Annotated in this window: 48 protein-coding genes and 3 tRNA genes (2 of these 51 only partly in view); 16 read left to right on the forward strand and 35 right to left on the reverse strand. The window is 36.0% G+C overall.

Translation table 11 applies throughout. The features are described 5' to 3' along the window. From AC0INN_RS18160 to AC0INN_RS18195, 8 genes are all read right to left on the reverse strand, one after another. A protein-coding gene (locus AC0INN_RS18160) for an NAD(P)/FAD-dependent oxidoreductase (RefSeq protein WP_306614457.1) crosses the window boundary here: on the reverse strand, nt 1–436 show its 5' end (the start). Its footprint begins 599 nt before the window's first position; 436 of the gene's 1,035 nt are visible here — the first part of the coding sequence; its start codon is at nt 434–436; its stop codon lies beyond the left edge, outside the window. A 55-nt stretch (nt 437–491) separates the two neighbouring features. Continuing rightward, a complete protein-coding gene (gene porN, locus AC0INN_RS18165; RefSeq protein ID WP_172283881.1) occupies nt 492–1,430 on the reverse strand; it encodes a type IX secretion system ring subunit PorN/GldN in 939 nt (312 codons plus the stop codon). A gap of 23 nt (nt 1,431–1,453) precedes the next feature. Beyond that, nucleotides 1,454–3,025 (reverse strand): type IX secretion system motor protein PorM/GldM, encoded by a 1,572-nt coding sequence (porM, locus tag AC0INN_RS18170; RefSeq protein ID WP_172283879.1) that lies wholly within the window; start codon nt 3,023–3,025, stop codon nt 1,454–1,456. Between the two features lie 49 nt (nt 3,026–3,074). Beyond that, entirely contained in the window at nt 3,075–3,770 is a 696-nt protein-coding gene (gene porL, locus AC0INN_RS18175) for a type IX secretion system motor protein PorL/GldL (RefSeq protein ID WP_172283877.1), read from the reverse strand. Between the two features lie 61 nt (nt 3,771–3,831). Beyond that, nucleotides 3,832–5,250, reverse strand: coding sequence for a T9SS ring complex lipoprotein PorK/GldK (gene porK / locus AC0INN_RS18180; protein ID WP_172283875.1), 1,419 nt, complete (start codon nt 5,248–5,250; stop codon nt 3,832–3,834). Nucleotides 5,251–5,357: 107 nt separating this feature from the next. Beyond that, complete coding sequence (gene glmS / locus AC0INN_RS18185; protein WP_172283874.1) at nt 5,358–7,211, reverse strand: glutamine--fructose-6-phosphate transaminase (isomerizing); 1,854 nt, start codon at nt 7,209–7,211, stop codon at nt 5,358–5,360. A gap of 29 nt (nt 7,212–7,240) precedes the next feature. Further along, a complete protein-coding gene (locus tag AC0INN_RS18190; protein WP_273650777.1) occupies nt 7,241–8,845 on the reverse strand; it encodes a DUF4270 family protein in 1,605 nt (534 codons plus the stop codon). Nucleotides 8,846–8,856: 11 nt separating this feature from the next. Further along, nucleotides 8,857–9,627 carry a glycogen/starch synthase gene (locus AC0INN_RS18195; RefSeq protein WP_172283870.1) on the reverse strand — a complete coding sequence of 257 codons (771 nt, stop codon included), beginning with the start codon at nt 9,625–9,627 and terminating at the stop codon, nt 8,857–8,859. 170 nt (nt 9,628–9,797) lie between these two features. Between AC0INN_RS18195 and panC the strand changes: the two genes are divergently transcribed. Further along, a complete protein-coding gene (panC, locus tag AC0INN_RS18200; protein WP_273650776.1) occupies nt 9,798–10,646 on the forward strand; it encodes a pantoate--beta-alanine ligase in 849 nt (282 codons plus the stop codon). Nucleotides 10,647–10,817: 171 nt separating this feature from the next. On the opposite strand, the gene AC0INN_RS18205 is transcribed toward panC, so the two are convergent. The 3 genes from AC0INN_RS18205 to AC0INN_RS18215 form a co-directional block, all read right to left on the reverse strand. Next, nucleotides 10,818–10,890: transfer RNA gene (locus tag AC0INN_RS18205), tRNA-Lys, on the reverse strand. Nucleotides 10,891–10,954: 64 nt separating this feature from the next. Then, nucleotides 10,955–11,037: transfer RNA gene (locus AC0INN_RS18210), tRNA-Leu, on the reverse strand. A 35-nt stretch (nt 11,038–11,072) separates the two neighbouring features. Continuing rightward, a tRNA-Lys gene (locus AC0INN_RS18215) sits at nt 11,073–11,145 on the reverse strand. A 116-nt stretch (nt 11,146–11,261) separates the two neighbouring features. Between AC0INN_RS18215 and AC0INN_RS18220 the strand changes: the two genes are divergently transcribed. Further along, nucleotides 11,262–11,777, forward strand: a complete 516-nt coding sequence (locus AC0INN_RS18220) for a shikimate kinase (RefSeq protein WP_273650775.1) — start codon at nt 11,262–11,264, stop codon at nt 11,775–11,777. Here the strand turns inward: AC0INN_RS18220 and AC0INN_RS18225 are convergent. Beyond that, a complete protein-coding gene (locus AC0INN_RS18225; RefSeq protein ID WP_172283865.1) occupies nt 11,772–12,224 on the reverse strand; it encodes an RNA-binding S4 domain-containing protein in 453 nt (150 codons plus the stop codon). The two genes, AC0INN_RS18220 and AC0INN_RS18225, sit on opposite strands and share 6 nt — an antisense overlap. Before the next feature lie 54 nt (nt 12,225–12,278). On the opposite strand from AC0INN_RS18225, the gene AC0INN_RS18230 reads away from it, so the two are divergent. Further along, nucleotides 12,279–13,031 carry a type 2 periplasmic-binding domain-containing protein gene (locus AC0INN_RS18230; RefSeq protein WP_273650774.1) on the forward strand — a complete coding sequence of 251 codons (753 nt, stop codon included), beginning with the start codon at nt 12,279–12,281 and terminating at the stop codon, nt 13,029–13,031. 60 nt (nt 13,032–13,091) lie between these two features. Here the strand turns inward: AC0INN_RS18230 and AC0INN_RS18235 are convergent, their stop codons facing one another. From AC0INN_RS18235 to AC0INN_RS18255, 5 genes are all read right to left on the reverse strand, one after another. Beyond that, entirely contained in the window at nt 13,092–14,609 is a 1,518-nt protein-coding gene (locus tag AC0INN_RS18235; RefSeq protein ID WP_172283861.1) for an FMN-binding glutamate synthase family protein, read from the reverse strand. Nucleotides 14,610–14,896: 287 nt separating this feature from the next. Further along, the gene (gene mtaB, locus AC0INN_RS18240) at nt 14,897–16,243 is read right to left on the reverse strand and encodes a tRNA (N(6)-L-threonylcarbamoyladenosine(37)-C(2))-methylthiotransferase MtaB (protein WP_273650773.1); all 1,347 of its coding nucleotides are present in this window, start codon (nt 16,241–16,243) and stop codon (nt 14,897–14,899) included. 68 nt (nt 16,244–16,311) lie between these two features. Then, complete coding sequence (locus tag AC0INN_RS18245; protein ID WP_306614465.1) at nt 16,312–16,902, reverse strand: DUF1572 domain-containing protein; 591 nt, start codon at nt 16,900–16,902, stop codon at nt 16,312–16,314. A gap of 70 nt (nt 16,903–16,972) precedes the next feature. Next, nucleotides 16,973–19,072, reverse strand: a complete 2,100-nt coding sequence (locus tag AC0INN_RS18250) for a T9SS type B sorting domain-containing protein (RefSeq protein WP_273650771.1) — start codon at nt 19,070–19,072, stop codon at nt 16,973–16,975. 162 nt (nt 19,073–19,234) lie between these two features. Next, nucleotides 19,235–20,032: a hypothetical protein gene (locus AC0INN_RS18255; RefSeq protein ID WP_273650770.1), complete on the reverse strand. Its 798-nt coding sequence runs from the start codon at nt 20,030–20,032 to the stop codon at nt 19,235–19,237. A 200-nt stretch (nt 20,033–20,232) separates the two neighbouring features. On the opposite strand from AC0INN_RS18255, the gene glgP reads away from it, so the two are divergent. Continuing rightward, entirely contained in the window at nt 20,233–21,891 is a 1,659-nt protein-coding gene (glgP, locus tag AC0INN_RS18260; protein WP_273650769.1) for an alpha-glucan family phosphorylase, read from the forward strand. A 109-nt stretch (nt 21,892–22,000) separates the two neighbouring features. On the opposite strand, the gene AC0INN_RS18265 is transcribed toward glgP, so the two are convergent. Both AC0INN_RS18265 and AC0INN_RS18270 read right to left on the reverse strand, forming a co-directional pair. Next, nucleotides 22,001–22,186 carry a DUF6496 domain-containing protein gene (locus tag AC0INN_RS18265; RefSeq protein WP_172283850.1) on the reverse strand — a complete coding sequence of 62 codons (186 nt, stop codon included), beginning with the start codon at nt 22,184–22,186 and terminating at the stop codon, nt 22,001–22,003. 12 nt (nt 22,187–22,198) lie between these two features. Next, complete coding sequence (locus AC0INN_RS18270; RefSeq protein ID WP_172283848.1) at nt 22,199–22,672, reverse strand: hypothetical protein; 474 nt, start codon at nt 22,670–22,672, stop codon at nt 22,199–22,201. Nucleotides 22,673–22,792: 120 nt separating this feature from the next. Between AC0INN_RS18270 and AC0INN_RS18275 the strand changes: the two genes are divergently transcribed. The 6 genes from AC0INN_RS18275 (at nt 22,793) to recG (ending at nt 32,978) form a co-directional block, all read left to right on the forward strand. Further along, the gene (locus AC0INN_RS18275) at nt 22,793–24,922 is read left to right on the forward strand and encodes a S9 family peptidase (RefSeq protein WP_273650768.1); all 2,130 of its coding nucleotides are present in this window, start codon (nt 22,793–22,795) and stop codon (nt 24,920–24,922) included. 146 nt (nt 24,923–25,068) lie between these two features. Then, nucleotides 25,069–26,724, forward strand: coding sequence for a peptide MFS transporter (locus AC0INN_RS18280; protein WP_172283845.1), 1,656 nt, complete (start codon nt 25,069–25,071; stop codon nt 26,722–26,724). A 133-nt stretch (nt 26,725–26,857) separates the two neighbouring features. After that, entirely contained in the window at nt 26,858–28,612 is a 1,755-nt protein-coding gene (locus tag AC0INN_RS18285; RefSeq protein WP_172283843.1) for a peptide MFS transporter, read from the forward strand. A 104-nt stretch (nt 28,613–28,716) separates the two neighbouring features. Beyond that, nucleotides 28,717–30,189 carry a peptide MFS transporter gene (locus tag AC0INN_RS18290; protein ID WP_273650767.1) on the forward strand — a complete coding sequence of 491 codons (1,473 nt, stop codon included), beginning with the start codon at nt 28,717–28,719 and terminating at the stop codon, nt 30,187–30,189. 45 nt (nt 30,190–30,234) lie between these two features. Continuing rightward, nucleotides 30,235–30,768, forward strand: a complete 534-nt coding sequence (locus AC0INN_RS18295) for a thioredoxin family protein (RefSeq protein WP_306614470.1) — start codon at nt 30,235–30,237, stop codon at nt 30,766–30,768. Nucleotides 30,769–30,860: 92 nt separating this feature from the next. Beyond that, nucleotides 30,861–32,978 carry an ATP-dependent DNA helicase RecG gene (gene recG, locus AC0INN_RS18300; RefSeq protein ID WP_306614597.1) on the forward strand — a complete coding sequence of 706 codons (2,118 nt, stop codon included), beginning with the start codon at nt 30,861–30,863 and terminating at the stop codon, nt 32,976–32,978. 591 nt (nt 32,979–33,569) lie between these two features. On the opposite strand, the gene AC0INN_RS18305 is transcribed toward recG, so the two are convergent. The 4 genes from AC0INN_RS18305 to dapA form a co-directional block, all read right to left on the reverse strand. Next, nucleotides 33,570–34,016 (reverse strand): response regulator, encoded by a 447-nt coding sequence (locus tag AC0INN_RS18305; RefSeq protein ID WP_172283837.1) that lies wholly within the window; start codon nt 34,014–34,016, stop codon nt 33,570–33,572. Next, entirely contained in the window at nt 34,009–34,590 is a 582-nt protein-coding gene (locus tag AC0INN_RS18310; protein ID WP_172283835.1) for a helix-turn-helix domain-containing protein, read from the reverse strand. The genes AC0INN_RS18305 and AC0INN_RS18310 overlap by 8 nt, the downstream gene beginning before the upstream one ends. A gap of 291 nt (nt 34,591–34,881) precedes the next feature. After that, complete coding sequence (locus tag AC0INN_RS18315) at nt 34,882–35,388, reverse strand: GNAT family N-acetyltransferase (protein WP_273650764.1); 507 nt, start codon at nt 35,386–35,388, stop codon at nt 34,882–34,884. A gap of 106 nt (nt 35,389–35,494) precedes the next feature. After that, nucleotides 35,495–36,367, reverse strand: coding sequence for a 4-hydroxy-tetrahydrodipicolinate synthase (dapA, locus tag AC0INN_RS18320; protein WP_273650763.1), 873 nt, complete (start codon nt 36,365–36,367; stop codon nt 35,495–35,497). A 107-nt stretch (nt 36,368–36,474) separates the two neighbouring features. On the opposite strand from dapA, the gene AC0INN_RS18325 reads away from it, so the two are divergent. From AC0INN_RS18325 to recO, 4 genes are read left to right on the forward strand one after another with little or no spacing between them, the layout of a single operon-like run. After that, on the forward strand, nt 36,475–37,230 hold the full coding sequence (locus AC0INN_RS18325) for a 5'-nucleotidase C-terminal domain-containing protein (protein WP_172283829.1): 756 nt from the start codon (nt 36,475–36,477) through the stop codon (nt 37,228–37,230). Beyond that, nucleotides 37,230–38,180, forward strand: a complete 951-nt coding sequence (locus AC0INN_RS18330; protein ID WP_172283827.1) for a bifunctional metallophosphatase/5'-nucleotidase — start codon at nt 37,230–37,232, stop codon at nt 38,178–38,180. The genes AC0INN_RS18325 and AC0INN_RS18330 overlap by 1 nt, the downstream gene beginning before the upstream one ends. A 1-nt stretch (nt 38,181) precedes the next feature. Next, the gene (porZ, locus tag AC0INN_RS18335; protein WP_273650762.1) at nt 38,182–40,449 is read left to right on the forward strand and encodes a type IX secretion system anionic LPS delivery protein PorZ; all 2,268 of its coding nucleotides are present in this window, start codon (nt 38,182–38,184) and stop codon (nt 40,447–40,449) included. Then, complete coding sequence (recO, locus tag AC0INN_RS18340) at nt 40,449–41,135, forward strand: DNA repair protein RecO (RefSeq protein ID WP_273650761.1); 687 nt, start codon at nt 40,449–40,451, stop codon at nt 41,133–41,135. The genes porZ and recO overlap by 1 nt, the downstream gene beginning before the upstream one ends. A gap of 144 nt (nt 41,136–41,279) precedes the next feature. Here recO and AC0INN_RS18345 read toward each other — a convergent pair whose 3' ends face one another. The 4 genes from AC0INN_RS18345 to AC0INN_RS18360 form a co-directional block, all read right to left on the reverse strand. Beyond that, nucleotides 41,280–43,934 (reverse strand): MGH1-like glycoside hydrolase domain-containing protein, encoded by a 2,655-nt coding sequence (locus tag AC0INN_RS18345; RefSeq protein WP_273650760.1) that lies wholly within the window; start codon nt 43,932–43,934, stop codon nt 41,280–41,282. Between the two features lie 47 nt (nt 43,935–43,981). Next, complete coding sequence (locus AC0INN_RS18350; RefSeq protein ID WP_273650759.1) at nt 43,982–44,791, reverse strand: SDR family oxidoreductase; 810 nt, start codon at nt 44,789–44,791, stop codon at nt 43,982–43,984. A gap of 73 nt (nt 44,792–44,864) precedes the next feature. Further along, nucleotides 44,865–45,338, reverse strand: a complete 474-nt coding sequence (locus tag AC0INN_RS18355; protein WP_273650758.1) for a GNAT family N-acetyltransferase — start codon at nt 45,336–45,338, stop codon at nt 44,865–44,867. A gap of 1 nt (nt 45,339) precedes the next feature. Further along, on the reverse strand, nt 45,340–45,957 hold the full coding sequence (locus AC0INN_RS18360; protein WP_273650757.1) for a DUF1684 domain-containing protein: 618 nt from the start codon (nt 45,955–45,957) through the stop codon (nt 45,340–45,342). 106 nt (nt 45,958–46,063) lie between these two features. Between AC0INN_RS18360 and AC0INN_RS18365 the strand changes: the two genes are divergently transcribed. Further along, nucleotides 46,064–47,644 (forward strand): GMC family oxidoreductase N-terminal domain-containing protein, encoded by a 1,581-nt coding sequence (locus AC0INN_RS18365; protein ID WP_306614476.1) that lies wholly within the window; start codon nt 46,064–46,066, stop codon nt 47,642–47,644. Here the strand turns inward: AC0INN_RS18365 and AC0INN_RS18370 are convergent. The 6 genes from AC0INN_RS18370 to AC0INN_RS18395 form a co-directional block, all read right to left on the reverse strand. After that, nucleotides 47,641–48,507 (reverse strand): AadS family aminoglycoside 6-adenylyltransferase, encoded by an 867-nt coding sequence (locus AC0INN_RS18370; protein ID WP_273650755.1) that lies wholly within the window; start codon nt 48,505–48,507, stop codon nt 47,641–47,643. The two genes, AC0INN_RS18365 and AC0INN_RS18370, sit on opposite strands and share 4 nt — an antisense overlap. Next, nucleotides 48,508–48,909 carry a hypothetical protein gene (locus AC0INN_RS18375; RefSeq protein WP_172283809.1) on the reverse strand — a complete coding sequence of 134 codons (402 nt, stop codon included), beginning with the start codon at nt 48,907–48,909 and terminating at the stop codon, nt 48,508–48,510. 322 nt (nt 48,910–49,231) lie between these two features. After that, a complete protein-coding gene (gene mqo / locus AC0INN_RS18380) occupies nt 49,232–50,737 on the reverse strand; it encodes a malate dehydrogenase (quinone) (RefSeq protein WP_306614479.1) in 1,506 nt (501 codons plus the stop codon). A gap of 192 nt (nt 50,738–50,929) precedes the next feature. Further along, a complete protein-coding gene (locus AC0INN_RS18385; RefSeq protein WP_273650754.1) occupies nt 50,930–52,018 on the reverse strand; it encodes an NAD(P)-binding domain-containing protein in 1,089 nt (362 codons plus the stop codon). A 10-nt stretch (nt 52,019–52,028) separates the two neighbouring features. Further along, the gene (locus AC0INN_RS18390) at nt 52,029–53,051 is read right to left on the reverse strand and encodes an LLM class flavin-dependent oxidoreductase (RefSeq protein ID WP_172283801.1); all 1,023 of its coding nucleotides are present in this window, start codon (nt 53,049–53,051) and stop codon (nt 52,029–52,031) included. Nucleotides 53,052–53,281: 230 nt separating this feature from the next. Beyond that, nucleotides 53,282–54,322: an NAD(P)H-dependent glycerol-3-phosphate dehydrogenase gene (locus AC0INN_RS18395; protein WP_172283800.1), complete on the reverse strand. Its 1,041-nt coding sequence runs from the start codon at nt 54,320–54,322 to the stop codon at nt 53,282–53,284. A 221-nt stretch (nt 54,323–54,543) separates the two neighbouring features. On the opposite strand from AC0INN_RS18395, the gene AC0INN_RS18400 reads away from it, so the two are divergent. Further along, nucleotides 54,544–55,578 (forward strand): M23 family metallopeptidase, encoded by a 1,035-nt coding sequence (locus tag AC0INN_RS18400; RefSeq protein WP_273650753.1) that lies wholly within the window; start codon nt 54,544–54,546, stop codon nt 55,576–55,578. 250 nt (nt 55,579–55,828) lie between these two features. Here the strand turns inward: AC0INN_RS18400 and AC0INN_RS18405 are convergent, their stop codons facing one another. Both AC0INN_RS18405 and AC0INN_RS18410 read right to left on the reverse strand, forming a co-directional pair. Beyond that, nucleotides 55,829–57,004, reverse strand: a complete 1,176-nt coding sequence (locus AC0INN_RS18405; RefSeq protein WP_273650752.1) for an MBL fold metallo-hydrolase — start codon at nt 57,002–57,004, stop codon at nt 55,829–55,831. 15 nt (nt 57,005–57,019) lie between these two features. Then, nucleotides 57,020–57,671, reverse strand: partial view of an NAD(P)-dependent oxidoreductase gene (locus AC0INN_RS18410; protein ID WP_172283796.1) — the 3' portion only. 2 nt of this gene lie beyond the right edge of the window; the window shows 652 of its 654 coding nt (coding positions 3–654); the start codon is cut by the window's right edge — 1 of its three bases falls inside, at nt 57,671; its stop codon occupies nt 57,020–57,022.

Below are 57,671 nucleotides of genomic sequence, written 5' to 3' on the forward strand. Positions count from 1 at the left end.
AAAAGTTACTGACATCCAATCTCGCAGATTGATTAACGATTCCCGTACTAAAAGGATTATTAATTCCTTCTAAACTTTGAAACTCCTTATTCAAAAAGTTTTGTAATTCTAAATGATCAGACTTCTTAACCCAAAGCTTTTGTTCATTCTCATCATGGAAAACCCGATGAATAGGCTTATCAATCAAATAGTTTCTCCCTGTATATGATTCAATTTCTAAAAGGGTTCTTTTTAGAGTATTTATTTGTTCCTGAGCTAACCAGAACGTTGTAAATTTCTTTAATACCACAGGATTAATGATTCCTGCAGAGACCTGTGAAGCACTTTTCTTTTTCTCGGAAAAAATAATAAATGATTTATTATTCTGTATTAACTGATGGGCAAAAAAAAGCCCGGCATATCCATCCCCTACAATAATATAGTCTACATTTTTCATAATAAAAAAACCTGAGTAAAAATACTCAGGTTTTGTATAAATATCAAGTGAAATATTAATAATTCCACATATCATTTTCCATGTCAAGAATCTGTGCTTTAATTCTGTCGCTTTCTTCTATCTGCTCATCAGCATTTCTAGGAATATAATCTTTGATTACACCATCTCCTAAACCACTTGAAGATTTATAGATAATTGAAGAAAATCTTCTAGCATTGATGATATCATCGAAAGAAAGATCAGCAGAAGAGTTTTTTCTATTATACACGAAGTTATTCGCTAATATCTCTCTTGCACTTGGGTAATAAATCCAAAACAGGTCAATAAGCTCATTAGCTCCGGCCAAAGGTTGTCCGTCTGGTCCTGTTCTACCTTGTACAGCAGGATCTGGTCCCATTGCTGCAATACCCAGTGGTCTGTATTTCATCTGACCATCTCTTCTATCGATAAACCACATACCCATAATTTTTAATACTTTAACTTTATCAGTCGTCGTTTTAAAAATATCGGTATATTCTTTTTTCTCCTGTTCTGTAAGCTGTCTTCCAGAGTTTAGGATATCGATAGCAGCATCAGAAACTCTTACACTTTCCAATCTTTTCTGAATCCCTTCAGGAGTTAATTTAGTTACAAAATTCTCATCATCATAAACTTCCTGGATTTTACCTGTTATTGCAGCATCCAGCAATAATTGATATAAAGATCTTGTCTGAGTAGCAAGAAGACCATCAGGATTATCATAGTATAATGGCTGATTAATCTTATCATTCATGTCAATAATCTCCCAAACAAACATACTTTTTAAGATATCTTTGTCCTCAACAAAACCGTATTCCAAAGGTTTTACCGTTTTATCAACAATAGTATCTCCAACTTTCTGCTTGTTTTCAGCTCTCATTTGTCTGAACTCTTCAGGAGAAGAAGCATTCAGAATAGTCTGGGAAAAAGCAACTCCCGAAACTACTACTAAAAAAGCGCTTATATATTTTTTCATAATATTATTTTAACTTATTAAAATTACTGAACATTGATTACAACAGGAGAGATATTCTTCAATGTTTGATTTCCTAATCCTGTAGCAGTCGCTTTAATATCAAAAACATACACTACATCACCCGCTCTTACATTTTTAACCAATCCGGCAGCCTCTTCAAGACTATTACCTTTGATCAGCAATGCTGCTCTACCAGGTACTTTCACCATAAACTGATTAACAGTGAATGAAACAGGGAAATCGAAATCTGGTATTGCTGCCTGTACCATCTGATTTGGAATCGAAGTAGCAGGAATATTCAATACTGTCTGACCTCTCATCTGACCTTGAGGAGCCGGAACATTCTTAATTCTGTATTCAAATACCTGAGATACCGTTTTACCATAAGGATCAGTTCCAGATAATGTTAATTTCACAGTATTACCCGTAGAAGGAATAATATTCCATTTTCCAGGACCATTACCTTTTACTACAGCACCAGGAGCAGATAATGATAATTTAGAATTGTCAGCACCCAGGATAGAACCAGATACCGGGTTTTCTAATCCTCTGTACAATACATTCATCTTATCCGGAGAAAGTAATAATCCTTTTTCAAGTTTTACTTCTCTTGGTCCTGCAATTACATTATATGTATGCGTCCAAGGGAAACTTTGAGGTTTACCGGAAGCATCTGTTAAAGTAATAGTACCGTTTAGTTTATGCTCTCCAATACCATTTCCTGAAATAGAAATTGTTCCTTTTCCATTTTCTACTTTATTTACTCCCGTAATGCTAATCTTATTGCTATTAGAATAAGTACCTAACATTACTTTTACTTCAGCCTGTTTTCCAGCCTGAATATCAACAGGTCCTGCAACAATTGGCTCATAGCTGCTGAATTTAATACTAGCATCTACTTTCTCTTGAAGTAATAAGGCCAATGCATCAGACTGTACGTTTCTCGCATCATTCTGGATAATTTCCAGGTTAGAAATTGCTGCAATTAAAGGCTGATGATAAAACTTATTCTGAAACCATGTTTTCTCGTTTGGAGATTTTCCTTTAGGGTATTCAGCAATTAAAGATTTATTGGCTCTTTCAATCAAATCATTTAACTGATTGTTTTTTCCGAAAGTTGCTACAATATAATTTCTTACTTCATCAATTTTGGACTTCAATTCCAATGCTCCTTTAGAAGGGCTATTTTCATCTCCGTCAGCAAAAAAATAATGCGTAGTTGCTTCGTTATTATTAAGAGCTGCAAAATTCTCACTTACATCCACTTTATCAGAGAATTCTGATTCAGTTTTTAATTTAGTTTTAATTGTTTCAGCACTTTCTACTAAGGCATTAATTTTAGCTTTTAAAACCTTATACTGTTCCCATGGAGTAGCATAAGTATCCGGCACTTGTTGTGCCTTTAATTCTAGAGTTTTTTCAAAAATTTTCTCATTCTTTCTTTCTGTTAAAGTTCTTGTTTCATTAAGAGCTTTAGTCGAATCATAATAAGATCTGATGATTTCCGCATCAATATTTAGGGCCATCATAGCGATGAACACCAAATACATTAGGTTGATCATCTTCTGACGTGGAGTCTGTTTTCCTTGTGCCATTCTTTTTCTTTGTTTGGATTAAAAATTAAATTTAGAAATGGTTTGGAAATTAAGACTTCATAGCAGTTAACATACCACCATAAACTCTGTTTAAATTATTTAAGTTTGATGTTAAACCTTGTAACTCCTGGTTGAATTTTTCTGAATGCTCAGCAGACTTCTGCATATCTGCCACATATTTATTGGCAAATTCAGATTGTCTTTTACCATTCTCCAATTGCATCGCGTATAAAGCGTTCATGCTTTCCATGTGCTGAGCGGCAATGTTTAACTGATCATTATATTTGTGAGTAGAAGCAGAAACATCTACCGTCTGATTGATCTGATCCACTGAATTTGAAAATTTATCAATTCCTGTTCTTAATCTTTCAAACAATTGAACATCTAATTTAGCATCCTGTAACATTTTATCCAATTTTGTAGAAAGAGAGTTCTCTAATTCTGCAAATTGAGCAGCTGCATTATTTCTTGAAGAAACATTAGAATGTAAAGGGTTCGGGTTAGCATGTTTATCTAACAATTCAGGATAAACATTTTCCCAGGCATAAGACTCTTCTGATTTTGGAGGGTCGAAAGCGAAAATAATGAAGATGATTGCTTCAGTAATAAGTCCTACTGTAAGAGCAACGTTACCACTGATTGGTCCCAAGTTAATGTGAGTAATCTTAAGCCAAGCTCCAAGGATTACAATTGCAGCACCGAATGAATAAAAGAAATTCATCCAAGCATCTTTAGTCTTAAACATATAAGTTAGTTTTTTTTAATGATTAAAAATAAATTGTATTGAAAAATAATTATGTATCTGATTATCTGTTAACCCTTCTTGGCTTAACAGCAGCTTCAGGAATATCCTGTACAGTTCTGAATCCAATATAACTTCTTGCAGAATCTTTTCTTTCCCAATCTCTTGCACCAGTCATAAGCATTGCGCCTATATCTTTCCAAGAACCTCCTCTTACAGATTTCTTAGAATCTGATTTATCTTTAGTAGAAGGGTTTAGAGTTGAAGAAAATCCGTATGAAGAATTGTTGTAAGAAGATTCTGTCCATTCAGAAACGTTTCCAGCCATATCAAATAACCCAAATCCATTTTTCTTAAATTTCTTTACTGGAGCTGTATATGTATAAGTACCTTTTTTATCGTCTTCCATGTAATTACCACGCTTAGGCTTAAAGTTAGCCAGGTAGCATCCTCTGTCATCCATCAAATATGGACCTCCCCAAGGATAAGTAGCATTCTGCATACCTCCTCTTGCAGCATATTCCCATTCGATCTCTGTAGGTAAACGGAATTGTAATGGTCTCTGTTTTTTTCTTTTTAAGCTTTCATTGTAATCCGTTTTCAATTTAGATCTGAAATTACAATATGCTCTTGCCTGATCCCAGGTTACCCCAACAACAGGATAATCTTTATAAGCTTTATGCCAAAAATATTGTTCAAATAATGGCTCGTTATAGGCGAAGTGGAAATCTTTTACCCAAACAGTTGTATCCGGATAGATTGCTATACTTTTGCTTTTAAGGTAGTTTACCCCTCTTTCATTGTCAGCAAGAGCAGCATCCATATCTCCCCACTGGTAATTATATTTTAATTTACTAACATCAAGGATTCTTTCATTACCAATTCTGGCAGAAGCTGGTAAATATAAAGACTCAAGAACTTCCGCATATTCTACATCAGGATATTTTGAAGTATTCCAATGCAATGGAATTTTCCAATCCAGTCTTTTACTTGCATCATATCCCCCATCTTCTCTTCCTCCTTGTCCTTCTAAATATTCCTGATACGGAGTAAGGTTTTCTTCTTTCTTAGCAAGGTATGCATAATCTCCGATGCTGGCACCTCTTCCTCCACCTTCACCACCTTCTCCGGCAGCTTCAGCAAGTAGAGTTCTGGCAATAGAGTCTCTTACGTAGTTAATGAATACTCTGTATTCTGCATTAGTAGTTTCTGCTTCATCCATAAAGAATGAGGACACAGTTACTGTTTTCAGTGCTGATTTCTCAGGAGTATGAGTGATATCCTGATCAGCTAAACCTGCGATAAAAGATCCTGCAGGAATTGCAACCATACCGTATGGTCTTTCAGCAACAAATGATTTAGTTTTTTCTCTTGGTATCAACTCTCCTTTTGTTCCTGGCTTCCCTACAGAAGAGCTACCACCACCTGAACAAGATACCGACGCTACCGACGCAGACAATAATAAAAGAAATATCCTTTTCATGTTAATTTTTATAATTAAGCCGTAAATATATAATTTTTTTAAGAAACTTTTAAGATTTTTTTTGAAATAACGCGAGAAATCTAAATTTATTTTATTTCCTAGTATTTTTATTCTACAGTTACCGACTTAGCAAGGTTTCTGGGCTGATCTACATTGGCTCCTCTATATACTGCAATATAGTAAGCAAGCAGCTGTAAAGGCACAGATGCAACTATTGGAGAGAAGCATTCTGAAGTTTCAGGAATTTCGATAACGTAGTCTGCCATTTCGCTTACCTGCTGATCCCCTTTATTAACAACAGCAATCACCTTTCCTTTTCTTGCTTTAATTTCCTGAACATTACTTACGATCTTATCATAGTGACCTTTTTTAGGCGCAATAATAACGATTGGCATATTCTCATCGATCAAAGCAATAGGTCCGTGCTTCATCTCCGCTGCAGGATACCCTTCTGCATGGATATAAGAGATTTCTTTCAATTTAAGAGCTCCCTCTAAAGCCGCTGGATAATTATAGCCTCTACCTAAATACAAGAAGTTATGAACCCCTACGAAATCTTTAGCTATACTCTGAGTCAACTCATGTGTTGAACTCAAAACTTCTTCAATTTTCTTAGGAATTGCATCAAGCTCTGAAATGAGACTCATGAATTCAGCATTTCCAAGGTTGCCATTATGCTTTCCTAGCTTGAATGCAATAAGTGTAAGGATCGTAAGCTGGGCAGTAAATGCTTTTGTAGAAGCTACTCCGATCTCTGGTCCTGCATGCGTATAAGAACCTGCATCCGTAATTCTTGCAATAGATGAATCCACTACATTACATATACCATATATAAACGCTCCTTTTTCTTTTGCCAGTTTTAAAGCCGCCATTGTATCGGCAGTTTCTCCCGATTGGGAAATCGCAATTACAACATCTTTATCTGTAATAATCGGGTTTCTGTATCTGAATTCTGATGCATATTCCACTTCAACAGGGATTCTTGCATATTCTTCTATAAGATATTCACCAATTAAACCTGCGTGCCATGAAGTACCACAAGCTATGATGATAATTCTGTTGGCATTTTTAAATTTCTCAACGTGATCCCAGATTCCCGCCATCTTGATGATTCCTTCATCCACAAGTAATCTACCTCTCATTGTATCGTGGATCGATTTTGGCTGCTCAAAAATCTCTTTAAGCATGAAGTGCTCATATCCACCTTTCTCGATCTGCTCAAGGCTTAATTTTAATTGCTGGATTTCCGGCTCTATTCTTGAGTTTTCATTGATTGTTCTGATATCCACTCCTCCTTCCAAAGAGATTGTAGCCATATGTCCTTCTTCAAGATAGATTGCTTCTTTTGTAAACTCTACAAAAGGTGAGGCATCAGATGCAATAAAATATTCTTTATCTCCAATACCAATTGCTAAAGGAGAACCTAATCTTCCAACTACCAAAACGCCAGGATAATCCTCGTGCATTACAGTAATAGCATAAGCTCCGTATACCTCATTAAGTGCATATCTTACCGCAGTTGGAAAATCTGTTGCTACATTTATATCCATAAAATACTGGATAAGATTCACTAAAACTTCAGTATCTGTTTCAGACTTGAAAGTAAATCCTTTATCAGCAAGCATTTTTTTAATGGTATCATAGTTTTCAATGATTCCATTATGAATGATTGCAATTTTATTATTATTAGATAAATGCGGGTGAGAGTTTCTATCACTTGGAACCCCATGAGTTGCCCAACGTGTGTGTCCCATCCCAATTTTCGCAGTACCTTTTAATTGAGCTGAAATATTAACAAGATCATCTACCTTTCCTTTTGTTTTTTCAACTTCAAATGAATTGTTTGCATTTTCCAAAACAATTCCCGCACTGTCGTATCCCCTGTATTCTAGTCTTCTAAGACCATTAATAACTACATCATAGGCATCCTGAAAGCCTGTATATCCAACTATTCCGCACATAATTTATTTTATTTGGTGTATGTTTAAATTTATTTTGTTCCGTAAGTAACGATTAACTGAACTCTTTTATCATTAGTAGAATCAGCAGAACCGACAAAAACAGCTCTATCTCTTGTGTATGATCTTGAAGTATATTTAGCCCCAGCAAGACCCGTGTTATCAGAATTAGACAAGAAACCTCCAATATCGATTCTATAATACTTATTAGTATTGTTTGATGCATAATCGCCTGGTTTTCCTTCTACTAAATCTTTTACTGATTTTGTAACAATAAAGTCGTAATGAGCAGGAGTGGGATTTTTATCTAAATCAAAGACCTTATATATTGAGTAATTTGGAGATCCCGCAAGAGTCAATACATCACTAGTAAATGCAGTAGTAGTTATATAAGGTGGTGTTATAGAGCTTTCTTTTCTATCCTTTTGCAAGAAAGTAAACAGACTTGGTTTTACATAACTATTATTCCATGTAGAAGCATCTGTATATATTCTGATTTTAGCACTAATAATGGCAGCCTTATTATTCTGATATAGAGTTTTTAATTTCTGGATTTCTGAATCCGGAATTTTCACCCCGATAGAAGGTCCTCCCATTCCTTGCGCATACAGCTTTTTATCACCATTCACACGATTTCCTACCATATTCAAATTAATGGCAGTCGCCAATGCAGAATTCGATCTGTCATATTGATATTGTCCAACATGTGTATTCCCTGCTCCTAAAGCAAATGAATAAGTTGCCTGAGGTCTGGTTACTGTTCCATTATCCGTTTTATCATATTTATAATACATGATCAACTCTATGTCATTAGGAGAAAACTGGAATAAATATCCGTCATTTTCCTGAACGGAAATCCTAAGTCCTTTAAAATGTCTGATAAAGTTGGAAGCATCAGCGAGTTCCGGCTTACCTTTCTTATCAATAATTTTTTCCTGGAATAAGGTTTTACCGTTATCCAATGGAATCCTGATCGCAGGTGTAGTTGTTGAAAACAAAGAACTGTTATCAGAATCTTTAGTAATAGTCACGGTGTTAATCGTCCCTTTAAACTCTTTTGTTCCAAGTACAGTTGAATTATAAGCAAAATTAGCATTTGATTTTACACTATCGGTCGCAGCTCCCAGGAAATCCGTAACTTCATTGACATCAATGTGGAACGTCTTTTTCGCTTTTCCGTATTTGTTAATAGGATATGTTTTCACCTCTTTTTTTGCAGCCACATTTCCATCCGGATACACATAATTTTCATCCGTTGTTGTTGTAAGTGAATCTGATGCATAGGTCGGTTTGATTACAAGAACCACTGAATCTACTTTTGCATTGGCCCCAAAATCAGGATTATAAGTAGATAATCTAAGCTGTGTAATGTAAGACGCCTTTTGCATTCCAAACTGGTCTTCTTTAAAAGCACCTAAAACTGCTGATCCTAATTGGGTAGCGTCACTTTTAATGGAATCATTATTAAGGATGTTAAAAGCAATAACATTGTAGGAAGTCTCCTTTCCCTGAGCTGCTCCATCTAAAAATAATTGTTCTCCCAAAGAATCCGGATCCGGCTCACAATTATAAAGTAACACACTGCCGAAAATTGCCAGAGAAAGTATGGCAAAAGTTCTTTTAATAGTACGAGTCATTAAATGTCTTTTTAATAAAGTTTGTTTATGGAATCTACATCAAGATACTCCGATTTGGTTGTAGATGTTTCATTGAATGCCTTATCCAGGTCTCCATCCAGGAATTCATCTCCTTTTACAACCCCGTCTACATAATTCATGCTTTCAATGACAAAACTTTGAAAGCTTGGCTTATCTAACGCTTTTAGTCCCGAAATATTATCGAATTCTAGTTTTTCTCCGATTTTATCGTTAAGAGGGGCGTCTTTTTCATTATATAATGAAAGAACAATCTTAGCGTCTTTAAAATACGTATCGGATTTGTAGTAAGTTTTAAGATAAATAGGAACAAAAGAAGCCATCCAACCATTCAAATGAATGATATCGGGAACCCAGTTCAGCTTTTTAATAGTCTCAATTACTCCTCTTGCAAAAAATATTGCTCTTTCGTCATTATCTTCAAAAGGGCTACCATCATCTTCATAGTAATATTGTTTTCTTTTGAAGTATTCTTCATTATCTATAAAATAGACCTGAAGTCTTTCCCCCGGAAGAGATGCCACTTTAATGATTAGAGGTTGGTCCAGGTCATTAATGATAATGTTCATTCCTGAGAGACGGATAACTTCATGGAGTTGGAATTTCCTTTCACTTATTTGTCCAAATCTTGGCATAAAAACTCTAACATCATTGCCTTCATTGTGCATTTTAAGCGCCATTTTGTTTACCACAGTAGCCATGTTTGTATCTTCCTGATATGGATACATTTCTGTAGTAATATACAGTATTTTTTGATTCGGCATAAATTTCTATCTAATTTTTTGTAAAAATGCTTTAATGTGCAAAATTACAAAAAAACATCCAACATTATTTTAATTAACATTTTTTTACGAAAATTACCTTTTTCAAATTATCAAAAACGCAGTTTATTATCTGATATTTTAGTATTTTTGAATTGCTATTAAAATTAATTATGGAAGTCTTAAAAAATAAAAAAACACTTCAGGATTTCATTGAAAGACAGAAAGAAATGGGAAAAAGAATAGGATTTGCACCTACAATGGGAGCTCTTCACAATGGGCATCTTTCTCTTTATGAAGTAGCAAGGAATGAAAATGATCTTGTAATTTCTTCAATTTTTGTTAATCCTACTCAATTCAATAACCCTGATGATCTTGCAAAATATCCACGGGATGTGAACCGGGATATACTTATTTTAGAAAATTCCGGATTAGTTGACGCCGTTTATATTCCTGAAATTACAGATATCTACCCTGAAAAAGCTGAAAGTCATCATTATGATTTTGACGGCCTGGAAAATGAAATGGAAGGAAAATCCAGACCTGGCCATTTTGACGGTGTAGGAACGGTAGTAGAAGAGCTTTTCAGGCAAATACAACCTGACAATGCTTATTTTGGAGAAAAAGATTTCCAGCAACTTGCTATTATTAAAAAATTGGTTGAGAAAAAGCATCTTCCTATAAAAATTACAGGAGTTCCTATTTACAGGGCAGATAACGGTCTCGCTTTAAGTTCAAGAAACCAAAGACTGCATGAAGATCGTAGGGAAGTTTCAAAAATTATTTATGAAACATTAAAAAAGGTCAATGATTGGTTCAGAGTAATCACCGTTCCTGAAATTAAAGAAAGAGTTGTTGATATTTTCGATCATCAGCACGGTATGAAGCTTGAGTACTTTATGATCGCAGATGAAAACTCATTAAAAGAAACAGACTTCTTTTATAAAGATAAATCCTACAGAGCTTTTATAGTTGTTGTTGTAGACGGTGTAAGACTAATTGACAATATGCATCTGGATTAACACAATCTCCTGATAATTTCGCAATACAAAAATGTAAACTTTGATTCCTTAATCGAAGTTTTTTTTGTTCACCTGCTCATATACAAAAAATCAAAGGCCTCCTGAAGGAAGCCTTTGAACACCAAATCACAAAATATTAATATGAAAAAAATTTACTTTTCAGTAAACTTGTGACCCGGCTGGGATTCGAACCCAGGACCCATACATTAAAAGTGTATTGCTCTACCAGCTGAGCTACCGAGTCGGTCGTAATTCTAATTTACAAATTTTAAATCAATATGCAACTTAAAATTTACTTTTCTTTGCAGTGCCTGCGACTGGACTCGAACCAGCACATCCTTAGGAAACCACCCCCTCAAGATGGCGTGTCTACCAATTTCACCACGCAGGCAAAAAAATTACAAAATTTAGTAATATTTTTGCTAGTGACCCGGCTGGGATTCGAACCCAGGACCCATACATTAAAAGTGTATTGCTCTACCAGCTGAGCTACCGAGTCGGCCACTTATTTTAAACAACTTTCATTTAAGTAATGTCCCTTGTTTTAAGTGGTGCAAAGATATAACTTTTTTTAATTTCTCAAAACTTTTTCGCAAATTTGTTTAAAAATATTTCATGATAATTTCACTAGTCGGATACATGGGTTGTGGCAAATCACACATTTCCAAAATTTTAAGCGAAAAAATAAATTTTAAATTAATTGACCTCGATAAAGAGATTTCCAGACGAAATAAATTAACTATTCCGGAAATCTTCGAAAAAAAGGGTGAAATCTACTTTAGAAAGCTGGAAAGAGAAACTTTGGAAGAAATACTCGCTACCGAAGAAAATCTTATTTTAAGCCTCGGCGGTGGAACTCCTGTTTATTACAATAATATGGAGATCATTAATAACAACTCTAAGAGCATTTTTTTGAGAGCTTCCGTTAGTACTTTAGCAGAAAGGCTTTCAAAACAGAAAGAAAAAAGACCATTAATCGCTAATATTTCTGATGAAAACCTTCCTGAGTTTATTGCTAAGCATTTATTTGAAAGAAATCAATTCTATAGCAAGGCTATGATTAGTGTGACTACAGACTCCAGAGAACCTGAAGCCATCGTTGATGAAATTATCGAGAAACTCTATTTATGATTTCTCTTCAACCTCATTTTCCATTCCATCGTCTTCACTTTCACCAAAAAAGTCGTCCCAATCTGTAAAATCTGATGCAATATCATTTTCCACATATCCATCCATGTCTCGTCTGTCCTTTTTAGTAGGCCTGCCTTCTCCTCTGCTTCTGTAATAGTCCTGGGTCATTTTACGCATTTTAAGCAATTCGTATTGCTCTTTGTCTGTTACATCTTTGATATGAAGAGATACCAGTTTAGCTCCTATCCTACTTTTAGGGATCTGGATTACTTTAATCTTATAATCAATCTGATTTTTACGGATTTTTATTACATCACCTTCTTTTACCTCTTTTGAAGACTTTACAACAGTATCTCCAATGGAAACTCTGTTCTTCTTAATCTCCTCAGTTGCAACAGTTCTCGTTTTATAAAAACGAATGCTCCATAAAAATTTATCTATTCTCATAATTTTTTATACTTTTGCCGTTATATTATTTGTAAAGTAATTAAAGTTTTTGAAATGAAAAAAATATTTTTATATATCCTTGCAGGATCTCTTTGTTTTTCTGCTTGTAAAAAAGATGATGAGGCACAAACATTTGTTGAGCCCGATGATGTAGCAGTAAGAAATACCTATGATGATCAGGCTATCCAAAAGTTCCTGAACGACAACTATCTTGATACCCAAGGAAATATAAAAGCTTTCAGTGCTACTGATACCATTGATGACCATGAGAAGAAGCTAGCAGAATTAAATCCTGTAAAACTTCCTTCAGGAGTTGTGTACATCGTAAGAGCAGGTGCACAGCCTTCTCCGGCAAAAACAATAGGCGCTACCGATGTTCTTAGGATGATGGTAAGAGCAAATTATTATCTGGCGACCAATACAGACGGAACAGTAGCACTTGTAGCATCTTCAGTTTCCCCAAGCCTTGTCAATACAGTAAACGGAACTGGATCTCCCCTTTCGGATCCTATGTGGTATTATGTAAAGCAAGCAGTTATAAATGATAAAAACCTTCCTGCAGTAGCAAGAGAGAGAAAATACTATGAAATAGAAGGATTCCAGGAAGGGTTGAAGTTTTTCAAAGCAGCATCACCTGCTTTAACAGATGGGGCTCCTTATAACCTGCAGGGAGTAATTATTGTTCCTTCCAGAGCTGCTTTTGGAAGAGAGGCCCATTATAACTATACGGGATATTCTCTTCAAAACAGGACATTTGTATTTAATTTCCAGGTGTATGGAACATCAGATAGACCTGCAAATGAATAAGTAAAAGTAAAACATCAATAAAAAAAGCGCTTCAGAATAACTGAAGCGCTTTTTATTTATCTACATTCTTGTTTTCTGTCTTACATTTCCTAAAATATCCGGAAAATAAAGATCCGCAAGATGATCGAATTCATCTCCCCTCATAAACATGGATGCATCTACTTCTTCATAAGAACTACGTCCTGCTGCGGCAATCAACTCATTACACGTATGAAGGGTATTTTTATGAAAATGATATACTCTTTCACTTTTATCTGTAACATCCAGTCCCTTGATCAGCATCTTATCCTGCGTAGCAACACCTGTAGGACAATTATTGGTATTACATCTGAGCGCCTGTATACATCCCAGTGAGAACATAAATCCTCTGGCATTATTACACATGTCAGCTCCCATCGCCACCGCTCTTAAAATATCAAGACTTGTCAATACTTTACCACTGGCAATGACCCTTAGCTTTTTTCTAACATTATAATTGTTAAGTGTTTTATTTACAAAAATCAACGCCGGTTCCAAAGGCATTCCTACGCCATCTGAAAATTCCGGTGGTGCAGCACCCGTACCTCCTTCGGCTCCATCTATGGTAATAAAGTCCGGATATATTTTTAACACATTCATCTGAACACAGATGTCTTCAAATTCTTTTGTATCTCCTATACAAAGCTTAAACCCTACAGGCTTTCCTCCGGAAAGTTCTCTTAGTTGCTGTACAAATCTCAATAAACCTGCTGCATTGGAAAAAGCAGAGTGCGATGGTGGCGAAATCACGGTTACTCCAGGTGTTACGTGACGAATCTTTGCAATTTCAGGTGTATTTTTTACTCCCGGCAAAACTCCCCCATGTCCCGGCTTTGCCCCCTGAGATAATTTAATCTCAATCATTTTCACATTAGGCAATGTAGAATACTTTATAAAGAGATCCGGATTAAACTTTCCTTCTTCATCCCTGCATCCAAAATATCCTGTCCCTATTTGCCAGCATAAATCACCTCCTTCCAGGTGATGTGGGGAAATACCTCCTTCCCCTGTATTATGATAAAAATTACCTTTTTTCGCACCCCTGTTCAGTGAAATCTGTGCCCTGTCACTTAATGCTCCAAAACTCATCGCTGAAATATTAAATAACGACGCATGGTAAGGTTGCGTACACTGTTCCCCTCCTACCCATACTCTTGGTAATTCTTCGGATGGCGATTTAGCATATATAGAATGCTTAATCCCTTCATATTTTCTGTGATTAACCTCCAGTTGTGTTCCGAATGCAACGGTGTCGCTAAGGTTTTTTGCACGCCGGTAAACAGCTGAACGTTGATTTCTGGGAAAAGGCTTCCCATCTGTTTCCCTCTCAATAAAATATTGTTGCATTTCAGGAGAAATGCTTTCAAAAAAGTATCTGAAATATCCTAAAACAGGAAAGTTTCTTAAAATTGCATGCTTTGATTGTGTAACATTATAAACTCCAACAGCATAAATAATAGTAAGTAAAATAGGAATCCACCAATCCGCTTTTATCAAGAAAGCGATAGCCCAGGCTACAACTAAAATTATAGCACCCCAAAGCAAAAATTTATCTCTCATATCGTTTTTGAATTTTATCAAAGTTAAAAAAATACAGAATACTTTCCCGCATTCAGCTCCATTAAAAACGGTTCAAATTATTGTATTTTTTGTTTTTTTCAGTTTTCAATAGGAGCATGAAATTTATATCTTAAGACAAATCAGCAAAATCGTGCCGTCCAATGCACTTTCGAAATCTATAAGATACGAAATCCTCTTTGAATTTTGGTAATGACAATTTGCTTTCTATCCTCATCAATAATGATGAGAAGTCTGTAATAATATGAATAAGAAAGGAGATAAAAAGGCTATACCTTTTCTAAAAAGCTCTCAAAAGAATTAAGTACTGAAACCGTACCGTCAGCTTCTATTTTTTCAAGTTTTAAAAATTCAATCTGGTTAATCGATGCCTGGTCAAAATCTTTTTGGACTCTTACGTAGTTTTCAGTGAAACCATACATCTTGCCATCTTTATTTTCATGCTCCCAAAGGACCGGAAGTGTTTTTCCAAGCTGAGTTTGATAAAACGACATTTTTTTCTTTTCCGAAAGGATCCTCAACATTTTGTTGCGTTTTTTTCTTTCAGGGATGGGAACAACCCCTTCCATATCTGCTGCTTCGGTATTTTCTCTTTCAGAATAAGTGAAAACATGAAGATAACTGATGGGAAGATCATTAAGGAAGTTATAGGTTTCCATGAACTTTTCTTCAGTTTCTCCAGGAAATCCAACAATCACATCAACACCAATAGCCGCATGAGGCATAACTTCACGAATTTTATTCACTCTATCCCGGTAAAGCTTGGTTAAATAACGTCGCTTCATTTTTTTCAACAGATCATCGCATCCGGATTGTAAAGGAATATGAAAATGAGGAACAAAGCTCCTGCTTCTGGAAACCAGTTCAATGCTCTCATCCTTCAGAAGATTAGGTTCAATAGACGAAATACGTATTCTCTCGATCCCATCTACCTGATCAAGCTCAGAAATCAGATCCAGAAAAGTATGCTCATGTCTTTTATTCCCGAATTCACCTTTTCCATAATCTCCAATATTCACTCCGGTAAGGACAATTTCTTTGATATCTTTTGCTGCAATTTCTTTAGCATTATTAAGAACACTATCGATCGTATCTGATCTTGAAATCCCTCTTGCTAAAGGAATGGTACAATAGGTACATTTATAATCGCAACCGTCCTGAACTTTCAAAAAGGCTCTTGTTCTGTCACCGATTGAGTAGCTTCCTATAAAAAAGTCGGTTTCTTCAATCTCACAGGAATGAACAATTCCCTCACTTTCAGATTTTTCTAAATCGTCAAGATAACTCAGGATATTGAACTTTTCTTTGGCACCTAATACCAAATCAACTCCATTAATCTGTGAAATTTCTTCAGGCTTGAGCTGAGCATAGCAACCAACAATAACAACCAGTCCTTCTGGATTCGCTTTCATTGCTCTTTTTACATGAAGTTTACACTCACGATCTGCATTTTCAGTAACGGAACAGGTATTGATCACATAAACATCAGCCTTATCATCAAAACCTACCTTATCATATCCGGCATCTGTTAATTGACGAGCAATAGTAGATGTTTCCGCAAAATTTAATTTGCAGCCAAGGGTATGAAATGCGGCGGTTTTATGAAAATTTGACATTTTTATCAGTCCTGAATTTTATGAGTGCAAAGATAGTAATTTAAATAAAGACTCTAAATTGATTCGGTCTATTGTTTGTAATCGTCTCTGACTTCCGGGTTATTTTCAAAACAAACAGGTGAGGAATTACCTTTAAATTCAGTATTATTCCATTTATTTTTCATTTCCATGTTGAACTCCTGAGATTCATTTCTTGGAATCGAAAGCGTTTTCCAATCATCATTTTTTATCATTTTAGCAATATAAACGATCTGCCCGATATGATAGGGATAATGGGCCAGCTGACGAAAAACAGCATCTAAAACCGTATGCCCTTCTCCTCTAATATAAATCTTAGCATACAGGTTTTCATCAGTGATCTGATCTAATGCATTCAATAAACAACTCCAGCCTTTTTCCCAGAAATTGATAACCTCCTCCTTTGTTTTAAATGCATTGACAAATTCTTCATCGCGGTTTCTATATTCTTTTTCTCCATCTTCTGTTAAAAAATTCGTCCATCGGGAAATCATATTTCCTGCAACATGCTTTACAATTACTGCAATGGAATTGCTCTCGTTATTAAACTGCCAGAATAGCTGCTCTTCTGACAGTTGTTCAAAAGCCCTGTCTCCGAGAGATTTATAATAACTGAATCGTTTGATAAATAATTCTTTCATTCATTAAATTTAAAAATATTGAAAGAAAAAACCATCTTTTTAGGATGGTTTTTTTTATGATTATCAAATATTAATCCCTGTTTTTCACCAGTATCCAGCTTGAGAATTTAACCGGTGTATTTTTCTTATCATTTTCGTTCCAGGTTACCGAGTACCAATATGTCCCAGTAGGAACCTTTTTACTACCATTAGTAGTACCATCCCATTTATATCCATTTGTTTTGTCGGCCTGGTGAACCTTATTACCATATCTGTCGAAGATACTCAATATTAAATTTTGTTTGTGGGCCAGCGCTGAATAATCAATTACATCATTAATTCCATCATTATTCGGAGTAATTACATTGATCAGGTTCGGTACCACCACTGTAATATCAATTGGATCACAGTCATAAAAATCCTTTACATAGACCTGGCTATCTCCTCTCGGTACATTGCTAAATACATTAGAAGTCTGCCAGTTGATATTATCTAATGAATATTGATAAGGAGGTGTTCCTCCGTTAACCGTAACTGTAATAGTGTTGGTCGAAATATCAATATTGGATATTACAGGCTGCTCACTTGCATACACTTTTACCTCCTGAGTTGTGATGCATTCTCCAGTTTTTAGTTTTACCCAATAAGTCCCTACGCTTACGTTTGTGATCGCCTGGGTTGTAGCACCTGTACTCCAGAGGTATGAATCGAAGCCGGGACCGGCATCCAATGTGGTAGTATCCTCCATACAGATGGTTTTATCAGTAAGGACTGTCGATTTTACCGGTGGGAGCACAGCTAGAGTAACTTTTGCGACGGCAAAACAATTATTTGAATTGAATACTTTTATGTATACCACACCATTAGAAGCGATGTACGCAGACGGTGTTGCGATTTCATTTGTTCCATTCACCGCGTCAGTAAGTGAAGGATAATATTTCTTGGTTACGGGTGCCTGTGTAGTAACCGATGCGGCGGTAAGATTAAAAGACGCTGTAGAGGAGGCGCCTTCAATAAAACATGATCTCAAAATAGCATCATTTACAACCACCACAGGATAAAACTTAAGATAAATCATCCCTGTTCCAATACATCCCAGCTGGGAAATTATTTTTACATATACTGTTGCTTCAGCAGATACATATGCAGAAGGATTCAGAATTTCATTAGTACCTGCATTAAGATCGTTTAAAGACGGATAATATTTTTTAACTGCTGTAGGATCACCAAAAACAGCAGCAGTTGTAAGATCAAATGTTGCCGTACCCGCATTATTATTGTTGCAGGCAAATAAAGAAACGTTATTCCCTGTTATATTTCCCAGCTTAAATTTAAAGGCACCCACCTGCCTGCATGAATTGATTGGATTGTTGGGATTCGCAGGATCCTGATAATGTATACTGAAATAATAAGTTGTTGCTGTATTAACGGTAATGGGAGTTAAAATCGGGCTTGCACCGGAAAGGGCATCATTTTGTGAAGTATGGTATGTTATCTGGAAATTAGGGTTCGCATTAAGAATGCCTGCCGTCAAAGTACTGAAATCAAAAACAGCCGGACTATTACATATAATAACTTCACGTGGGTCAGCCGGATTAGCCGCAGGAACCCCCGGAGGGACAAATGGATATGGCTGTATTGCAGGGTCCGTGAAAGGAGATGCCAAAGCAGCAGTACCTCCCCAGGTCAAAGAAAACGGAGCCATTGTAGTACTGGCAGCACCCACCCAGTTATCTATATATAAATAATAAGTCTGACCTGGCAAAACATCTAAATATTTACAATAAGGAGTCAGTGATCCACCAGGTGCATCTACAATCGTACTTGTCATATTTAATCCTGTAGACGGACCTACACCAATCACAGTTGCAGCATTACAGCGTATAGGAGATCCTAAACTTCCGCAAGCTACATTAGGACCATAAATAGCCCAATCATAATCCGCATCCGGATCATTGGGCACCAAATCAAAAGTAAGCGTTCCGCCAGTGGCAATAGTAAGTTTATACCAAATTGAATTGTGCTCGCCTGTTATTAAGCACCCTCCTAAATTTTCATTTACAGCTCCAATTCCTGTGGGAGAATATGTAATGCTTGAATTTCCACAAACCGATAATGCAGATGAACAATCTGCCTGGGAAAAGAGGATTTGTGAGATCAATAAAAAAATAATAAGTAAATTTTTCCTCATGAATACATGCTTTTGTTAGAAATTAATCAATAATTAAATCAATACACAACACATATATCAAATATACTTATTATTTCATTAAAATTTATAAAATAACAAAAATCATTAACAATACATATTAAAAATATGTAATTTTTAAACAAAAACACATCTATTAAAGAATTATTTTATACTTGTCAAATTCCCACATAAATTCTCAAGATGGAAAATTTTGTGAAAAGGACTTTTGACTTCATTCAGATGTTCTTTATCCTGAATAAAGGTATATCGCGATGCAATAGAATTCATATCTGAAACGATCACAAGCCAGCATTCGTCTACTGAAGTGTCGTAATAAGGAAATTTTTCATTCTTTTTCTCAATCAGTTCAAGTATTTTATCCGAGCATAATTCATCAAATAAATTCATACTGTATTCATGTGTAATAAATACATTTCTGCGATGAAAAGACTTCCTGATTTTTTTAACGCAGCCTACCGGTTTGTTTTTCTTTATGCTCTTACAGATGGCAAGAATACTTTCCTGCTGTTCCTCGGGATTATCAAACCTGAAATCCGAATGAAATTCTAAAAAATAAACACCACGATATTTCGTAGTGTCTTCTTGTTCTAATAATATTTCAGCCTGACGGAAAATCTTGTTAAGATTACTTTCTATCTTCTTCATTTCCAAATGATTGATCACCTCAGTGAGTTCTATCCCAATTTTTTTATCATTTAAATTAGCGATAAAGTCGGGACTTTCACAGGTAAGGTTTTCAAATTTAACATCGGGAAAATGATGCATAAAAGAATTCAACAGTAAAATTTCTGATTTTTTCTTATACTTTTCGCGGTCATGAAGCTGAGATTCGTCTATTTTACGATGATACTTTTCTATCGGCTTTTTTTTCAAATGTCGATTCAGGTAATATAAGCTTAGATTCTTGATTAAATCTTCATCGGAAAACACCTTTTTCATGACTGCCTTTTTATTAATGGTTAATAAAACATGGAACCTAAAGTTTCATCTGAGAAGTTTTTGATTATCAAAAAATTACACTTAAAGGTAAGCAAAAAAACTATTCAACAGATATTTTTAAAAATAAATTGTCAAATAATTAATGTATAGTTTACTTTCATATTCAATACCTTTGGCTTTTAAATACAAAATTGTGATACATGGATTTTAAAAACTTTAAAATACCTTTTAATACCAATCCCCAATATTCAAAAAAAGTTGCCTATTTTTCAATGGAATTTGCCATTGAACAGGTTTTAAAAATATATTCCGGAGGACTGGGCTTTTTAGCCGGTTCACATATGAGAAGCGCCTATAATTTAAAGCAGGATTTTATAGGAATAGGAATACTCTGGAAATTCGGATACTATGATCAGGCAAGAAACCACGATCAGACACTACAGCCGGTATGGACAAAAAAAATGTATAGTTTTTTGGAAGATACCGGAATAAAATTCCAAATTGAAATCCACAGCGCTCCTGTTTGGGTGAAAGTATGGTATCTGGATCCTGAAATTTTCCATACCGCCCCTATGTTTTTTCTATCAACAGATGTACCGGAAAATGACCACGTTTCAAAAACAATCTGTCATAAACTATATGATGCCAATGAATCGACAAAGCTGGCTCAATATATTTTATTGGGAAAAGGAGGTGCCCAATTACTGGACGAAATGAATCTGGAAAGAGATATTTATCACCTGAATGAAGCACATGCCTTGCCCGCTGCATTTTATTTATTAAGAAAATACAATGGAGATTTAAGCAAAGTAAAAGAGAAACTTGTTTTCACAACGCACACTCCTGAAGAAGCGGGAAATGAAAAACATAATCTGAAATTATGTTATGACATGTCTTATTTTTCAGGCTTTAGTATGGAAGAAGCCAAAAGCATAGAAGGAGTAGATGATGAACGTTTCAATCATTCTCTTTGTGCATTAAAAATGGCTAAAGTTGCCAATGGTGTTTCACAACTTCACGGTGTGGTTTCCAGAGCAATGTGGAGTAAATATCCCGGAATTTGCGAAATCAAATCAATCACCAATGCCCAGGAATTTAAATACTGGGCAGATAAGCGCCTCTACAACTCCAAAGATGAAAGAGACGATCAGGCATTTGATTACCGTAAAAAATATTTAAAAAAGAGACTCTTTAAAATCGTTGCCGATCAAACAGGAAATCTTTTCAATCCAAACATTTTTACTATAGTCTGGGCAAGGAGATTTGCCGGTTATAAACGTGCTGATCTGCTTTTGCACGATAAGGACAGATTTTACAAGTTATTGAATAATCCTGAACATCCTGTTCAGATAATTTGGGCAGGGAAACCCTATCCAATGGATTATTCTGCCATTTCTACATTCAATACACTGGTAGAAGAAAGTAAAAATCATAAAAACATGGCTGTCCTTACAGGTTATGAGCTTTCTTTAAGCAAATCACTAAAACAGGGTTCAGACCTATGGCTGAATAATCCCAGGGTTCCAAGAGAAGCTTCAGGAACTTCCGGAATGACTGCTGCTATGAATGGTTCTGTAAATCTTTCGACAGATGACGGCTGGATTCCTGAATTTGCAAGACACGGACAAAACTCTTTTGTCGTTCAAAAAGCAGATTACCTGAATATGAGCATCTACGAACAGGACAACTATGATTTAAACCAGTTATATGAAATCCTGGAAAACCAGATCCTCCCAACCTACTACGATAATGCAGACAGCTGGAGGAAAATACAGTACAATGCCATGGACGATGTTAAGCATCAGTTTAACAGCGATAGAATGGCTGATGAATACTATAGCATGCTGTATAATTATTAGGGTGAAATTGCTGAATTGAGAAATTTAAAAAATTGAGACCCTTATAATTTTTAGGTCAATATTATAAATAAAAGCTGCCGGAGAATTCTCCGGCAGCTTTTATTTTAAGTTAGTCTTTTTTCTTTTTAGGGACTTTCAAGCCTTTCTCTCTTGCCTCAGAAATTCCGATTGCAACAGCTTGTTTCTTACTTGTCACTTTTTTTCCAGAAGAAGATTTTAATTTACCCTCTTTGAATTCGTGCATTACTTTTCCTACTTTTTCCTGAGCTTTATCTGAATATTTTGTCTTGCTCATGATGCTATTTTTTTAAGATTTTGGCAGGGATACCCCTATTTCATAAACTTCAGCGTGTTTCAAATATTTTGAACGCTCTCTTGAAGTAACCGATTCTAAACGATCATTTTTGATCACAATAATCGGATCTTCTGCATTTTCAATTTCAAAATTGGCTAAATATCTTTCGTCAGGAGCATCCTGACGCATCTTAGCTTTTATTTTCTGCAGATCGTCTGCGTATTTTCTGAATCCCGGATCTGAGGAATGGATAAATTTATATTCATCACCTGCATATACATAATAATGTAATTTTTTTTCAATAAGCCCTGCTTCATCTGAAATCTGCGGATTATCATTTCCATCTTTAAAGCTTACTTCCACTAAAGTTCCGCCCTTTTTCTGTGCACATGCTTCAGCATCTTTAAAGCTCGAAAAACCCGTATACACTATTTGATCATTCAAAACGTAACGATTTAATTTCTGATTGAATGCATTCGTTTCCATAATTATTATTTTAGCTTGATTTGTAATAATACATTCAATTTTTTTGCCAAAGCCTTATATTAAAAAGCTTTTTTGTGCGTTTGATAAAATTATTATCTTTGAATCTGTTTAAAATTAGAAATGAAAAAAATCCTATTAAGTCTTGGTGTTGCCATAGCTCTTCAAAATCTATCTGCACAAGAAATCACATTAGATAAAATATATTCAGGATATTACCGTGGGAAAGGCATTGCCGGAATTACTTCCATGAAAAACGGAGAAAACTACCTGGTTATTGAGCAAGGCGGTATCGCAAAATATTCTTATAAAAATTCTCAAAAAGAAGGTAATATAGTAGACGGGCAGTTTGAAAGCTATGAGTTTTCCGATGATGAATCCAAAATTCTTTTGCTTAAAGAAAGACAGCCTATTTATAGACATTCGTTTTTAGGGAAATTTGAAGTTAAAGACCTTAAATCAGGGAAAATCATTTCTGTTAATGAAGGGAAACCCGTTCAGGAGCCCAGGTTTTCACCGGATGCATCTAAACTGGCATTTATTGCAGACAATAACCTGTTTTTTCAGGATCTGAATTCCGGAAAGATCACTCAGATAACGACGGACGGAAAGAAAAACTCAATTATCAATGGACTTGCTGACTGGGTATATGAAGAAGAATTCGGACATGCAAGACAGTATGAATGGACCAAAAATTCGGATGCCATTGTTTTCATAAAATCAGATGAAAGCCAGGTTCCGGAAATTTATATTCCTATTTATGGTAAAACTCTTTATCCGACAGAAATGCGTTATAAATATCCAAAGGCCGGAGAAAAGAATTCTGTTGTATCAGCTCAATTATACCGTCTTGATTCAGGAAAAACAATGCCATTAAATCTTGGATCCTTCAAGAATTATTATATTCCCAATGTATTTCAGACAGCAAAACCTGACGAAATGGTTTTGATTACTTCAGAAAGAATACAAAACGCTTCTGATGTTTTAAAAGTTAATACAAAAACCGGTGCTGTTCAAAAATTATTTACAGAAACAGATGATAAGTGGATTGATACGGACAGTCCAACATTGGAATTCCTGGAGGATGATTCTTTCCTTTGGGGATCAGAAAGAGACGGGCACCGTCATCTATATTGGTATGACAAAGATGGTAAACTGAAGAAGCAGGTTACAAAAGGAAACTGGGAGGTAACTGATTATTATGGCTACAATCCAAAATCTAAAGAAATCTATGTTCAGACCACTGAAAAAGGAAGTATTAACAAGGTAGTATCCAAAATCAATATTGAGAATGGGAAATCACAGCTGATCTCCAATACAGAAGGAAATAACTCTGCTAATTTCAGCAAAAACTATAATTATTTCATTGAAACCTCCTCCTCTGTTTCAAAGCCTTATACTTTTGTACTTAAGGACGGTAATGGTAAAACAGTAAAAGAACTTCAGAACAATAACGACCAGCTTCAAAAATTACAAGCAGATAATTTTGCCGTGAAGGAATTCATTACCATTCCAAATAATGCAGGTGATCAGATGAATGCATGGATCATAAAACCTAAAAACTTTGATCCGAATAAAAAATATCCTTTATTTATGTTCCAATACTCCGGGCCCGGTTCTCAGCAGGTTTCTAATTCTTGGGATCAAGGAAATACACTGTGGTTCAATCATTTGGTTCAGAAAGGATATATTGTAGCGTGTGTAGACGGACGTGGTACTGGTTACAAGGGAGCTCAATATAAAAAGGTAACATATATGAACCTCGGAAAATATGAAATTGAAGACCAGATTACCGCTGCGAAATGGTTTGGAAATCAATCTTATATTGATAAAAGCAGAATCGGAATGTTCGGATGGAGCTTTGGTGGATATATGACAAGTTTGGCTATGACAAAAGGAGCCGACGTCTTCAAAGCAGGAATTGCTGTTGCTCCGGTTACCAACTGGAGGTATTATGATTCTGTTTATACGGAAAGATTCATGAGAACTCCACAGGAAAATGCTGACGGTTATGATAAAAATTCTCCAACAGAATACTCTAAACTGCTCAAAGGTAAATTTCTACTAATCCATGGTACTGCCGATGATAATGTACATTTTCAGAATTCTATGGAATTCTCGGAGGCCTTGATCCAAAACAAAAAGCAATTTGATTTCATGGCATATCCTGATAAAAACCACGGAATTAGTGGCGGACAAACAAGACCTCAGCTCTATCAAAAAATGACGGATTTTATCCTTAATAATTTATAATCCATCGTTAAAAATATTTATTAAACCTTCTGATTTACGTTAGAAGGTTTTTTAATATTCATTTCATTTATCGTTTTTCTAAAGAGTAATTTATTTTATCAATTAAAATTAAAAACTTATTTTTGGGAAATTTGAAATTTGTATAGATGAAGACTAAACATCCTAAAGGCCTGCCTTTTCTATTTTTTACCGAAATGTGGGAAAGGTTCGGGTACTACTTGATTCTCGGAATTTTTGTTTTGTATGTTATTGAACCTACCGGTTTAAAAGGAGGTCTGGGATTACCGGACAAAACCGCTGACGATATTTTCGGGACCTATATTGCACTTACCTATCTAACCCCGTTTATTGGAGGTTTCTTGGCAGACAGGGTTTTGGGATATATCAAATCTATTTATCTGGGAGGAATTCTGATGGCTGCTGGATATATAGGAATGGGCGTTTTCAAGGATCTCCCTTTATTCTACACTTCTCTGGCACTTATTATCATCGGAAACGGTTTTTTTAAGCCAACCATTTCTACCCTTCTCGGAAATCTATATTCTGAAGAACCTTATAAAGCCAATAAGGACTCTGGTTACAATATTTTCTATATGGGCATCAACATAGGAGCATTTATCTGCAATATTATTGCTGCTTTCATGCGTAACAAATTTGGATGGGGTGAAGCTTTCATTACCGCCGGAGTAGGAATGCTTATCGGAATGGTCATTTTTACCATTGGGAGGAAGCACTATATCCACGCAGCTCAGATGAAACCAGTTCAGGAAGGAGATACTAAGCTTTCGGAAATCTTAATAAAGGTTTTTTTACCGGCTATTATTGCCGGAGCCATCGGATGGTTTATTCCGGGTAATATATTTGGAAGCGATAGCACCGATGCATTTATTTTTGCATGTATTCCTGTCATCTATTTTTATGGTTCTCTTTATTTTAAAGCAAAACCGGAAGAAAAAACGGCTATCGGAGCATTATTATCTGTTTTTATGATCAGTATGTTTTTCTGGGCAGTTTTTAAACAAAACGGAACCGCTTTAACAAGATGGGCGAATTATTATACCGATCGAAGTGTTCCCGCAGCCATAGAAAAACCTTTAGAGAATATCTATATGGTAGATGGTAAAAGTTATGAGGACAAAGAAGTTCCTGTTTATGACAATCAATTCCAGTCACAGAAAGATAAAGACGGAAATACAATTAAAGTGCAGGGGAAAGATGTTTATTTTAAAAATATATCTTCTGAACAACGTGCTGAATTAGAGAAAAATCCAAAGAATAAGGTTTATTTATACAACACTGAATTATTTCAATCCATAAACCCTTTCTGGGTTATTGCTTTAACCCCTCTGATCGTAGGCTTTTGGGCAATATTACGAAGAAAAGGAAAAGAGCCGCTTACTCCTACAAAAATTGTTTTAGGCTTATTCATCTCCGCATTATCCTGCCTGGTAATGGTATTGGCAGTAATGGCCGGAGATAACGGAGCTGTAAAAGTTTCTCCATGGTGGCTTGTTGCCGGTTATGGAGTGATTACAGTAGGAGAACTCTGCCTTTCCCCAATGGGACTTTCTTTTGTTTCAAAGCTTTCTCCTGCAAGAATTACAGCATTGATGATGGGTGGTTTTTTCCTTGCCAACTCAGTCGGAAATAAGTTATCAGGAATATTGGCAAGTACGTGGTACAGCTATGATAACAAGATGAATTATTTCCTGGTTAACTTTGCTTTATTGATTTTTGCTACGCTTTTAGGGCTTTCAATGCTTAAAAGATTAAACAGGATCATGAAAGAAAAAGGGCATTAATTAACCCTTTTTAATAGATAATAAAAGCTGTAGAATTGATCTACAGCTTTTTTATTTAAATATAAAATTAAAATCTTGCCAAAAACTCAAAAAAAACTATATTTGCTAGTCTTAACAAAAATTAACAATAAGAATGGATAATATTGAAGCATTAAGTCCGAAACCGGATGAACTTGTAGAGAATAAGAGCTCCAGACATCCCAAAGGATTATGGGTTCTTTTCGGAACAGAAATGTGGGAGCGTTTCAACTTTTATGGGATGAGAGCACTTTTAACGCTCTTTATGGTAAACTCCCTATTGATAAAAGAAGCTGATGCAGCGATCATTTACGGTGGATTTTTAGCTTTGTGTTATTTAACACCTCTTTTAGGAGGATTTATTGCTGATAAATATATTGGTAACAGATACGCCATTATTATTGGTGGATCCTTAATGGCCATCGGTCAGTTTTTACTGTTCATAAGTGCCTCCACTTTTTCTGCTGATATCGGAAGTGCTAAGCTTATCATGTGGCTTGCCTTGTTCATTATCATTTTTGGTAACGGTTTCTTTAAACCGAATATCTCCTCAATGGTTGGAAGCCTTTATCCTAAGCAGGAAAAATCAAAGCTGGACTCTGCCTTTACTATTTTCTACATGGGAATCAATATCGGAGCATTCCTTGGGCAATTTATCTGTCCATACGTTGGGGATGTTAAAGATGCAGCAACAGGGGTAAGAGATATTTTCGCCTTCAAATGGGGATTCCTTGCAGCTTCTATTGCCATGATCATCGGAACTGTAACATTCTTCATCCTTAAAAACAAATATGTGGTGACTCCGGAAGGAAGACCTATCGGAGGATTACCAAAACATAATACAAGTGCAGATTTTGAAGAAGGGGAAACCCAAACGGCTAAATTCTCAGGTCCGTCATTAGGAATAACGGGGCTTATATTTGTCGTTTTATTTTTTGCTTTCAGATATCTTCTTGTAGGAGAATTTGGATTCAATTCAGTAGAGATGGGACAACTTATCAAAGGAATTATCTATCCTTTCATCTATGCGGCAGGTATCGCTTTAGCATTCCTGATTATGACTTCTGCTGAAAATAAAGTGGAAAGACAGAGAATCTGGGTAATTTATATCGTATCATTTTTTATTATTTTCTTCTGGGCCGCTTTTGAGCAGGCAGGTTCTTCCCTGACGTTCATTGCGGATAACCAGACAGACAGGAATATTTTAGGCTGGAATATGCCTCCTTCCATGGTTCAGATCTTCAACGGGATCTTTGTTGTTATACTTGCCGTTCCGTTCAGTTTGATCTGGGACAAATTAAGAGCCAAAGGAAAAGAACCTGTATCTCCGTTCAAGCAAGCTATGGGATTGGCATTAATTGCGCTTTCTTATTTCATTATTGCCCACAATGTAAAAGATCTTGGAAGCTCAGGTTTGTTAGCAATCAAATGGTTGATGCTATTGTATTTCATCCAGACATGCGGTGAGCTTTGCCTTTCTCCTATTGGTTTATCACTAGTAGGTAAGTTAGCTCCAAAAAGATTCGCTTCATTACTATACGGGGTTTTCTTTATCTCCAATGCAGCAGGTTATGCTTTAGCAGGTTCGTTAGGAGCTCTTATTCCTGCAACAGGTGATAAATTTAAAAAAGCGGAGGAAATCGGAGTAAACCTTCAGGATGTTTTAGACAAAAAAGTAACTTTAACAGCTGATCAAATAGCTGCTTTTGATAAAGCCCAGCTCCCATTACACAATCCTACATTTGCCGGATTTGAAATTCACAACCTGTTTCAATTCTTCATGGTATTCGTAGTACTTTGCGGTATTGCTGCGGTAATTTTAGGTTTAATTTCACCTATTTTAAAGAAAATGATGCACGGTGTAAAGTAGTTGCATTAATAAAATACTATAAAACCTCTGCTTTGTCAGAGGTTTTTTTATAAATTAGCACGCCGTTTCAAAATGAAACCGCTTTTCGTTTATTTTCATTTACTATGTATACATTAGAAGAAATACAAGATTTTAAAGGCAAGTATCCTAAACAGCTTTGGACGCTATTCACAGTAGAAATGTGGGAGCGTTTTTGTTTTTACGGGATGCGCGGAGTTCTTACCATTTTTATGGTGGACCAATTGGGCTTATTGGAAGATAAAGCCAATTTACAATATGGAGCAATACAGGCCTTCATTTATGCATTCACCTTTATCGGGGGAATTTTTGCAGACAAGATCCTGGGATTTAAAAGATCATTGGTTTTTGGCGGACTTATCATGTCCATTGGTAATCTTATTATTGCCTTTTCGCCCCATGATTTCTTTTATTTCGGAATTACCTGTTCAATCATTGGTACCGGTTTTTTCAAACCTAATATTTCTTCGATGGTAGGAGAACTTTACAAGGAGGATGACCCAAGAAGGGATGCAGGATATGGATTATTTTATGCAGGTATTAATATTGGTGGGTTACTTGGGGGTGGCTTATGTGTTTATCTGGGGAAATATTATTCATGGTCATGGTGTTTCCTTGCAGCTGCCGTTGTAATGATTTTAGGCTTGATTACATTTTTTGCGACAAAGAAAACCTTAGGCCCTATCGGAGATTCTCCATTACAGGCTCTTCCACAATCCAAAAGAACGACTCGTGAAGTGTTGGTTTATATCGGAGCGTTGCTAAGTATGCCGCTTATTTTTATCATGGTCAAGAATACGGATTATACCGATTATTTTATGTACCTGATAGGAATTGTTGCGGTCGGATATTTTATCATAGAAACATTAAAACAAACCACACCTTATCAGAAAAAGCTTGTTGCCGCATTCATATTCATCTTCATGTACTTTGTGTTCAACTCTATTTATGAGCAAAGCGGAGGTTCATTATCTTTATTTGCAAAAGATAATCTTGTACATAAGCTTTTAGGCTTTGGTATGGATCCTAATGTTATTAATAATAGTGCCAATTCATTTTTCATTATCATTTTCAGTCCATTGATCGGGCTGGCATGGATTGGTTTAAATAAAAGAAAATTAGAACCGAATACCATCAACAAATTCGGGATTGGATTTTTATTCCTTGCAGCCGGATTCTTTTTATTTTATAGTTTAAGATATTTTGCAGGTGCTGATGGAAAATCTTCACTTAATCTGTTTACCTTTACCTGGCTGGTCATTACTTTCGGAGAATTATGTTTGGGGCCGATCGGAATGTCTATTATCACAAAACTATCACCAAAGAAAATGTTCGGAATGATGATGGGATTGTGGTTTCTGGCAAGTGCATTCGGACAGTTTGCAGCCGGTAAAATCGGAGCAAGTTTTTCGGAGGCCAATACCGGCAATACCAACATGAGTAAACTTATTGCTTATACCGACGGATATAAAACTCTGGGAATCTATGCATTGATAGCTGGTGTGGTATTAATTTTGATGTCCAAGCTTGTGAGAAAATTAATGCAAGACGTAAAATAAAATATAAGCTTATTATGCTTAATTTTATTAATAATTTAAAATTATATGAAAAAAATTCTAAGCATAATAAGTTTGTTTTTGTTTACCCTGAGCTTCGCACAAGTTAAATGGATGACTATTGAAGAAGCCCTGAAGGCTCAGAAACAAAATCCTAAAAAAATTCTTATTGATTTTTATGCCGACTGGTGTGGTCCATGCAAAATTATGGACAAAAAGACATTTGGTCATCCAGTAATTGAGCAGATCCTGAATGAAAACTATTATCCGGTGAAGTTCAATGCAGAAGAGAAAAAAGATATTGAAATTTTCGGGAGAACATTTTCCAATCACACCGTTGAACACAAAAAAGGAAAAAATTCACTCCATGAATTCACACAATATATGAACGTTGCGGCAGTTCCCAGCACTGTTTTTCTGGATGAGAAAGGAGGACCCATCACTATTCTTCAGGGTGAACTTTCAGCTATAGAGCTTGAGCCTTACCTGGAATTTATTTCAAAGGATATGTATAAAAAAATCAAAACTCGGGAACAGTGGGAAGATTACCAGAAAAAGTTTAAATCCAAAATAAAAAACTAGTTTGGGATTTCCAAATTAATAATTAAGGCTTCCAATTTTTTGGAAGTTTTTTTTATTTTACCGAAATTCGGACTTTTATTTTTTCATTTACTATCGCGGATCAGAAACCTGTATCCAAGCTAAAATTGAATCTAGAAACCTCTATAGAATACGTTAAAGGAATCGGTCCTGAAAAAGCTAAACTCATTAAAAGTGTGTTGGGAATTTCTACTGTGGAAGATTTGCTTAACTTCTATCCTATCCGGTATCTGGATAAAAATAAAGTGTATAAAATTTCTCATCTTCAGGAAAACAATCTGGAGATTCAGCTAAAAGGAAAAATTACCCATGTTCAGGAAATTCAAACCGGAAAAACCAAAAGGCTCTCCGCCAAATTCAATGATGAAACCGGAACAATGGATCTTGTATGGTTCCAATATTCAAAATGGCTGAAAGAGCAGCTTCCCATCAACAGGGAAGTTTATATTTTCGGAAAGATCAATCTTTTTAACAGTCAGTTTTCAATGCCACATCCGGAAATTGAAATTGAAGAAAAAAGAGAAAATGATAATCGCCTGAGACCAATTTATCCAAGCTCTGAAAAGCTGACAAAACGTGGTTTAAACCAAAAATATTTTCAAACAATTCTCAGAAATATCTGCAAAGAGATCCCCAATCTTATTGAGGAAAACCTACCGGATTACCTGATAAAATCCTTTAAATTCTTATCAAGGCAACATACTTTTTTAAATATCCATTTTCCACAGAGTATGGAATATTTTGAAAAGGCCGATCAGCGGTTGAAATTTGAAGAATCATTTTTCTTTCAGCTAGGCTATGTTTTAAAGAAAATTCATCATAAAAGCCAGGCGTTCGGCAATCCATTTCCTATTGTGGGAGACTACTTTACCGGTTTTTATGAAAACCATCTTCCTTTTGAGCTTACCAATGCCCAAAAACGTGTTTTAAAAGAAATACGCTTAGATATGAAGAAACCGATACAGATGAACAGGCTTCTTCAGGGAGATGTAGGCTCAGGAAAAACGATGGTTGCTTTGCTTACTATGCTTATTGCAATGGATAACGGCTTTCAAAGTTGTATGATGGCACCTACTGAAATCCTTGCCCAACAGCATTATAACGGAATAAAAGAATTGCTGGAAAAAACAGATATTAATGTCCGGCTTTTAACCGGTTCCACAAAGGCTTCTGAAAGGAAAATCATTCATCAGGAGCTTGAAAACGGAGAGCTGTCTATTTTAGTAGGCACTCATGCCGTACTTGAGGATAAGGTTAAGTTTAAAAATCTCGGGCTTGCCATTATAGATGAGCAACATCGGTTTGGTGTTGCACAACGGGCAAAACTTTGGGCAAAAAACAAAATTCCGCCACACATTCTTGTTATGACAGCCACTCCTATTCCGAGAACTCTGGCTATGAGCTTTTACTCGGACTTGGATGTTTCTGTGATAGATGAAATGCCCGTAGGTAGAAAACCGATTATAACAGCTCATAGAAGAGAAAAAGACAGAACCTATGTTTATAATTTCTGTAGAGATGAAATAAAAAAAGGCAGGCAGGTCTATTTTGTATATCCGCTGATAGAAGAGTCTGAAACCTTAGATTATAAAAATTTAATGGAAGGTTTGGATCATGTTATGAACTCTTTTCCTGATTATAATGTGAGTATGCTTCATGGAAGGATGAAGCCGGATGAAAAAGACGCAGCCATGAATTATTTTGCATCCGGGAAAGCAGAAATTATGGTTGCAACGACAGTAATTGAAGTGGGTGTAAACGTTCCCAATGCCTCAGTAATGGTTATAGAGAGCGCTGAGAGGTTTGGTTTGTCACAGCTCCATCAGTTAAGAGGACGTGTGGGCCGCGGAGCGGAACAAAGCTATTGCATTCTCATGACTTCAGATAAACTATCAACTGAAAGCAGAACCCGCATCAGGACAATGACAGAAACCAATGATGGATTTAAAATCTCAGAAGTAGATATGCAATTACGCGGACCCGGTGATATTTTAGGTACTCAGCAAAGTGGTGTTGTAGATTTTAAAAGACTTGACCTGGTAAAAGATTCCGGGATTATAAAAGCAACAAAGAAAACAGTTGAAAAGATTCTTGAAAAAGATCCCCTGCTTGGTCTTGCGGAACATCAGATTATTAAAAACTACTATCTGAAATACTATAAAGGGAAAAATAAATGGAGCAAAATATCATAAAAAAACCGCAAAAAGAAAAAGATCTTTCCGCGGCCCCCTTATAAAACTGTTATTTAGAAGAAATTATTCTCGTGGTAAAAAATTTATTTAGTAGAATGCTTATTATTCTGTAATTTGATGTGGAGTGAAAATATTTATAGCATTTGCATTTTTATTTTAAGCCACTACTAAATAAATTTTGAAAAAACAAAATGAATTATGTTTCCAACTTACTTATTATAAAAACTAACTGTGTTTGTCGAAAGGATTTTAAAAGAAACGACTATAATATCCCCCGACGCTTGAGTTTTCATGATTGTACCGTTGTTTAAAGATCTTCTACGCTTAACATTGGAACTGAATAATCCATTTTGTTTTACTAACATCGTGATTAACATTTTTTACTTTCAAGATTTGAAAAATAATTATTTATATTAATTACTTTTATGATTAATTTGTGTTAGCACGTTTCTTGTACAAATTTCATCAATTGTTATTAATAACTATTTATATTATTATATTTAATAGTTATAAAATTTTCACCTATTGGTGAGTATTGTATAATATGTCTTATTTTATTTCTGAATTAAAATCCAGAAACATCAATGTTTATCATACTTTCAGGATAAGATTATCCTTATTGAGTCCTGATGTGTGGTATTGCCAATTGAGAGTCACTACCTCGGAAATTACCCTTTTCAGGTCTTTATAATTATCTGGTTTTTTTATATAAATATTTGCACCTTTTACAAAAATCCTTTCGACTTCTTCTTCTGACAACGTATCACAATATACCCCTGTGACCATACTGTTCAACCTCACATCTTTTTTAATCTCTTCCAGACATTCCAGCATCCCTTTTTTTGGAATGGTGTAGTTCATCAGCAGCACTTCCGGAATAAGAGCCTCCGCATTATTTAAATATTTCATCAAATCCTCACCATTGGAAAACGACTGCACCTTTACTGTTATTTTAAGATCTTTAAGTATACTTTTAAATAGAATAATATTGCCTTCGTCATTATCAACAAGTATGGTATTTAAATATTCTTTATTCATAAAGCATTTTATTAGTAACAGCCACAGTCTGCTCTTTTCTCCTTTTGATAATAATTTTCTGAAACTGGGAAGGAGTGATACCCGTTGTATTTTTAAATTGTGTACTGAGATGAGCAACACTGGAGTAGTTCAGCTTATGTGCAATCTCCGTAAGGTTAAGTTTATTTGTAATAATCAGCTCCTTGGCATATTCTATCTTCTGTAGAATAATAAAGTTTTCTATAGATGTGTACGCGACTTCTGAAAAAAGATTGGAAAGATATCCGTAGCTATGATTCAATTTTTCAGCAATGTAAATAGACGCTTTAACAGCAACAATATCTTTTGAGAAAACCAATTCTACGATTGCATCTTTTATTTTCTGGACTAATGCAATCTTCTGGCTCTCGATAATTTCGATGCCATAATCTTCAAGATTCTTTTTGAAATTATTGTGCTGTTCCTGAGTAAATGCTTCATAAAATTCAACTTCCCCAAAATTCAGCAAACGGTATTTCAAACCCTGTTCTTTAAGCTTTTCATCCAACACTTTTTTACAAAGAGCATTGAAATCAAATTTCACATACATTTTCATCCTAGTACAAGTGTGTTAATTATTTTGTAAATATAAACTTTTATTTCATATAAATGTGAAATAGGTTAATAAAGTTAAAATAATTTTCATAAACGCAAAAAACTCCTGCATTAAAGAATACAGGAATTTAAACACTAAGGATGAAAAAAATATACTGATAAAAGCCAATACAGCTTAAAACCAAGTATATGAACGTATTATTTTTGAAGTGATTTGGTTCTTTGCAAATATCACAATTATAACCAAGTCACCCGTTATAGAATTATCAGATATTGTTACACAATTATAAGTCTATTGTTCGTGAATTATAAATTCCATGAGATAATCGTCCATCACGAAACCATTCCCGATATCAAATACTCCTTCGTCGTAGATCCGGTATCCTTGAGATTCGTAAAATTGTCTTGCGGCATTAAATTTATTTACATTTAAGATTATTCTGCCATCTCCAGCTTCAAGTGTTTTGTCTGCCAAAAAAGCGAGTGCTTTTTTCCCAAATCCTTTTCCTTTACTCTCGGGAACCAAATAAATCCTGTGGAGTTTTGTTGTTTGATCTTCGTAGGCATTTTCGTAGCCTATAAATCCTTCAAAAGAGTTACTTTCTCCATCTTTAATAAGATAATAATGATAATGAGGGTGCTGCAAATGCCCTGCAATCTCTTCTGTAGAATACATTGTACCCAACATATACTCCATCTGTTCAGCCGAAAGTATTTCTGCATAGGCATTTTCCCATGATCTTCTGGCTAAATCCTGAATTAAAGGAATGTCATTTTCTGTTGCTTTTACTAATTCCATAATTTTATCATTAAAAAAAGTGAAAGGCACGAACCTTTCACTTTATGTTATTTAATTTATTGACAGATAACGTAACCGCATATTTATTTTTAACGTCTTACGTATCTTAAACATTCGCCATTTCAGCTTTTATTTTCGCGTAAAGTCCTTCTGATGCTGCTACGAGAGGAAGTCTTAAATAATTTTTAATAATTCCTTTTTCTGTCAAAATCACTTTAATTCCACATGGATTTCCTTCGGCAAAAATCAATCTTGTGATTTCCACAAGTTTGTTATGAATTTCATAAGCTTCTTTTACTTTTCCATCCAAAGCTAACTGAATCATAGTAGAAAACTCTTTTGGATATGCTTGTCCTATAACGGAAATAACTCCTTCACCCCCTGCCAAAGTTACAGGCAATGCATATTCATCATCTCCCGATACTAATGCAAAACCTCCAGGCTTCTTTCTTAAAATATCGAAATATTGAAGAATGTTTGGAGCGGCTTCCTTAATTAAGAATAAATTAGGAAATTCTTTAGCCAATCGAATCGTAGTATCTGCCTCTATATTTTGTCCTGTTCGGGAAGGCACGTTATAGATAATGATCTTTTTTCCTGTAGAAGCCAGAGCTTTATAATGCTGATAAAGCCCCTCCTGATTAGGTTTATTATAATAAGGAGAAACTGATAAAACTGCTTCAAATGATGAAAGATCCGTTTCTTCAATTTGTTTTTTTACTTCAAGAGTATTGTTCCCTCCAATTCCCAGAACCAAAGGAAGGCGTTTACTATTTACCTTAATGATATGATCTGTAACCTGTTTCTTCTCCTCTGCAGAAAGTGTTGCAGCTTCCGCTGTAGTTCCTAAAACAACTAAATAACTGGTTCCGTTTTCAATGTTATATTCAACAAGTTTTGTTAAACTATCAAAATCAACGGATAAATCTTCATTAAAGGGTGTTACCAAAGCCACACCTACTCCTTTTAAAATGCTCATCTGTTAGAATTATTTTTGTCAAATTTAATAATTTCGACTAAGAATTTATAATAAATAATAATGTTTTATTCTACATATAATTATATTTGCATATACTAAAAGAAATTATGAAAAATAAATTCTTATTGCTGGGAATTGCCTTGGTTTCGCTTACTTCTTGTAAAACAATTCCTTTACAGGTAGCAAATGTGGAAACACAAAAGAATATTTCCATTAATAAAGATCTGAAGAATGATGAGGCTTTTGTAAAAGTTATTGAACCTTATAAACAAAAACTGGATCGGGAAATGAATCAAAAAATTTCCCATACGAACACAGATCTTACCAAACAAGGTGATAACAGCAATCTGGGAAATCTTTTAGCTGATTATACTTTTGAAGGAGCCAATGAATGGGCAAAGTCACACCTGCAAAAGAATGTTGACGCTGCTCTCATCAATATAGGAGGTATTCGCACTTCCATTGGCAAGGGTGATATTTTACTCAAAAATGTATACGAAGTGATGCCATTCGAAAATGAAGTGGTCATTGTTAAAATGAAGGGATCCGACTTGCAGGGTTTATTTGAATACTATGCAAAAAATGAGGTCAATAATCCGGTTTCTCATTTGTATATAGAAACTCAAAACGGCAAACCATCCAAAACTTTAATTGACGGAAAAACCATTAATTCAAGTCAGGATTATTATATTGCAACTTCTGATTATTTAGCATTAGGAGGTGATAACATGAATTTCTTTGCAAAAGGGGAATCAATTTCTACGGGAATTAAAATGAGAGATCTTTTTATTGATTGTTTTAAGAAAAACCCGCAGATTGTTCCCAATACAGATGTTCGTTTAAATTTTATCGGTAAGAAATAATGGATAGAAAAAGATTTATAAAAACAATTGGTGGCGGGACTATGGCAATGGCTTTAGCTCCCAATATGATGATGGCTGAAGATTTCGGACTGAGTACCTTATCTTCAACAAATAAACTTACTATTCTTCATACCAATGATCAGCACAGCAGAATAGAACCTTTTGATGAAAGTTATACAAAAAATCCTAATCAGGGAGGTTTTGCAAGAAGAGCAAGTTTAATACAGCAAATCAGAAGTAAAGAAAACAATGTATTGCTTCTTGACTCGGGAGATATATTCCAGGGAACACCATACTTTAATTTCTTTGGCGGCGAACTTGAATTCAAATTAATGTCCATGATGAAATATGATGCTTCTACCATGGGGAATCATGATTTTGATAATGGATTACAGGGGTTTCTGAATGTTTTGCCTAATGCACAGTTTCCATTCATCTGCTCGAATTACGATTTTAAAAATACAGTTTTAGATGGTAAAACATCTCTCTATAAAATCTTCAATAAAAACGGAATCAAAGTAGGGATTTTCGGAGTAGGCATTCAATTGGAGGGGCTAGTGGGTAAAAAACAATATCAGGAAACCGTATATTCGAATCCGATTGAAGTTGCACAACATTATTCAAACTTTTTGAAAAATGAACAAAAATGTGATCTTGTAATTTGCTTATCACATATTGGCTACGATTACAAAGGAGAGCCCGATAAGGTAAGTGATAAGATACTGGCTGCAAGTACAGAAAATATCGATCTGATTTTAGGAGGACATACCCATACATTTTTACCGGAACCCCAAACCTTTAAAAACCGTCAAGGAAAAAATGTCCTGGTAAATCAGGTGGGATGGGCAGGACTTCTTTTAGGCAGAATAGATTTCCATTTTGACAATAACAAAAACGTACAACATATCTCCTGGAATAATCAGGTAATAGATAGCAGTATAATAGCATAATATGAAAAAACTCTCCATAATTTCCCTTGGTATTTTAGCATGCTTTCAAATGGCTAATGCTCAGGTTATCTCTTCAAAAAAATGGGCGGATATATTCTCCTACAACAATGTTATCTCCATGAAAGAAGATAATGGGAAAATAATTGCAGCTGCAGAAAACGGGCTATTCTATTATACCATCTCGACAGGTGAAATTACGAAGTTATCCAAAGCAAACGGCCTTCATGAAGTAGGTATTTCTGCTTTTGATTACAATGCTCAAACCAAGATCGGGCTTATTGGTTATCAAAACGGCTCCTTGGATATTGTTACTCCGGACGGTGTTACTTATGTTGTGGATATCCCCATTGCTACAGGATACAACGGAAGCAAAAAAATCAATCATATATCAATTACAGGAGATAAGGCTGTTATTTCAGTTGGCTATGGAGTCTCTATTTTTGATCTTAGAAAAAAAGAGTTTAACGATTCTGCTTTTTTTCTTGCAGGAGGTGTATACGAAGCGAGTAATGAAGCAACTATCGTAGATAATAAGGTATATTCTGTAACAAATACTGGTTTAAAGAGCCATGAAATGAATACGACTTTTCCGGTATTTTCTACCTGGACAACTGATGTCCCGGGAACATTTACCCAAATCGATTCTGATCCTGTTATTAGCTTTTCTTCTGCAACTACAGCATACATCTTTAATAATGGTGTCTCTACTCCACTTTCACAGACTTTTGGAAAAGTACAGGATATCGTAGTGAGTTCAAATGGCATTATTGTTACCGATCAGAGTAGGATTTACACTTTCAATACCAACGGAAACTATGTTGGGACTGCGAGTGTAGGAGAAGAATGTAATACCGCTATAAGGACAGGTTCGAAGATATATGGAGGAACTATTCTTTCGGGAATTAAAGATGAAACCAATAATGCATTTAAACCGGATGGTCCCTATTTCAACTATGCTTATAAACTTAATTTATATGGTGAAAATCGAATTTTAGTTTCAACCGGAGGTAGAGAAGCAAGATTCAACACTCCACTTATTAATGCTAAAAATCCGGGTTTTTACTACTTTAACGGAATGCAGTGGATATATTCATCTTATTTTATAGGACAAACACAGTCATTTAATATTTTAGATGCTGTAGCCGATCCGAGCAATTTGGATGAAGTCTATTTCACCAACTATGTATATGGAGGACAGGGTATTTACAAAATGAAATACAACAGCACAAATAAAGATTTTGATTTTACAAAATATTACAGCTTATCGCCACCTAATAACTTTGCCTATAGACCTGTAGGCTTAACTTATGATGATCAAAATAACTTATTTGCTACTGTAGGTTTCATGGACAATGGCTCTATGTCTGTGGTTCCATATGACAAAACTGCTGACAATTTTATCGTAAAGGAAATAGCAGGTCTGAGCCACGGTGTGCAGAAAGCTCTATATTATGAAAATCTTTTATGGGTACCGATCCCAAGGACGAACAACTTTTTAGTATATGATTATAAAAAGACTCCAACAAACGTATCTGATGACACCGCTTATATCCTGACTCAAGCCAGCGGATTTCCAACCAATTCAGGAGGAACGGTTTCTGTCGCCATTGATAAAGCCGGAGATGCGTGGATAGGTTCTGACACAGGACTACGTATTTTATCCAATGCGGTAACAGCCATTAAAGAACCCAATCCTACTGTAAACCCTATTATCATTGAGCAGAATAATCTAGGTGAGGAGCTTTTCCGTGATTCTCAAATTCTACAAATAGAAGTAGATGCAGGAGATTATAAATGGATTTCAGTAGATGGTGGAGGAGTATATTATCTGTCTTCAGATGGACAAAGAACCATAAAGCATTTTACAAAGGAAAATTCACCATTGCCTACGAACAGCATCACTGATATTAAAGTAGACAGAAAAACAGGAAAGGTATATTTTGCTTCTTACAACGGAATTGTAACCTATCAGGGAGATGTAGCGGATGTAACTTCGGGCTTCGGAAATGTAGTGGTGTACCCGAATCCTGTGGTATACTCCAATTTCAAAGGAAAAGTTACAATCAAAGGTCTGGCGGAAAAAACAAACATAAGAATAACTGATGTTGCAGGAAACGTCATTCACTCGGCAGTAGCAAGAGGTGGTTATTATGAATGGGACCTTAATAATCAGCGAGGAACCAGAGTAGCATCAGGTATCTATTTTGTCTTAATGACCAATGAAGATGGTTCTGATAAAGCGACCGCCAAAATAGCTGTGGTTAATTAATGAATTCACAAAAAGGATTTTTACTTTCATTTATCAAATACGGGGAAAATGATGCGGTTCTTCATTGCTTTACAGAAGAGGAAGGCTTTCAGACTTTTTTCCTGAAGGGGATTTACTCCAAAAGAAATAAGAAAAAAGCATTATTGCTTCCGTTAAACCAACTCAGTTTTTCCATTCCTGTGGGAAAAAGTAGCGGAATACCGTCCGTTACCAGATTCGAGTTGGTAAAAAACAACGATATGTATACCGATATAAAGATCAATACTGTAGTTTTCTTTATTTCAGATTTTCTTAATCAGATCCTGAGAAATGAACATAAAAATTCTAATCTCTATTTTTCCATTGACGAGTTTATTGATGAACTCTCTCTAAAGAATTATCAATCCCATTTGATTTTTTTAATTAAAATTTTAAAAATCCAGGGTGTAGCACCCCTACTCGACAATCACCAGTATCTGGATCCGGAAACAGGAACTTTTTCATCTCAACCGGCTCATCAATTATTCAGTCATGAGATCTCAGCCGCATGGAAATCTATTATTTCTTCACAGAATCCTTATGAATTAAAAATTCATTCAGCATTAAGAAAGGATCTCCTGGATAGTATATTGGTTTATTACCATTACCATATTACAGACTTTAAGATTCCAACTTCCCTGGAAGTGATCCAGCAGATATTTGAGTAAGTAAATTACACAATCATAAGATCATTTTTCTTATGGTTGTCATCGTTGTATGTTGTAAGGTAGCTGAATTGTGAAATTGTATTTAATACATTATTATTCTACTATTCTGCTCGCTTACTTTTTAGCCAATTGCTCTCAGCTCAACTATTTTGTTTCTTCCGGCATTTCCGTTTGAGATTCCGCTATTTCCTTTTTGGGGAATTTGGGTTGAAGAATTTTAGATATTAGTCCGGTCCATCCTGTTTGGTGGGAAGCTCCTACTCCACGTCCTGTATCACCGTGGAAATATTCATAAAAAAGAATGTAATCCTTAAAATCAGGATCTGTCTGAAACCTTGGATACTGTGAATTGACCGGCCGATTTCCATTTTCATCTTTAAGGAATATTTTTGCGAGTCTTTTACTTAGAGCATCTGCGATCTCCTCAAGATTAGAATAATTTCCACTGCCAGTAGGATATTCTACCATAAAATCAGGACTATAATAAAAGAAAAAACTTTGAAGACTCTCAATAATCAGAAAATTAATAGGAAACCAGATAGGACCTCTCCAGTTACTATTTCCACCAAAAAGCCCACTATCACTTTCTGCAGGTGTATATTTTACAGAATAATCAACCCCATTGAGATTAATTGTATAAGGATTTTTTTCATATACTTTGGATAGGGCGCGCACACCATAATCACTTAAAAACTCGTTTGGATCCAGCATTCTGCTGAGGAGCCTCTTTAAGCGATGTCCTCTCAGCAGGGAAAGCAAATGCTTTGAATCCTGTCCCTTCACTTCCCAGTGCGAAACAAGGGCTGCCAGTTCGGGTTTGTTTTCCAATACCCAATGCATCCTCTTTTTAAAATTAGGAAGTTTTTCAATCACCTCATCGTCAATTACCTCAACCGCAAACATAGGAATGAGCCCCACTATTGTCCTTAATTTAAGATACATATGATTTCCATCACTGGAAGCAATAGCATCATAAAAGAACTCATCTTCTTCGTCCCAGAGGCCAAAGTTTTCATCACCCATATTATCAAGAGAATGGGCGATAGAAAGGAAATGTTCAAAGAATTTCATTGCCATCTCTTCATAAACCCTGTTATAGAGAGCCAGTTCTAAGGCAATTCTCATCATATTGAGTGCGAACATCGCCATCCAACTGGTTCCATCCGCCTGTTCCAGCTGTTCTCCATTCGGGAGTGTACTGTTTCTGTCGAAAACGCCTATATTATCAAGTCCTAAAAATCCGCCTTCAAAAATATTATTCCCATTGTTATCCTTTTTATTCACCCACCATGTAAAGTTCATCAATAGCTTCTGGAAAGCACTTTCCAGAAATTCAAGATCAGGCTTATCCTTCAGATATTCATCGATTTTAAAAACTTTAAAAACCGCCCAGGCATGAACGGGTGGGTTTACATCACTAAAATCCCACTCATAGGCAGGTAACTGCCCGTTAGGATGCATATACCATTCGAACAGGAACAACTTTAACTGATATTTAGCAAAATCGGGATCAATCAATGAAAAACTTATGGCATGAAATGCCAGATCCCAGGTTGCATACCATGGATATTCCCATTTATCAGGCATCGAAATGATATGTTCATTATTCAGGTGTTTCCAATCGTAATTTCTTATTCTCCCACGGGATTTAGGTGGAGGCATTTCTGCGGGATCACCTTTCAGCCACTTTTCAACATTATAATGATAATACATTTTATTCCACAACAAGCCTGCAAATGCCTGCCTCTGAATCAGCTTTTCATCATCAGACCGGATTCCTTTCTGGATGTCATTATAAAAATCATCAGATTCTTTTTTTCTTGAATTGAAAATTGTCTCAAAATCCTGAAATGGTTCTGATAATTCTTTATCGGAGAGCCTAAACTCAAAGGTCTTTGTTTCTCCTGCATTAAAATCATCTTCAATATAAAAAGAGGCTTTTGTTCCCTTATTCTCCGGATTTATGGCCGATAAATTCTGATTAATGATAAAGTCATTAATTCCGTCCTTACAGTATCTTGATTTATTAGCCGAACGATATATCCGTTCATTATTGGTCTCATTATCACAAAACAATGTTTTCCGGGATTGTTTGGAATAGATATTTCTGACCTCAAGTTCCTTATGCTCAATTTTAATCTTTGAAAATTCTTTTGAGCTTAGCAGAGGCTTATAATCATCATATCCCCAACTCCAGGTATTCCTGAACCAAAGTGTTGGTAAGATGATAAGCGGAGCTTCATTCTCAGATTTATTGGTAACCGTTAATTGTATTAAAATATCATTTGCCCCTTCTTTAGCATATTCAATGAAGATATCGAAGTATTCGTTTCTTTCAAAAATACCGGTATCTATCAATTCATATTCATCTTCATTTTTACTTCTTCCTGCATTGATGTTTAGCAGATCTTCATATGGAAAAGCATTCTGAGGATATTTATAAAGCATTTTCATGTAGGAATGGGTAGGTGTGGAATCGAGGTAATAGAAATATTCTTTAACATCTTCACCGTGATTTCCCTGGCCGTTTGAAAGACCAAAGAAACGCTCCTTTATCATCTTATCTTTTTTATTCCAGAACCCTATGGAAAACACCAATTTCTGCCAGTCATCACAAATCCCGCAAATCCCTTCTTCCCCCCAACGATATGCCTTCGCTTCAGCAATATCATGATTGGTATAATTCCAGGCATCTCCATTCGCACTATAATCTTCACGTACCAATCCCCATTCCCTATTGCTTACATAAGGACCCCATTTTTTCCATTGTATATCAGAAAGTCTCTGCTGTTCTGTCATATATGTAGTTTTAAGAATGAAATAGTAAATTAAAGGCAGATCATTATTTATCCGCCTGTGGAAAAGCTTTCAAAAGTCGTCATTCCTCCATCTACAAAAATGCTGGTTCCTGTTATATAATCTGCAAGATCACTCGCCAGAAAAGCGGCCAGGTTTCCGATATCTTCCGGTTGTCCGATTCTATTGTATGGAATTAGATTAAGAAGACTGTTGAGTGCTTCCGGAGTATCCCAGGCATTTTTATTTATTGGTGTCTGGATAGCCCCAGGACAAATAGAATTAACTCTAATTTTTTGTGCTCCATACTCTTGTGCCAGGGTTTGCATCAGCATACGGATAGCCCCTTTACTTGATGCATAATTGGCGTGGCCTCCCCATGGAATAATTTCATGGACAGAACTGATATGAATGATTTTCCCACAAGCCTTAGAACGAGAAAGATCTATTCCCCTGCGAAGAAACTCCTTAATTGCTTCTCTGGCACAAAGAAATTGTCCGGTAAGATTAACCCCAATTACAGCATTCCACTGATCCATGGTCATTTCGGTGAATTTAGCATCTTTCTGAATCCCGGCGTTATTAACAAGAATATCCACAGTTCCGAATCGGGAAATCACTTCCTGAAACATAGCGATCACCTGATCTTCTTTCGAAACATCACACTGATAGGTGATTCCTTTTCCTCCAGCATCCGTTATTTCTTTTAAGACAGCTTTGGCTTCCTCAACGGATCTTTCTGAAGAATGATTAACAATGACCGTGGCACCTGCTGAAGCTAAGGATTTAGCGATTCCTGTACCTATTCCACTTGATGCTCCCGTAACGACAGCTACCTGATTATGAAGGGATATTTCCATATTTTTTATTTGATGTTACTCAAAGTTAGTGGAAAGATCGCGCCAAGCAGAATTTTTTTACTTTAAAATTTTCTTAAAGTTTTTTATACATCAGCCGTTGCGGACCACTCCGTCCCATTCTGGTTTTCCCCTCGAATATGTAGCCTACTTTTATGTACAGCTCATATGCAGAAATATTGTTTTCGTTGACAGCAAGAACGATTTCATCACAATCTTTAAAATGATTCTTTACAAAATCATCTACAAGGCTCATAGCAGCTTTTCCAATGCCTCTCCCCTGAAAATCGGGATTAATAGACAATGATCTTAATAAAACAGATTTCGTATTATGGGTAAGATCCAGTTTATCATCACCGAAATCCAAGGCAAAATAGCCTGCAGGATTCTCATTTTCAAAGATCGTCACAGAAAATCCTTTACCATCATTTCTTTCTCTGATTCTCTCTATAGCAAATTCGGCAGTTGATGTATACTGCGATTGAACGTCATCCAATGTATAGTTAACTCCGGAAAAATCTTCGGGCTTGTAAAATTCTAAATGAATCATATTAATGGTGGTAAATATCGTTATACATCACTCCAGCACGGATCTCCACAGGTAGTTTATTTTCTTCGGGAACAACCGGACAGTTATAATCATAAGCGTTATATGCACAATACGGTTGATAAGACTGGTTAAAATCCAGAATAAGAGTATTTCCTTTCGGAATTTTAAGGTCCATATATTTTCCGCCACCATAAGTTTCTTTTCCATTGGTGAGGTCACGGAAAGGAAGGAAAAGATAGTCTTTATATTTTTCTTGTTTTAAAAGATCCAGACTTTGATATAAAGTAAGCGTATACTCCTGCCCTTCCAACGTAAAGCTAGCCTTACCATATTCTTTATATTGTTTAGTCTTTCCTGATGAAGTAGGAATTTCAAACGGTTCAGCATTAGCTGTTCGTACCAGCTTAGCTTGTACTCTGTATTTTAGATCCACAGGAAAAAAAGGATGTGCTTTAAAATTTGTAAAATTATCTCCTCTTAAAGGAGTTTCTTTAGGATTTAAATACTCTGCATTAAGGTTCTTCTGGAATTTTTTAATTTCAGCCTTCTCCTTAAGGATTGATTTCTGTGAAAAAACGAAACAAGGAAACAGCAGCAATAGTAACAGGTATCTTTTCATTATTCATCTATTAAAGGTTAAAATTACAATAAAAAGTCCCATTAATTTTAATTAAAAATTATAATTTTTTGTGTTTTTCTAGCATAGTTTTTGGAAAATAACGAACATGAATAGAAAAGAGTTCATTACAACAGGTATCATTGGAATATCTGGCTTTTACTTTTTAGGTACGCATCTTTTATATGGTTCCGCTCCAAAATCTCCTGAAAAAACAGAAACTTTGGATGCCCCTGTCATTATTATCGGTTCCGGATACGGAGGCGCCGTAGCAGCTTTACGCTTATGTGAGGCGGGAAAAAAAGTATTAATGCTTGAAATAGGACTGAATTGGGAAAAATCCGGGATTCCTTTTTCCAACTTATTAAAACCCCGAGAAAGTGCTGCATGGCTGAAAAAGAAGACCATTGCACCTTTTATGAACCTGTTCTCTTTAAAACCTTTTACAGGTGCATTGGACCGACTGGATTTTGAACATATCAATATCTGGATGGGAAGAGGTGTTGGTGGAGGATCTATCGTAAATGGCGGAATGGCTGTAACCCCTAAAGAAAGTTATTTTAAAGAAGTTTTTCCACAGCTCGATGCCGAAAAGTTTTATGATTACTATTTTCCTCTTGCCAGAAAAGAGCTGAAAGTCAATGTGATTGATGAACAGTTTTTGCATGATTGTCCTTATTATAAATTTACAAGAGTAGGTGAAGAAGAGGCTCATAAAGCAGGCTTTAAAACCATCCGTGTTCCGAATGTGTATGATTTCAAATACATGGAGAGAGAATATAAAAATGAAGTTCCGAGATCTGCACTTAATACGGAAGTGATCTATGGAAATAATCACGGTAAAAACAGTCTTGATAAAACGTATTTAAAAAAAGCATCAGACACGGGAAATCTTGAAATACTGGATCTCCATTCAGTTACTTCCATCAAATTAAATGATGACAAAAGTTATACACTGGATGTTAAACAGATCAATACTTCAGGAGAACTTATCAAAGAGAAAATTTTTCATTGTAAAAAGCTGATTGTATCTGCAGGAACTATGGGAACTTTAGAGCTTCTTTTAAAATCCAATGCGAAAAACCAGCTTCCACTCAACAGTAATGTAGGGGAAAATTGGGGTAATAACGGAAACTTTATGACCGGTAGAAATTGGGTCAGACCTCTGTCCGGAGGTACAGGAGTTCAGCAATCCACTATTCCTGTAGGTGGAGTTGATAACTGGGAAGATAAAGAACATCCTTTTTTCACGGAGATTGCGCCATTACCAATGGGTATGGATGTGGCTACTGCATTATATCTGCTAATCAACAGGGTTGATAAAAAGGGAAAAGTATCTTTTGATACCACAACTCAAAGACTCCATATTGACTGGAATGAAAGTCATACAAAAAAGATGAGAGAGAATGCAGATTATTTTATCCGGAAAATGAACCGGGCTAATGGAGGTACCAGAAGCCATTTTCTTTTTAAAAATGGTTTTGGGCCTAATATATGTTATCATCCGTTAGGAGGTTGCGTATTAGGTGAAGCCACCAATCAATATGGTAAATTAAAAGATCATGAAAATCTTTTCATCCTGGACGGATCTTTAATTCCGGGAACCATTGGCGTAAATCCTTTTGTAACGATTGTTGCAATTACTGAATACTGCATTGAAAACTTAATCAGGCAAAATGAATTCGACTAATCCTGAGTCTTTATTATCGTAAGGTACTTTCGTACTTTACTTTCATGCTCTTCAGGATATGAAGTTTCGAGCTTTCTGGCTAGGTCAGTTCCTATTTCATGAAAAAGATCTGCATATGCCAATAAAGCATTCCAGTTTTCTTCAATACTACTTCCGGAAAAAGTAGCTTCAATCCTTTTCCATAGATCTGGAGACAAATACTTTTTGAAAAGTCTTCCGTGTTTATTGGTCGTTATATTGTTCCACCCGTTTTCACTGGCAATATACCATTCCAGCAAAGGAACAAGATAATCAGTTCTGATTACATCCTCACTCATAAATTTAGCATAAAAAATATCTTCACGCTTAAGGCATTTTGCCACATAAGTTGTGTCCCACCAGAAATCATTCATCAGTTGCTGAAATCTTTCCGTTGTGGGTTTTTTAATCATCACAGACTGGTAAGTCGGGGCCTTTAGATTCTTTGTCAACTCATCTTTGTCGATCAGAACTTTATAGCCTACGTCCCAATCTTCAGGAAGCTCATCTTTTTTTATTTCTTTTATAAATTCAGATTTTTCATAGAGTTTGAAGTCCACCTTCACAAGATCTTCATACAAAACCATTTTCATTGCATGGACTCCGTCAAAAAATGTTTCATCTTCTTCTACCATTGACATGGGCGCCCCAAAAAGTTCCAACCATGACTTATCAGATTCATATGGTTTCATTTTTTCAAAGACAAGTTCAATATCCAGATCACTAAAATCATCAACAGGAGCATAAGGATTTACTAATGAGCTGGTTAACAAAACAGCACGAATATCCGGATTCGTTTTTGCCCAGTCAATGATCTGTTGTAATTTTTTTTCTCTGATTTTCATTTAATAAGATTCTGATATTTTCACTCTGTATACATCCATTGCATTTCTCTTAATGGATTGTACAAAAAATCCACCTTCTTCAGGAATGACTTCTTTAAGATCAAAACTTTTACAATCTTTTGGCAATCCTGAAAATATGAGTGTAAACCAAAAATCCCGCATAAAAGGAACCGGAGTCCAGTCCGGAAATATTGTAATATTTTCAGCGTGGATCAGCTTACTTTGATGCTCCGAACTGTTATCAAAAAGATACGTGGTATTCCATATCCGGATCAGGTTGCCCAAAAAAGGAGAGGCCGGGAAGCAGCAGTGCACAATAACCTGCTTCTCCTCTTCCACTTTTGTCTTAAGGGATTCAAGAAGTTCTCTGGCAATAATAGGCTTTACAACAATTTCTTCCACGACTTTATATGAATAATAATATCCTGCAAATTTATTTAAATTTCAATTGAAATGTATATTTTGAATGGATTATGATTGTGTTAAGGAATTTTTATTGGAAAAGTACTTTTCAATATAAAAGCCGATTCCAATGAATCGGCTTTATTACTATTATTGATATTAATTTATTCTTTGATATAAATAATGCTTCAGAGAAAATATCGCATCAAAATTTCAGCACTTCCCATCAATTTCACTACGGACATTTTTTAATTCAAGAAGCTTATCTCTAATATCTTTTATCTTTTATCTTTTATCTTTTATCTTTTATCTTTTATCTATACTAATAATGCAGCTCCAGCTTCTCTTTCGTATAAGCTCTCACTTTATCTGTAAGTTCAGGATTATCTGCAAGTTTTTGTCCGTAAGAAGGGATCATTTCCACTAATTTGTCTTTCCACTCCCCGTGAAGTTTTTCACCGAAGCACTTCTCAAGAACATTAAGCATAGCATAAACAGCAGTAGAAGCTCCCGGTGAAGCCCCCAGTAAAGAGGCAATGGTTCCACTCTTATTAACAACCACTTCGGTTCCGAATTCCAGTTTTCCGCCTTCCTTTTCATCTTTTTTAATAACCTGAACTCTTTGTCCGGCTACTTTTAATTCCCAGTCTGCTTCATTGGCATCTTTAACAAACTCTCTCAAATGCTGCATCCTTTGAGCTTTCGTCATGGCTACCTGCTGAATTAGATATTTTGTCAATGGAATATTATGCCACCAGGCTCCAAAAAGGGATCGTATGTTTTTTGTATTCACACTTTCAGGAAGGTCAAGATAACTACCCTCTTTTAAAAACTTGGTTGAAAAGCCGGCGAAAGGTCCAAACAGGAGTGCTTTTTTACCGTCAATAATTCTAAGGTCAAGGTGAGGAACAGACATTGGCGGAGCATCTACTGTAGCCTGTGTGTATACTTTAGCCTGATGTTTTTCTACCAGCTCAGGATTATGCGTTACCAGCCATTCACCCGAAACAGGAAAACCTCCATACCCTTCACTTTCCTTAATATCTGAACTATCAAGCAACGGAAGCGCATAACCTCCGGCACCGATGAATACAAAATCTGCAACTACTTCTTGTTTGTGATTGTGAATCCTGTCTTTAACCTTCATTTCCCATTGTCCATTTTCTCTGGGATCAATATCTTTTACTTCATGATATAAAAAAACCTCTACATTGGAATCTTCTAATAAATGTCTTCCCATTTTTCGGGTAAGGGAACCAAAATTAACATCCGTTCCCAGATCCATTTTGGTTGCTGCCATTACTTCAGAAGCATTTCTCTTGCTCATCACTAAGGGAATCCATTCCCGCAGTTTTTCATGATCCGTAGAATACTCCATTCCTTTAAATAAAACGGATTTCACCATCTTATCATGGCGCTTTCTCAGATATTCTGCGTCCTTATCTCCAAATACCAGACTCATGTGAGGACATGAATTGATAAAATCTTTTGGATCTTTGATATATCCCTTTTGAAGTAAATAGGACCAAAATTGTTTGGAAATTTCAAATTGTTCTGCAATACTTTCTGCCTTTGAAATATCAATGGTCCCATCTTCTTTTTCCGGAGTATAATTCAATTCGCAAAATGCTGAATGCCCTGTTCCGGCATTATTCCAGGCTGCTGTACTTTCTTTGGCAAACCTGCCAAGCCTTTCAAAAATTGCGATCTCCAGATCGGGATCAAATTCGTGGAGTAATGTGGCTAAAGTGGCACTCATGATACCACCCCCAATGAGTACAACGTCATATTTTGGTTTTGGCGTTCTGCTTATAAGCGAATGTGACATAACATAAAATTTACTACTAATTTCGTGAAAAGTTTTAAAAAGAAGATTGCGTTTAAGGATTTTAACACAAAAGTTATTAAGAATATCTAACCTGTATCTGCACTAGAAAAAGTACAAAATTTTAGGTTAAATTTTGTACACCATTCAGATTATGGAATGATGAATACGAAATGCTTCTAATTAGACATCAATTTACTTCTCAATTCCCAGAGTCTTAACCAATTCCCTTGCCGCAGCACTTCCAGCTCTGTTTGCTCCGATAGTGGAAGCTGAAGGTCCATAACCCACCAAATGAATTCTCGGCTCTTTTGAAACTTCAGTGGCAAGTCTTCCGGACATGATGATACCTCCACCTTCTTCCTTAGGCAAAACAGCATCTAAATGAGACAGAGACCAGCGGAAACCCGTATTCCAAAGAATGACATCAGCTTTTTCCTGTCTTCCGTCTTCCCATTTAACACCTTCTTCCGTAATCTCGCTGAACATAGGAAACCGTTTGAGAACACCTCTTTTTTCCATATTTTTAATTTCATCAGTAACAGGTAATCCCGTTACCGAAACAACAGATGTTGGCAATAATCCGCTTCTCACTCTTTTATCAACCATCGCAACTGCTAAACTCCCGGCCATATCATCAAACGGTCCTTCACGAAATTCCGGAGGCCTTCGTGTAACCCATGTAGTGGTGGTTACTTTTGAAATCTGATCCAGCAATTGAATCGCAGAAATACCACCTCCGACAATGATCACGTGTTTTCCCCTGAAGTATTCAGCATTTTTAAAATTCCGAGTATGCAGCTGTTCCCCCTTAAAAAGCTTAGCACCCGGATATTCCGGGATGTATGGATTTTCCCAGGTTCCCGTAGCATTAATGATGCCTAATGCAGAAAAGGAAACAGACGATGTATCAATATAAAACCGTTCTCCGTTCAGGCTCACTTTTTCAACCTTTACGGGCCGATAGACCTGTAACCCAAACTCTTTCTCATACAAATCATAATAATGCGGAACGGCAATATTAGCACGAACTTCCTTTTCATCTCCCTGAATAGTTTCTTCAAATGACATTCCCGGCAGATCATGAATGCGGTTTACTGTACTCAAGGTCAGGGAGTCCCAACGGGATTGCCATGCACCTCCAGCTGAAGGTGCAGCATCTAAAATAATAAAATCCCGACCGATTTCCAGTCCCATTTTTTTGAGGTGATATGCTGTAGAAAGTCCGGCTTGCCCGGCTCCAATAACTGTAATTTTTGTTTTATACCAAATTTTTCCTGCCATTTCAGATTTTTTAACGCCAGCCCAATTCAGGAGCCACATATTTCAAAATGGATTCAAGTACATGTACATTGTAATCCACACCCAATGTATTGGGAATTGTCAATAATAAAGTATCTGCTTCCTGAATGGCTTCATCCTGAGCCAACTCCTTAATGAGCTGTTCCGGTTCAGCAGCATAACTTCTTCCGAAAATAGCACGTTGGTTCCCCTCTAAAACACCTATTTTATCTGTTCTGTCGGCTTCATGTCCGAAATAATATCTATCCTGATCGTTGACGATTGCGAAAATAGACCGGCTCACAGAGACTCTCGGGGTCCGTGTATGTCCTGCTTTTTTATAAGCCTCTCTATACAAACGAATTTGTTCAGCCTGCTGTATGTGAAAAGGTTTTCCACTTTCATCAAACTTCAAAGTAGAGCTTTGCAGATTCATACCGGTTTCTCCCGCCCAAACTGCAGTGGCATCCGAAGCAGAGCCCCACCAAATGCGATCACGTAATCCTTCAGAATGGGGTTCTATCCGCAATAATCCTGGAGGATTAGGAAACATCGGATTAGGGTTAGGTTGAGCAAACCCTTCTCCTCTCAACAAATCAAAAAACTCCAAACCTTTACGACGTCCCATATCGACATCTGATTGTCCATCTTCCAAATCATATCCGAAGTATCGCCAACCATCAATGACCTGTTCTGGCGAACCTCTACTGATGCCTAATTGTAACCGGCCTCCAGAAATCAAATCTGCTGCGCCGGCATCTTCTACCATATACAATGGGTTTTCATACCGCATATCGATGACACCCGTTCCGATTTCAATTTTTTTGGTTTTGGCACCAATAGCCGCTAACAAAGGAAACGGCGACGCCAACTGGTTAGCGAAATGATGTACTCGAAAGTACGCTCCGTCAATCCCAATTTCTTCTGCAGCTACAGCCAGATCTATGGATTGCAACAGAGTGTCACCTGCTGTTTTGGTATCATATGAAGGATGATTTCCCCAATGTCCAAACGATAAAAATCCTATCTTTTTCATGTATCTAATTTACAAAATGTAATCTCTTGAAATATTATCATATGGTAAGTTCGGAATAGAACAAGTCCTTACTATTTACCAATACATTTCAGATACAAGACAGATTGCATTCCGTTTTTATAAACACTGAACTGGATCAAAGATCTGTGCCCCGATAAAAATAGTCTCCAATAAAAAAACATCAGCAAATTGCTGATGTTTATATTCTGTCCTGTAACTTTCAAGTCGTTTTAGTTCAATTTTGCGGTCAGCTTTTTAAACTGTTTTTCTGCATTTTTACCTTCATACAGAATTCCATAAATGGTATCAACAATCGGAAGTTTCAGATTTTTTTGTTTAGCCGTTTTATAAATAGAGTTAGCAGCGTAGTATCCTTCTGCTACCATGTTCATGGACTGGATAGCAGATTTTACAGTGTATCCTTTTCCTATCAGATTCCCTAAACTTCTGTTTCTGGAAAACAATGAATAGGCCGTCACCAATAAGTCTCCCAGATAGGCACTTTCATTAACATCTCTCGGTGCCTCATATATGGCTTCAAGGAATGTTTCCATTTCTCTGATCGCATTCGACACAAATACGGCCGTGAAGTTGTCTCCATAACCCAAGCCACTTGCTATTCCTGCACCAATGGCGAAAATATTTTTAAGGATTGCACTGTATTCGTTTCCTAAGATATCTTTACTTGAGTGGACTTTTATAAAATCGGAATTAAAGATATTCAACAGTTTTTCGGAAACTTCATCCTCTACAGTGGCTACGGTAAGATAAGAAAGACGTTCCATCGCTACTTCTTCAGCATGACAAGGTCCGGCAATTACCGCCTGATTCCGGAATCCGATCTGAAATTCATCTCTCAGATAATGAGCAACCACATCGTTTACTTTAGGAATAATCCCTTTAATTGCAGAAACAAAAATTTTATCTTTATAATCGCAGGTCATCTTATCCAATGTATCTGAAAGATAAATAGAAGGAGTTGCCAGTACAATAATATCACAGGCTGTAACAAGCTCATTGATATCAGTTGTCAGTTTTAAATTTTTAAGATTAAAGTTAACTGCAGTTAAATAAGTAGGATTGTGCCCGCGAAGCTCAATAGCTCCTTTTACAAATTCACTTCGTACACACCAATGTACTACTTTACAGTTTTCAACAAGCATTTTTACAATCGCAGTTGCAAAACTTCCACTTCCTACCACTCCTACGGAAACTTCACTTTTATTCTTTTTCGGATTTGAAGATTCTGAAATAGTTTTCTTTTTCGCCATAATTGAAATGTGAACTGCAAAGATATTAAAACAAAAAATTAAGAACTCTTTCGGAGCGTGATAAAACCTAATTTTTTGAAAACATTAACACTTTCACACAATTAAACCTTTAAATCCACGTTAAATACAGAAATAAGTAAATTTTAATTAAAAATAATTCATAAAACTGTTTTTTAATTAAATTTGCAGGCTAATACTGTTTTAATACTAACTGAAGAAATATGAATAAATTTCTAAGCAGCAAAAAGAAGGTAAATATACTCCTGGGAGGACTTTTACTGGTAGTTTTTGCTCAAGGCATCTTTATAGCTAAGTTATCTTCCGAAAAGGATGATAAAACATACGAAGTAAACCTTGTGAAAATAAACACTGAAAAAGACAGTGTAGATTACTTAAAAATGAAAACAGATCTTACTTTAGTAGATCAAACCGTAGCACAGCTTAACTCATTCCTGAAGTCTAAAGATCTCCCGAGTGAAAAGCTGATGTTTCTGAGTAAAGACAGTATTTCAAACTCTGTCTATCTGGCCAAACAAGCCAACCGTTACAGTCAATATTTAATGGATTTACAAAAAAAACTGATGCAGGTTCCATTGGGAATGCCAACTGACGGATATATTTCCTCCAATTTTGGAGTCAGAAAAAATCCTATTCCATTTAAGACCGTCTATGCTTCCGTAAGGACAAGTGCGGTTGCAGATTCTAAACCAGCAGTTGCCGCAGCTCCAAAACTGGAAGTGAAAGCCGAACCTGTTGAAAAGATCATTGAATTGACAGACAGTTACGGAAATAAAAGAGAGGTAAAAGTAATGGTTACTCCAAAAGCAACCAATGCTGCTACTCCATCCGCTGCATCAACCTCTACAAAAACCTTAGCCGCCAATCCGTCATCTTCCAAAACAGCACCAACAGAAAAAAATAATCCACCTGCCGAAGCAGATCAGATGCAATTTCATAAAGGTCTGGACATTGCTGTTGCTTATGGTTCTGATGTAAGAGCAGCCGCAGCCGGAACCATTATTTTCTCAGGACAGAAGGGAGGTTATGGGAATTGCGTAATTGTTTCCCATGGAAATGGCTTGGCAACTTTATACGGCCATTTATCCGAATTGATCGCAAAAGTAAACGATAAGGTAAAAGTAGGTCAGGTGATTGCCAAATCCGGAAATTCAGGACGTTCCACAGGTCCTCATCTTCATTATGAAGTGCACAAAAACAATACTCCGGTGAATCCGAAATTATTTATGAATTTATAATATAAAAACGGCTGTCTTTTGACAGCCGTTTTTGTTATTTTATTAGAAATTTATACTTGAAAAAGAGACTGTGTAATCCGTTATATCTGAGAGAGTTTTACACACAAAGATTCTATCGTTTTAATTATAATCAATCAAGAATCCGCTAAGGTTGCCGGCTACGTTATGTCATTTAATTCAAATACCTAAATGAATTATTGGATTAAAAAAACTCGGCTGCCTGACGGCAGCCGAGTTTTTACCTATTATTTTATTTCAAGATTTTAAACGGTACTTTAAAATGATCGAACGATCCGTCTTTTCCAGCAATATTCGTATAAATTATGTTTTTATTATAATCCTGAATATGGGTAACATTTTCACCGGTTTTAGGTTCATGCCAATACACCATGAATATATTTTTTGCAATCTCAGTTGCCGTATACTCAACAGTATCTGAAATACCTTTAAAAGCTTCTGTACCACTAAAAGACATCGTTTTATTATCTTTATAATCCAATACAAATTTTCCTTTTCCAAAATCCACTTCAATCTTTCTTCCGATTGCCGGATATGGCGATTTCAGATCCCAGTTCATCTCTCCTAAAAATACCTTAACGCCCATCCCCAACTCATCTTTTCCAGGAAGATCCGGATATTGATTCACCATATATTTCACTACTGCATCTGAACTTTTGTTCTCATGAACGGCTTTTTTATAGTTTTCTAAATACTTTTTAACAAAGTCCAGAGATTGTGGAGACAAATTTAGTTTCGCAAAATGAGACGGAACAACTTGTTGTGGTTGCAAAGCCTTCATTGCGTCAATCTGTGCAATCCATTTATCAATAGCTTCATTGTTTTGAGTATCTGCCATCCAGATATGAGAATCTACAGAAACGGAAATACCTCCAACAATTGTTTTTAACGAAGGAATCCACAGAAAACTATGGGCAGGATCGTCAGGGTTCTGTCTGATCTCAATTTTATTTCCTTCCAAATCGGGAATTGAGTCTACAGCCTGAGGAACATAAACCTCTGAGGGAGCATCCGCTTTCAACTGAGGATTCCATACTGCCAGCTTATCATCTTTAGAAGCTGAAATAAGGTAAGCTGTCTGCGCAGTGGAAATGATCCTTACGTTAGGAAATGCTTTTTTAATAACATCAAGCCCAAAATAAAAGTCAGGGTCGCTGTGCGAAATAAAAACGGTTTTCAGATTTTTGCCTGTCGCCTTTATTTCCTTTACCAACTCTTCCGCATATTGTTTTTGGAATTGTGCATCAATCAGTATGGCATCTTTATCTCCGTAAACAAGAGTAGAGGTAATCGGAAAAATAGCTTTTGCTCCCGGATTATATACTTTTATTTTAAGGTTTCCAGCCCATGCACTCCCTACAAAAACTAAGACAGCCAGTAATGATAATAATTTTTTTCTCAGCATCATAAAATGTTGTTTTGATTAGTAAGCAGCTGTAAAACGTTCACGGATATGATTGTTCTGTTCCAATTCATCTACCAGAACAACTGCTACATCTTCTACTGACAGAATACTTCTTCCCTCTTCATTCAATACCGGAGTTTCTAAAGAAGTTCTGTATTTTCCTGTTCTTGTTCCTACGTTAGCCTGGTTCATTTCAATTGCAGGGCTAAAGAAGGTCCAGTCAAGCGTATTATTTTCTTTGATCTTATTCAAATAATCTCTGGCAGCGGTAGCTCCAGGTTTATATGCTTCGGGAAAATCCGGGGTGTCTACAATTTGTACATGATCCGGTGTATAAAGACTTCCTGCACCTCCTACTACTATAAGTCTTTTTACTCCCGATTTCTCAACTGCTTTTTCAATGTTTTCAGAACCGGTAAGAAAGTCATTGTATAGATTCGGATTTGTCCATCCGGCGTTATAAGTACTGATTACAGCATCAATTCCCTTTAAATTTTCGGCTAGCTGTTCTACATTGTTTACATCAACACTTTTAGCCTTTACTTTGTCATTCTGCTCTACTTTAGAAGCATCTCTTACGATCGCCTCTACTTCATAACCTCTGTTTTCCAATTCTTTCACTACATGTGAACCTACAAATCCTGTTGCACCAATTACTGCTACTTTTTTC

This window comes from Chryseobacterium subflavum (assembly GCF_055762745.1).

What these genes read in the sequence shown, in the direction of transcription:
- AC0INN_RS18275 (WP_273650768.1), top strand. Translation starts at nt 22,793, where the DNA reads ATGAAAAAAATCCTATTAAGTCTTGGTGTTGCCATAGCTCTTCAAAAT.
- AC0INN_RS18195 (WP_172283870.1), bottom strand. Translation starts at nt 9,627, where the DNA reads ATGCCGAATCAAAAAATACTGTATATTACTACAGAAATGTATCCATAT.
- AC0INN_RS18330 (WP_172283827.1), top strand. Translation starts at nt 37,230, where the DNA reads ATGGATAGAAAAAGATTTATAAAAACAATTGGTGGCGGGACTATGGCA.
- AC0INN_RS18190 (WP_273650777.1), bottom strand. Translation starts at nt 8,845, where the DNA reads ATGACTCGTACTATTAAAAGAACTTTTGCCATACTTTCTCTGGCAATT.
- AC0INN_RS18235 (WP_172283861.1), bottom strand. Translation starts at nt 14,609, where the DNA reads ATGAGAGATAAATTTTTGCTTTGGGGTGCTATAATTTTAGTTGTAGCC.
- AC0INN_RS18250 (WP_273650771.1), bottom strand. Translation starts at nt 19,072, where the DNA reads ATGAGGAAAAATTTACTTATTATTTTTTTATTGATCTCACAAATCCTC.
- AC0INN_RS18385 (WP_273650754.1), bottom strand. Translation starts at nt 52,018, where the DNA reads ATGGCAGGAAAAATTTGGTATAAAACAAAAATTACAGTTATTGGAGCC.
- AC0INN_RS18270 (WP_172283848.1), bottom strand. Translation starts at nt 22,672, where the DNA reads ATGGAAACGAATGCATTCAATCAGAAATTAAATCGTTACGTTTTGAAT.
- glgP (WP_273650769.1), top strand. Translation starts at nt 20,233, where the DNA reads ATGGATTTTAAAAACTTTAAAATACCTTTTAATACCAATCCCCAATAT.
- AC0INN_RS18395 (WP_172283800.1), bottom strand. Translation starts at nt 54,322, where the DNA reads ATGGCGAAAAAGAAAACTATTTCAGAATCTTCAAATCCGAAAAAGAAT.
- AC0INN_RS18370 (WP_273650755.1), bottom strand. Translation starts at nt 48,507, where the DNA reads ATGAAAATCAGAGAAAAAAAATTACAACAGATCATTGACTGGGCAAAA.
- AC0INN_RS18350 (WP_273650759.1), bottom strand. Translation starts at nt 44,791, where the DNA reads ATGGAAATATCCCTTCATAATCAGGTAGCTGTCGTTACGGGAGCATCA.
- AC0INN_RS18225 (WP_172283865.1), bottom strand. Translation starts at nt 12,224, where the DNA reads ATGAGAATAGATAAATTTTTATGGAGCATTCGTTTTTATAAAACGAGA.
- porK (WP_172283875.1), bottom strand. Translation starts at nt 5,250, where the DNA reads ATGAAAAGGATATTTCTTTTATTATTGTCTGCGTCGGTAGCGTCGGTA.
- AC0INN_RS18360 (WP_273650757.1), bottom strand. Translation starts at nt 45,957, where the DNA reads ATGAAAAGATACCTGTTACTATTGCTGCTGTTTCCTTGTTTCGTTTTT.
- AC0INN_RS18255 (WP_273650770.1), bottom strand. Translation starts at nt 20,032, where the DNA reads ATGAAAAAGGTGTTTTCCGATGAAGATTTAATCAAGAATCTAAGCTTA.
- AC0INN_RS18345 (WP_273650760.1), bottom strand. Translation starts at nt 43,934, where the DNA reads ATGACAGAACAGCAGAGACTTTCTGATATACAATGGAAAAAATGGGGT.
- AC0INN_RS18355 (WP_273650758.1), bottom strand. Translation starts at nt 45,338, where the DNA reads ATGATTCATTTAGAATTTTACAAGCCCGAAGATTTTTCCGGAGTTAAC.
- porN (WP_172283881.1), bottom strand. Translation starts at nt 1,430, where the DNA reads ATGAAAAAATATATAAGCGCTTTTTTAGTAGTAGTTTCGGGAGTTGCT.
- AC0INN_RS18405 (WP_273650752.1), bottom strand. Translation starts at nt 57,004, where the DNA reads ATGATGCTGAGAAAAAAATTATTATCATTACTGGCTGTCTTAGTTTTT.
- AC0INN_RS18310 (WP_172283835.1), bottom strand. Translation starts at nt 34,590, where the DNA reads ATGAAAATGTATGTGAAATTTGATTTCAATGCTCTTTGTAAAAAAGTG.
- AC0INN_RS18305 (WP_172283837.1), bottom strand. Translation starts at nt 34,016, where the DNA reads ATGAATAAAGAATATTTAAATACCATACTTGTTGATAATGACGAAGGC.
- AC0INN_RS18290 (WP_273650767.1), top strand. Translation starts at nt 28,717, where the DNA reads ATGTATACATTAGAAGAAATACAAGATTTTAAAGGCAAGTATCCTAAA.
- AC0INN_RS18295 (WP_306614470.1), top strand. Translation starts at nt 30,235, where the DNA reads ATGAAAAAAATTCTAAGCATAATAAGTTTGTTTTTGTTTACCCTGAGC.
- AC0INN_RS18400 (WP_273650753.1), top strand. Translation starts at nt 54,544, where the DNA reads ATGAATAAATTTCTAAGCAGCAAAAAGAAGGTAAATATACTCCTGGGA.
- AC0INN_RS18265 (WP_172283850.1), bottom strand. Translation starts at nt 22,186, where the DNA reads ATGAGCAAGACAAAATATTCAGATAAAGCTCAGGAAAAAGTAGGAAAA.
- panC (WP_273650776.1), top strand. Translation starts at nt 9,798, where the DNA reads ATGGAAGTCTTAAAAAATAAAAAAACACTTCAGGATTTCATTGAAAGA.
- AC0INN_RS18285 (WP_172283843.1), top strand. Translation starts at nt 26,858, where the DNA reads ATGGATAATATTGAAGCATTAAGTCCGAAACCGGATGAACTTGTAGAG.
- AC0INN_RS18390 (WP_172283801.1), bottom strand. Translation starts at nt 53,051, where the DNA reads ATGAAAAAGATAGGATTTTTATCGTTTGGACATTGGGGAAATCATCCT.
- AC0INN_RS18245 (WP_306614465.1), bottom strand. Translation starts at nt 16,902, where the DNA reads ATGAAAGAATTATTTATCAAACGATTCAGTTATTATAAATCTCTCGGA.
- mtaB (WP_273650773.1), bottom strand. Translation starts at nt 16,243, where the DNA reads ATGTCAAATTTTCATAAAACCGCCGCATTTCATACCCTTGGCTGCAAA.
- AC0INN_RS18325 (WP_172283829.1), top strand. Translation starts at nt 36,475, where the DNA reads ATGAAAAATAAATTCTTATTGCTGGGAATTGCCTTGGTTTCGCTTACT.
- AC0INN_RS18230 (WP_273650774.1), top strand. Translation starts at nt 12,279, where the DNA reads ATGAAAAAAATATTTTTATATATCCTTGCAGGATCTCTTTGTTTTTCT.
- mqo (WP_306614479.1), bottom strand. Translation starts at nt 50,737, where the DNA reads ATGTCACATTCGCTTATAAGCAGAACGCCAAAACCAAAATATGACGTT.
- recO (WP_273650761.1), top strand. Translation starts at nt 40,449, where the DNA reads ATGAATTCACAAAAAGGATTTTTACTTTCATTTATCAAATACGGGGAA.
- porZ (WP_273650762.1), top strand. Translation starts at nt 38,182, where the DNA reads ATGAAAAAACTCTCCATAATTTCCCTTGGTATTTTAGCATGCTTTCAA.
- AC0INN_RS18280 (WP_172283845.1), top strand. Translation starts at nt 25,069, where the DNA reads ATGAAGACTAAACATCCTAAAGGCCTGCCTTTTCTATTTTTTACCGAA.
- porL (WP_172283877.1), bottom strand. Translation starts at nt 3,770, where the DNA reads ATGTTTAAGACTAAAGATGCTTGGATGAATTTCTTTTATTCATTCGGT.
- AC0INN_RS18220 (WP_273650775.1), top strand. Translation starts at nt 11,262, where the DNA reads ATGATAATTTCACTAGTCGGATACATGGGTTGTGGCAAATCACACATT.
- porM (WP_172283879.1), bottom strand. Translation starts at nt 3,025, where the DNA reads ATGGCACAAGGAAAACAGACTCCACGTCAGAAGATGATCAACCTAATG.
- AC0INN_RS18315 (WP_273650764.1), bottom strand. Translation starts at nt 35,388, where the DNA reads ATGGAATTAGTAAAAGCAACAGAAAATGACATTCCTTTAATTCAGGAT.
- AC0INN_RS18365 (WP_306614476.1), top strand. Translation starts at nt 46,064, where the DNA reads ATGAATAGAAAAGAGTTCATTACAACAGGTATCATTGGAATATCTGGC.
- dapA (WP_273650763.1), bottom strand. Translation starts at nt 36,367, where the DNA reads ATGAGCATTTTAAAAGGAGTAGGTGTGGCTTTGGTAACACCCTTTAAT.
- glmS (WP_172283874.1), bottom strand. Translation starts at nt 7,211, where the DNA reads ATGTGCGGAATAGTTGGATATACAGGCTTTCAGGATGCCTATGATGTA.